Source organism: Neisseria sp. P0024.S006, from assembly GCF_051956595.1.
Classification (GTDB): domain Bacteria; phylum Pseudomonadota; class Gammaproteobacteria; order Burkholderiales; family Neisseriaceae; genus Neisseria.
In genome coordinates, this window is record NZ_JBQCXH010000005.1 from 1 (window position 1) to 54992 (window position 54992).

General features: G+C 47.0%; 64 protein-coding genes and 4 tRNA genes (1 of these 68 running past the window's edge). 64 read left to right on the top strand and 4 right to left on the bottom strand.

Translation table 11 applies throughout. The features are described from left to right. Window positions 1-818: 818 nt before the first annotated feature. A complete protein-coding gene (locus ACTHUF_RS09505; RefSeq protein ID WP_315095200.1) occupies window positions 819-1115 on the bottom strand; it encodes a hypothetical protein in 297 nt (98 codons plus the stop codon). On the opposite strand from ACTHUF_RS09505, the gene pyrB reads away from it, so the two are divergent. From pyrB to ACTHUF_RS09530, 5 genes are all read left to right on the top strand, one after another. Then, on the top strand, window positions 1114-2034 hold the full coding sequence (pyrB, locus tag ACTHUF_RS09510; RefSeq protein WP_049322220.1) for an aspartate carbamoyltransferase: 921 nt from the start codon (window positions 1114-1116) through the stop codon (window positions 2032-2034). The two genes, ACTHUF_RS09505 and pyrB, sit on opposite strands and share 2 nt — an antisense overlap. Before the next feature lie 10 nt (window positions 2035-2044). Then, window positions 2045-2503 carry an aspartate carbamoyltransferase regulatory subunit gene (gene pyrI / locus ACTHUF_RS09515; protein ID WP_315095198.1) on the top strand — a complete coding sequence of 153 codons (459 nt, stop codon included), beginning with the start codon at window positions 2045-2047 and terminating at the stop codon, window positions 2501-2503. A 193-nt stretch (window positions 2504-2696) separates the two neighbouring features. Continuing rightward, window positions 2697-3362: a hypothetical protein gene (locus ACTHUF_RS09520; protein WP_049348625.1), complete on the top strand. Its 666-nt coding sequence runs from the start codon at window positions 2697-2699 to the stop codon at window positions 3360-3362. 275 nt (window positions 3363-3637) lie between these two features. Continuing rightward, window positions 3638-4501, top strand: a complete 864-nt coding sequence (locus ACTHUF_RS09525; protein WP_070836923.1) for a GNAT family N-acetyltransferase — start codon at window positions 3638-3640, stop codon at window positions 4499-4501. Window positions 4502-4524: 23 nt separating this feature from the next. Then, window positions 4525-4650, top strand: coding sequence for a hypothetical protein (locus ACTHUF_RS09530; RefSeq protein ID WP_269428978.1), 126 nt, complete (start codon window positions 4525-4527; stop codon window positions 4648-4650). Window positions 4651-4715: 65 nt separating this feature from the next. Here the strand turns inward: ACTHUF_RS09530 and ACTHUF_RS09535 are convergent, their stop codons facing one another. Beyond that, window positions 4716-5219 (bottom strand): hypothetical protein, encoded by a 504-nt coding sequence (locus ACTHUF_RS09535; protein WP_070836924.1) that lies wholly within the window; start codon window positions 5217-5219, stop codon window positions 4716-4718. 221 nt (window positions 5220-5440) lie between these two features. On the opposite strand from ACTHUF_RS09535, the gene pyk reads away from it, so the two are divergent. Both pyk and ACTHUF_RS09545 read left to right on the top strand, forming a co-directional pair. Further along, the gene (gene pyk, locus ACTHUF_RS09540; RefSeq protein ID WP_049348624.1) at window positions 5441-6913 is read left to right on the top strand and encodes a pyruvate kinase; all 1473 of its coding nucleotides are present in this window, start codon (window positions 5441-5443) and stop codon (window positions 6911-6913) included. 176 nt (window positions 6914-7089) lie between these two features. Continuing rightward, on the top strand, window positions 7090-8478 hold the full coding sequence (locus tag ACTHUF_RS09545; protein ID WP_315095187.1) for an OmpP1/FadL family transporter: 1389 nt from the start codon (window positions 7090-7092) through the stop codon (window positions 8476-8478). A 316-nt stretch (window positions 8479-8794) separates the two neighbouring features. Here the strand turns inward: ACTHUF_RS09545 and ACTHUF_RS09550 are convergent, their stop codons facing one another. Next, window positions 8795-10060 (bottom strand): LysM peptidoglycan-binding domain-containing protein, encoded by a 1266-nt coding sequence (locus ACTHUF_RS09550; protein WP_315095185.1) that lies wholly within the window; start codon window positions 10058-10060, stop codon window positions 8795-8797. A gap of 234 nt (window positions 10061-10294) precedes the next feature. Here ACTHUF_RS09550 and def point away from each other — a divergent pair, with 234 nt between their 5' ends. The 10 genes from def (at window position 10295) to topA (ending at window position 21954) form a co-directional block, all read left to right on the top strand. Further along, complete coding sequence (gene def / locus ACTHUF_RS09555; RefSeq protein WP_315095183.1) at window positions 10295-10798, top strand: peptide deformylase; 504 nt, start codon at window positions 10295-10297, stop codon at window positions 10796-10798. A 135-nt stretch (window positions 10799-10933) separates the two neighbouring features. Continuing rightward, on the top strand, window positions 10934-11860 hold the full coding sequence (gene fmt / locus ACTHUF_RS09560) for a methionyl-tRNA formyltransferase (RefSeq protein WP_315095181.1): 927 nt from the start codon (window positions 10934-10936) through the stop codon (window positions 11858-11860). A gap of 33 nt (window positions 11861-11893) precedes the next feature. After that, on the top strand, window positions 11894-12412 hold the full coding sequence (locus tag ACTHUF_RS09565) for an O-acetyl-ADP-ribose deacetylase (protein ID WP_315095179.1): 519 nt from the start codon (window positions 11894-11896) through the stop codon (window positions 12410-12412). 46 nt (window positions 12413-12458) lie between these two features. Further along, on the top strand, window positions 12459-13718 hold the full coding sequence (rsmB, locus tag ACTHUF_RS09570) for a 16S rRNA (cytosine(967)-C(5))-methyltransferase RsmB (protein WP_315095177.1): 1260 nt from the start codon (window positions 12459-12461) through the stop codon (window positions 13716-13718). Continuing rightward, window positions 13684-14277: a DUF4390 domain-containing protein gene (locus tag ACTHUF_RS09575; protein WP_003749237.1), complete on the top strand. Its 594-nt coding sequence runs from the start codon at window positions 13684-13686 to the stop codon at window positions 14275-14277. The genes rsmB and ACTHUF_RS09575 overlap by 35 nt, the downstream gene beginning before the upstream one ends. 3 nt (window positions 14278-14280) lie before the next feature. Next, entirely contained in the window at window positions 14281-16407 is a 2127-nt protein-coding gene (locus ACTHUF_RS09580; protein ID WP_440407535.1) for an ATP-binding protein, read from the top strand. Beyond that, a complete protein-coding gene (locus tag ACTHUF_RS09585; RefSeq protein ID WP_049322232.1) occupies window positions 16394-17668 on the top strand; it encodes a sigma-54-dependent transcriptional regulator in 1275 nt (424 codons plus the stop codon). The genes ACTHUF_RS09580 and ACTHUF_RS09585 overlap by 14 nt, the downstream gene beginning before the upstream one ends. A gap of 234 nt (window positions 17669-17902) precedes the next feature. Beyond that, window positions 17903-19093 carry a DNA-processing protein DprA gene (gene dprA, locus ACTHUF_RS09590; RefSeq protein WP_314553730.1) on the top strand — a complete coding sequence of 397 codons (1191 nt, stop codon included), beginning with the start codon at window positions 17903-17905 and terminating at the stop codon, window positions 19091-19093. Window positions 19094-19118: 25 nt separating this feature from the next. Then, entirely contained in the window at window positions 19119-19574 is a 456-nt protein-coding gene (locus tag ACTHUF_RS09595; RefSeq protein WP_003749244.1) for a DUF494 family protein, read from the top strand. Between the two features lie 73 nt (window positions 19575-19647). Beyond that, a complete protein-coding gene (topA, locus tag ACTHUF_RS09600; protein WP_315095170.1) occupies window positions 19648-21954 on the top strand; it encodes a type I DNA topoisomerase in 2307 nt (768 codons plus the stop codon). A gap of 113 nt (window positions 21955-22067) precedes the next feature. On the opposite strand, the gene ACTHUF_RS09605 is transcribed toward topA, so the two are convergent. Further along, window positions 22068-22418: a hypothetical protein gene (locus tag ACTHUF_RS09605; protein WP_081948020.1), complete on the bottom strand. Its 351-nt coding sequence runs from the start codon at window positions 22416-22418 to the stop codon at window positions 22068-22070. A gap of 366 nt (window positions 22419-22784) precedes the next feature. Here ACTHUF_RS09605 and rsmD point away from each other — a divergent pair, with 366 nt between their 5' ends. The 47 genes from rsmD to ACTHUF_RS09840 all read left to right on the top strand — a co-directional run. Next, window positions 22785-23357, top strand: coding sequence for a 16S rRNA (guanine(966)-N(2))-methyltransferase RsmD (rsmD, locus tag ACTHUF_RS09610; protein ID WP_315095167.1), 573 nt, complete (start codon window positions 22785-22787; stop codon window positions 23355-23357). A 122-nt stretch (window positions 23358-23479) separates the two neighbouring features. Further along, window positions 23480-23731: a YfhL family 4Fe-4S dicluster ferredoxin gene (locus ACTHUF_RS09615; protein WP_003679513.1), complete on the top strand. Its 252-nt coding sequence runs from the start codon at window positions 23480-23482 to the stop codon at window positions 23729-23731. A gap of 98 nt (window positions 23732-23829) precedes the next feature. Further along, window positions 23830-23913 (top strand) — tRNA-Tyr (locus ACTHUF_RS09620). Window positions 23914-23944: 31 nt separating this feature from the next. Further along, a tRNA-Gly gene (locus ACTHUF_RS09625) sits at window positions 23945-24018 on the top strand. A 9-nt stretch (window positions 24019-24027) separates the two neighbouring features. After that, window positions 24028-24102, top strand: a tRNA-Thr gene (locus tag ACTHUF_RS09630). Between the two features lie 48 nt (window positions 24103-24150). Then, window positions 24151-25335 (top strand): elongation factor Tu, encoded by a 1185-nt coding sequence (tuf, locus tag ACTHUF_RS09635; RefSeq protein WP_003684779.1) that lies wholly within the window; start codon window positions 24151-24153, stop codon window positions 25333-25335. Between the two features lie 6 nt (window positions 25336-25341). Continuing rightward, window positions 25342-25417 (top strand) — tRNA-Trp (locus ACTHUF_RS09640). A 133-nt stretch (window positions 25418-25550) separates the two neighbouring features. Next, window positions 25551-25826, top strand: coding sequence for a preprotein translocase subunit SecE (gene secE, locus ACTHUF_RS09645; protein WP_049323750.1), 276 nt, complete (start codon window positions 25551-25553; stop codon window positions 25824-25826). Window positions 25827-25828: 2 nt separating this feature from the next. Continuing rightward, window positions 25829-26362, top strand: coding sequence for a transcription termination/antitermination protein NusG (gene nusG, locus ACTHUF_RS09650; RefSeq protein ID WP_003749258.1), 534 nt, complete (start codon window positions 25829-25831; stop codon window positions 26360-26362). Window positions 26363-26467: 105 nt separating this feature from the next. Next, window positions 26468-26902, top strand: coding sequence for a 50S ribosomal protein L11 (rplK, locus tag ACTHUF_RS09655; protein WP_002220151.1), 435 nt, complete (start codon window positions 26468-26470; stop codon window positions 26900-26902). After that, window positions 26902-27597, top strand: coding sequence for a 50S ribosomal protein L1 (gene rplA / locus ACTHUF_RS09660; RefSeq protein ID WP_003749260.1), 696 nt, complete (start codon window positions 26902-26904; stop codon window positions 27595-27597). Before rplK ends, rplA begins: the two co-directional genes overlap by 1 nt. Before the next feature lie 223 nt (window positions 27598-27820). Beyond that, window positions 27821-28321, top strand: a complete 501-nt coding sequence (gene rplJ / locus ACTHUF_RS09665; RefSeq protein WP_003680699.1) for a 50S ribosomal protein L10 — start codon at window positions 27821-27823, stop codon at window positions 28319-28321. Between the two features lie 57 nt (window positions 28322-28378). Next, complete coding sequence (gene rplL / locus ACTHUF_RS09670; protein ID WP_003677916.1) at window positions 28379-28750, top strand: 50S ribosomal protein L7/L12; 372 nt, start codon at window positions 28379-28381, stop codon at window positions 28748-28750. Between the two features lie 189 nt (window positions 28751-28939). Next, the gene (gene rpoB / locus ACTHUF_RS09675) at window positions 28940-33118 is read left to right on the top strand and encodes a DNA-directed RNA polymerase subunit beta (RefSeq protein WP_049348875.1); all 4179 of its coding nucleotides are present in this window, start codon (window positions 28940-28942) and stop codon (window positions 33116-33118) included. 155 nt (window positions 33119-33273) lie between these two features. Further along, a complete protein-coding gene (gene rpoC / locus ACTHUF_RS09680; protein ID WP_049323746.1) occupies window positions 33274-37449 on the top strand; it encodes a DNA-directed RNA polymerase subunit beta' in 4176 nt (1391 codons plus the stop codon). A gap of 252 nt (window positions 37450-37701) precedes the next feature. After that, window positions 37702-38073, top strand: coding sequence for a 30S ribosomal protein S12 (gene rpsL / locus ACTHUF_RS09685; protein ID WP_002218431.1), 372 nt, complete (start codon window positions 37702-37704; stop codon window positions 38071-38073). Window positions 38074-38190: 117 nt separating this feature from the next. Then, the gene (gene rpsG, locus ACTHUF_RS09690; RefSeq protein ID WP_002240962.1) at window positions 38191-38661 is read left to right on the top strand and encodes a 30S ribosomal protein S7; all 471 of its coding nucleotides are present in this window, start codon (window positions 38191-38193) and stop codon (window positions 38659-38661) included. 18 nt (window positions 38662-38679) lie between these two features. Beyond that, window positions 38680-40785, top strand: a complete 2106-nt coding sequence (gene fusA, locus ACTHUF_RS09695; protein ID WP_049348870.1) for an elongation factor G — start codon at window positions 38680-38682, stop codon at window positions 40783-40785. An 85-nt stretch (window positions 40786-40870) separates the two neighbouring features. Then, window positions 40871-42055, top strand: a complete 1185-nt coding sequence (tuf, locus tag ACTHUF_RS09700; RefSeq protein ID WP_003684779.1) for an elongation factor Tu — start codon at window positions 40871-40873, stop codon at window positions 42053-42055. A 17-nt stretch (window positions 42056-42072) separates the two neighbouring features. Beyond that, window positions 42073-42384: a 30S ribosomal protein S10 gene (gene rpsJ, locus ACTHUF_RS09705; protein ID WP_002642322.1), complete on the top strand. Its 312-nt coding sequence runs from the start codon at window positions 42073-42075 to the stop codon at window positions 42382-42384. A gap of 249 nt (window positions 42385-42633) precedes the next feature. Beyond that, a complete protein-coding gene (gene rplC, locus ACTHUF_RS09710) occupies window positions 42634-43278 on the top strand; it encodes a 50S ribosomal protein L3 (protein ID WP_003749272.1) in 645 nt (214 codons plus the stop codon). Further along, window positions 43278-43898 carry a 50S ribosomal protein L4 gene (gene rplD / locus ACTHUF_RS09715; protein ID WP_003684798.1) on the top strand — a complete coding sequence of 207 codons (621 nt, stop codon included), beginning with the start codon at window positions 43278-43280 and terminating at the stop codon, window positions 43896-43898. The genes rplC and rplD overlap by 1 nt, the downstream gene beginning before the upstream one ends. Further along, window positions 43895-44209, top strand: coding sequence for a 50S ribosomal protein L23 (gene rplW, locus ACTHUF_RS09720; protein ID WP_193388968.1), 315 nt, complete (start codon window positions 43895-43897; stop codon window positions 44207-44209). The genes rplD and rplW overlap by 4 nt, the downstream gene beginning before the upstream one ends. A 5-nt stretch (window positions 44210-44214) precedes the next feature. After that, window positions 44215-45048, top strand: a complete 834-nt coding sequence (rplB, locus tag ACTHUF_RS09725; protein WP_003684813.1) for a 50S ribosomal protein L2 — start codon at window positions 44215-44217, stop codon at window positions 45046-45048. Between the two features lie 5 nt (window positions 45049-45053). Continuing rightward, a complete protein-coding gene (gene rpsS / locus ACTHUF_RS09730) occupies window positions 45054-45332 on the top strand; it encodes a 30S ribosomal protein S19 (protein ID WP_002215422.1) in 279 nt (92 codons plus the stop codon). Window positions 45333-45340: 8 nt separating this feature from the next. Then, complete coding sequence (gene rplV / locus ACTHUF_RS09735; protein WP_003749277.1) at window positions 45341-45670, top strand: 50S ribosomal protein L22; 330 nt, start codon at window positions 45341-45343, stop codon at window positions 45668-45670. 9 nt (window positions 45671-45679) lie between these two features. After that, a complete protein-coding gene (gene rpsC, locus ACTHUF_RS09740) occupies window positions 45680-46372 on the top strand; it encodes a 30S ribosomal protein S3 (RefSeq protein WP_003684753.1) in 693 nt (230 codons plus the stop codon). Beyond that, window positions 46356-46772 (top strand): 50S ribosomal protein L16, encoded by a 417-nt coding sequence (rplP, locus tag ACTHUF_RS09745; RefSeq protein WP_003749279.1) that lies wholly within the window; start codon window positions 46356-46358, stop codon window positions 46770-46772. The genes rpsC and rplP overlap by 17 nt, the downstream gene beginning before the upstream one ends. Continuing rightward, the gene (rpmC, locus tag ACTHUF_RS09750) at window positions 46772-46963 is read left to right on the top strand and encodes a 50S ribosomal protein L29 (RefSeq protein WP_003684705.1); all 192 of its coding nucleotides are present in this window, start codon (window positions 46772-46774) and stop codon (window positions 46961-46963) included. The genes rplP and rpmC overlap by 1 nt, the downstream gene beginning before the upstream one ends. Beyond that, on the top strand, window positions 46963-47226 hold the full coding sequence (gene rpsQ, locus ACTHUF_RS09755; RefSeq protein ID WP_003749281.1) for a 30S ribosomal protein S17: 264 nt from the start codon (window positions 46963-46965) through the stop codon (window positions 47224-47226). Before rpmC ends, rpsQ begins: the two co-directional genes overlap by 1 nt. A 227-nt stretch (window positions 47227-47453) precedes the next feature. Then, window positions 47454-47822, top strand: a complete 369-nt coding sequence (gene rplN, locus ACTHUF_RS09760; protein ID WP_002215434.1) for a 50S ribosomal protein L14 — start codon at window positions 47454-47456, stop codon at window positions 47820-47822. An 11-nt stretch (window positions 47823-47833) separates the two neighbouring features. Further along, window positions 47834-48157 carry a 50S ribosomal protein L24 gene (gene rplX / locus ACTHUF_RS09765; RefSeq protein ID WP_049348887.1) on the top strand — a complete coding sequence of 108 codons (324 nt, stop codon included), beginning with the start codon at window positions 47834-47836 and terminating at the stop codon, window positions 48155-48157. Window positions 48158-48166: 9 nt separating this feature from the next. Continuing rightward, entirely contained in the window at window positions 48167-48706 is a 540-nt protein-coding gene (gene rplE / locus ACTHUF_RS09770) for a 50S ribosomal protein L5 (RefSeq protein WP_003684750.1), read from the top strand. 2 nt (window positions 48707-48708) lie between these two features. Next, window positions 48709-49014, top strand: coding sequence for a 30S ribosomal protein S14 (gene rpsN / locus ACTHUF_RS09775; RefSeq protein ID WP_003684736.1), 306 nt, complete (start codon window positions 48709-48711; stop codon window positions 49012-49014). Window positions 49015-49028: 14 nt separating this feature from the next. Further along, a complete protein-coding gene (gene rpsH, locus ACTHUF_RS09780) occupies window positions 49029-49421 on the top strand; it encodes a 30S ribosomal protein S8 (protein WP_003749283.1) in 393 nt (130 codons plus the stop codon). 13 nt (window positions 49422-49434) lie between these two features. Further along, a complete protein-coding gene (gene rplF / locus ACTHUF_RS09785) occupies window positions 49435-49968 on the top strand; it encodes a 50S ribosomal protein L6 (RefSeq protein WP_003749285.1) in 534 nt (177 codons plus the stop codon). A 13-nt stretch (window positions 49969-49981) separates the two neighbouring features. Beyond that, window positions 49982-50335, top strand: a complete 354-nt coding sequence (rplR, locus tag ACTHUF_RS09790; protein ID WP_003749287.1) for a 50S ribosomal protein L18 — start codon at window positions 49982-49984, stop codon at window positions 50333-50335. Window positions 50336-50352: 17 nt separating this feature from the next. Further along, entirely contained in the window at window positions 50353-50871 is a 519-nt protein-coding gene (gene rpsE, locus ACTHUF_RS09795; protein ID WP_003684704.1) for a 30S ribosomal protein S5, read from the top strand. Next, window positions 50864-51049, top strand: coding sequence for a 50S ribosomal protein L30 (rpmD, locus tag ACTHUF_RS09800; RefSeq protein WP_003684808.1), 186 nt, complete (start codon window positions 50864-50866; stop codon window positions 51047-51049). The genes rpsE and rpmD overlap by 8 nt, the downstream gene beginning before the upstream one ends. A 1-nt stretch (window position 51050) precedes the next feature. Continuing rightward, window positions 51051-51485, top strand: a complete 435-nt coding sequence (gene rplO, locus ACTHUF_RS09805; protein ID WP_003749291.1) for a 50S ribosomal protein L15 — start codon at window positions 51051-51053, stop codon at window positions 51483-51485. Between the two features lie 13 nt (window positions 51486-51498). Then, window positions 51499-52812, top strand: a complete 1314-nt coding sequence (gene secY, locus ACTHUF_RS09810; RefSeq protein WP_003749293.1) for a preprotein translocase subunit SecY — start codon at window positions 51499-51501, stop codon at window positions 52810-52812. 4 nt (window positions 52813-52816) lie between these two features. Next, entirely contained in the window at window positions 52817-53035 is a 219-nt protein-coding gene (gene infA, locus ACTHUF_RS09815; RefSeq protein ID WP_003684714.1) for a translation initiation factor IF-1, read from the top strand. A gap of 18 nt (window positions 53036-53053) precedes the next feature. Continuing rightward, complete coding sequence (gene rpmJ / locus ACTHUF_RS09820; protein ID WP_003697674.1) at window positions 53054-53167, top strand: 50S ribosomal protein L36; 114 nt, start codon at window positions 53054-53056, stop codon at window positions 53165-53167. Window positions 53168-53234: 67 nt separating this feature from the next. Then, entirely contained in the window at window positions 53235-53597 is a 363-nt protein-coding gene (gene rpsM, locus ACTHUF_RS09825) for a 30S ribosomal protein S13 (protein WP_003749295.1), read from the top strand. 19 nt (window positions 53598-53616) lie between these two features. Next, on the top strand, window positions 53617-54012 hold the full coding sequence (gene rpsK, locus ACTHUF_RS09830; RefSeq protein ID WP_002216249.1) for a 30S ribosomal protein S11: 396 nt from the start codon (window positions 53617-53619) through the stop codon (window positions 54010-54012). Between the two features lie 19 nt (window positions 54013-54031). Then, window positions 54032-54652, top strand: a complete 621-nt coding sequence (rpsD, locus tag ACTHUF_RS09835) for a 30S ribosomal protein S4 (protein WP_003749296.1) — start codon at window positions 54032-54034, stop codon at window positions 54650-54652. A 25-nt stretch (window positions 54653-54677) separates the two neighbouring features. Beyond that, window positions 54678-54992, top strand: the start of a protein-coding gene (locus ACTHUF_RS09840) for a DNA-directed RNA polymerase subunit alpha (protein WP_003749298.1). The gene runs 672 nt beyond the window's last position; only the first 315 of its 987 coding nucleotides appear in the window; its start codon is at window positions 54678-54680; its stop codon lies beyond the right edge, outside the window.

Consider the following 54992-nt stretch of genomic DNA (forward strand, 5'->3'; position numbering starts at 1 on the left):
GGCAGCTGTGCGGACGGTGAGGAGATATTTAGGGGTAATGATGCGGAGTGTAAGCCTTTTATGGGGTAGAAATCTGATAGAAAGGGGGGGAGGCGGATAAAGAAAAAAGGACGTGCGCGGGTACGTCTTTTGGTAGGCTGCTCTCAACCTCGAGTACTGCATTATTGTCTTAACCCGTTTTATTATTTTGACGAACTGAATATTTCAAATCCAGTACCTTATGCTGACACTGCAACCAGCCGGCGGAAGGTAATGCCCTGGTCAGAACTATTGGGAATTAACTGTAAACTGAGCGGAAAAGTTTAAAAGTAGAGAAAGCGGTAGTTTAAGTTATTGATGCAACATTATTCAGACGGCCCGGGCGGTCATGGGTAAGGACAATAAAAGATAAAGGCTGCAGACAAATTACACCAAGCAAAGATAGCATTGTCTGCAGGGTAAAAGCTGGTTGATACAGCAAACAGATATCTGTATCTATTTTGAAAGGCTATATCGAGAAACTGCACATCACTCCGTCAATGTTGACGAGATAAGGTATGGCAGAAGGTTCGATCAAAGGCTACGGCAGCAAAACAGATGGCACCTAGAAAAACATCAGCTACAGACCTGCATTATCGCAAAGCCCTTTGCAACAACTCATCGACGGAAACGCAAATCAAACACAACCGAATATTTGTTGAAAAACCCGTTATGTAGTTGAACAAAGCTTTGTTACGTTTCACTGTAAATCAGGCTGTGAACCTAATTTGCTTTAGGCAACATGGGTGTGCAACGCTATTCGAAAGCGATATGTTTGAATCGTTGAACCGGTTAACAGCTTACTTGCGCTTGTTTGCTCCTACAAGATGCGAGTATTGGGAAGATAAAAGGAAACTGTCAAATCCCTGTGTTTGAATTTTGGCTGTTGGGGATGAAGGATTTTTTGCAAAGGTATCAGGCCGTCTGAAAACTTGATAGAAGCAGTTGTCTGTTAAATATGCGATAATGCGGGAGATTTCATGGGTGTGGTAGAAACATGGTTGAGACTGTCCGGTTGGAATCATGCCGGACAACGATGGAATCGGTTTGCTTGAAACGCCCGCTTTGCGGGTTTTTTTATGGGAAGGAATGGTCATGCCTAATCCGCTTTATCGGCAACATATTATTTCAATTTCAGATTTGACGACGGAGCAGCTCGAATTGCTGCTTCAGACGGCCTTGAAGTTGAAAAAGCAGCCTCGTGAAGATTTGCTTGAAGGCAAGTTGATTGGTTCGTGCTTTTTTGAACCGTCCACCCGTACGCGTTTGTCTTTTGAAACGGCGGTACAGCGTTTGGGTGGGAAAGTTATCGGTTTTTCTGATGGCGCGAATACCAGTGCGAAAAAGGGTGAAACGCTTGCGGATACAGCGAGGATTATTTCCAGCTATACGGATGCGATTATTCAGCGACACCCGAAAGACGGTGCGGCCCGTGTGGCAGCCGAGTTTTCGAGCGTGCCCGTGATTAATGCCGGCGATGGTACCAACCAACATCCGAGTCAGACGCTTTTGGACTTGGTAACGATTTATGAAACGCAGGGCAGTTTGAGCAATTTGAAGATTGCGATGGCCGGTGATTTGAAATATGGCCGTACGGTACATTCATTATGTCAGGCGCTGAAGCGTTGGGGTTGTGAATTTGCTTTTGTTTCCCCTCCCAGCTTGGCGATGCCGGACTATATCACTGAAGAGCTGGAAGAGGCCGGTTGCCCTTATCAAATTTTGCCCGGCTTGGAAGAAGCGGTCGAATGGGCGGATATTTTGTACATGACCCGCGTTCAGCGCGAACGTTTTGATGAGCAGGAATTTGCCAAAATCCAGGGTAAATTCAATCTTGATGCGTCAATGCTGGCAAATGCCAAACCCAATTTGCGCGTCTTGCATCCTTTACCGAGGGTAGATGAAATTCATCCGAATGTGGATAAAACACCTCATGCCTATTATTTTGAACAGGCAACCAACGGTGTGTATGCACGGATGGCGATTTTGTCTTTGGTATTGAACGAAGAAGTTTAAGGAGCGAAAGATGGAAAACTCAAAACTCAGCGTGGAAGCGATCGAACAAGGTACGGTCATTGACCATATTCCTGCCGGTAAGGGCTTGGCCATTTTAAGGCAGTTCAAACTGCTGCATTATGGCAATGCAGTAACGGTCGGCTTCAATTTGCCCAGCAAAACGCAGGGCAGCAAAGACATTATTAAAATCAGCGGCGTATGGTTGGATGCCAATGCGGCAAACCGTTTGGCTTTGTTTGCCCCTGAAGCAGTGGTCAACAAAATCGATCGGTTTAAGGTCGTTGAGAAACAGCATTTATCATTGCCGGATGAAATTTCGGAGGTATTCCGCTGTCCGAATACCAATTGCGCCAGTCATGGCGAGCCGGTCATCAGCCGTTTTTATGTCCGCTCACATCATGGGCAGACGCGTTTGAAATGTCATTATTGCGAAAAAACCTTCTCGCGTGATTCGGTTGCCGAAACCTGATAAAAATCTCAGGCCGTCTGAAGACACGGCTGCGAAGTTTGAGTTGCTTGCTTGATACATTAGATGATAAAAAGCAAGATATTAAGCCAAGTTGCGTTAAAATTACGTTAAAATAATGCCTTCCGGGTTGATGACATTATTCGCCCGAAAGGCATTATTTTTTAATAACATGATACGAAATGTAGGAAAACTCATGCACTCATCCATACAAAGCCGGTTTGCCCCAATTTTATACGTCTTGATTTTCTTTGCCGGATTTTTAGCCGCACAAGTTTGGTTTAATCAGCAAGCCTATTTGGCCAATCTTCCCCTTTTGGTTACAGCCATTTCTGCCGTTGCATTTGTTTGGTTGATTTGGGCCGTCGTATCTGCGCGATCCAAAGCTAAAAGCAAGATGTTGCACCGTGAGCAGCTGATTCAAAAAGAGAGCATTCATCCGGTTTTACATGCGACGTTGCAGCGTTCTGACGGTCAAACGGATTTATTGGTTTTGGTTGTCCGCAATAGCGGTAAGGGCTTGGCGAAGAATGTGCGCTTTGAGGCAGAGCCTTTGCCGGATCACTTGCCGAGCAAGTTGGTTGCCGATGCAGTGATGCAGTTGGAGATGTTTTCCGGCGGCGTGGATATGCTGGCATCGGGAGAATTGTATGGCGGCGTGTTTGCAAGCATGTTGGCGCTGGCTGCCGAATTGCCGGACCAAACATTTGGCGGTGTGTTGAAACTGAAAGCCACTTATGAAAATGCCTTTGGCGATCAATGCACTTCAGAAAGCGTCTTGGATTTGAGCATACTGAATTTCAATCTGTCGGAAATTAAATCCGGCGGCGAGCAAAAGCCCCGTAAGAAATTGTTGTATTGATGTGTAGGATATGCAGGCCGTCTGAAACCGAAATACTTGGTTTCAGACGGCCTGTTGTTATTTTTCAAATGATTTTTGAAGAAAAAGAGGCGTATCGGGTATAATAATCAAAGAATTCGAAACGGATGCCAGGATCGGCAAGGCCGTCTTATCATTGTTTCAGTTCAAAACTTTACTGATATTTTTTCAATCATCTGTTGCTATGTATCGGAACTTTTTCTGATGTCGGCAGCGGCGAAATATTCCTTCAGCCATTTACTTTCAGGAAGCTGCTTATGTTAGTGTGTAATCCTTATGAAGTTGTGATCCATGGTACAACCAGCAAAGGCAAGATTTTCCGACCAAGCGACTGGGCGGAGCGCCTGTGCGGTATTTTGTCTTCCTTCACCAAAGACAACCGCCTTTCCTATTCGAATTGGGTGCGCCCGATTTTGGTGGACAATGTCCGTTGTGTGGCAGTCGATAAAAAACTGGAAGAAGACAATCCGCAAATGTTCCGTTTCTTGATGGATTTTGCAGCGGATAACGATTTGCGCGTGATTGACTGCAAAGCCTTACTCAAAGAGCAGGAAAGCAAGCAGCAGGGCGAAGTGCCGGTCGAGCGCGTTTTGTTGGCGCAGGCGATTGAAGAAAAACACGCCGCCGAGCGTGCGGAAGCGGCCGATACCCAGCCCGAGCCTCAAGCTGCCGCGCCAGTGGTCGGTGTATTGCGTGAAATTCCGCCGGAAGAAACTGCGACCGCTTTTGCGGCATTGAGCATTTTGCGTTCTTCTTTGACCGATATCCACCGTTTTGTCGAACAAATCAACGAGCATCAGCGTAAAACCGGCTACCGCCTGCTGGGCATTTTTGAAGAAGGCAAACAAAATGCCGTAGCCGTATGCGGTTTCCATGCCGCGTACAACTTGGCCAGCGGTTACCATATCCATATTGACGACATCGTAACCATGCCTCAATGCCGCCAAAAAGGCTATGCTTCACGCTTGTTGGAAGAAGTACGCAAAATCGGTGCGGAAACCGGCGCGACCAAAATTCATCTTAATGTCCATGTGAACCATGACCGCGCAGATGCGCATCGTCTCTACTTCAAAAACGGATTTGAAATTTGCGCCTACCATTTCCGTTGCGATCCGAAATAATGGTTGTAGAAAGAGGGAATTTTATGTTGAAGATTTTGACTGCGGCTGTTTTGGCACTGAGTTTGGCGGCCTGCGCATCAGGCAGCGGAGGCAGCTCGCAAATGTATGGCGAGATTAAGGCCGGTGTAGAAACCAGCCATCAACGTTGAGATATATAATGACAAGGCCGTCTGAAATAGGTTTTTCTGTTTCAGACGGCCTTTTTGCAGCTTAATTAGAGGGTAGCGGAGGTATCGTCGGTGGCAACAGTCCGATGCAGGCGATACCAATTGTACAGGCGCAAGATGCACAAGAAAGCAATAATGGGCATGCAGGCTGCGGTAACCAGATAACGCGGGTTGCTGAAGTTTAAAACATTGTGACCGGAAAGTAGCGACAAAGCGGCATGCAACCATTCCCACAAAGACGAAATGCTGAATGCCAAAACAGCCAACAGGCCGAGGGTTCGGAAAATACCGATGGGCAGGATTTGTCGGCGCAATACGGCGCGGTTGAGTTGGAACAAAACAATCAAACCGAAGCCGATGATGCAGACCATGCCGCCGTTGGCGATGATTTGCAGGCTGTTGAAGGCGATGTCGGGCGTAACGGAAAGCGTGCCGGACTGGTTGGATGCAGTTTGTTGCAAGTTTAAGCCTTGCATCACATTCAGGACGAAACCGTATATCAGGTCGGCCAAAACGATGCCGATGGGCAGAGGAGTCAGAAAACGTTTCATGGATCGGTCGGATATTTCAGTATTCTATTCGGATGAGTGAGGCCGTCTGAAAATTAAACATGACGACGTGAGGGTATATTGTATCCGATAGGAAAGTAGGTTAATGCAAAAATAAATTTAGTTTAAGTCAGAAAATGATGTAATTTTACGCCAACATTATTGCATTAAGAGTACAATCCTCTTCATTATCAAACGTGAAATCAACAGGAAAGGACGTTTACATGAGCCAATTGCAACGTGATTTAACCCGTATCAGCCACAATACCAAAATTGTCGCCACACTGGGTCCGGGCAGCAACAATGTACAATTGTTGGAAGACATGATCCGTGTCGGCGGCCTTAATGTCGTCCGTTTCAATTTCAGCCACGGTACGCCGGAGTTTCATGAAGAAAATGCCCGTATCGTACGCGAAGCCGCGAAACGTGCGGGTCAGGAAATCGCCATTCTTGCCGACTTACAAGGGCCTAAAATCCGCGTGGGCAAAATTGCCGGCGGCAGCATCGAGCTGAATAAGGGTGAAACCTTGATTTTAGATGCTGCGCTTGAAGGCGAAGGCACACGCGAAGCGGTTGGCCTGGACTACCGCGATTTGCCCAATGACGTCGCTGCCGGCGATGTTTTGTGGCTGGACGACGGCCTGTTGACTTTGACCGTTGAAGCGGTTGAAGGAAGTAAGATTATTACAAGGGTAGAAAACAGCCATGTGCTGAAAAGTAACAAAGGTATCAATAAACGCGGCGGCGGCCTGTCTGCCGGTGCATTGACCGAAAAAGACTTCCGCGACTTGAAAACCGCGATTGCCATCGGTTGCGACTACTTGGCCATCAGCTTTGTGAAATCTGCCGAAGATTTGCACATCGCACGCGCCAAAGTCGAAGAAGAAATGAAAGGCAGTACAGCTGTACGCCCCGGTTTGGTTTCCAAAATCGAGCGCGTAGAAGCCATTGAAAATCTGGACGAAATCATTCTTGCCAGCGACGGTATTATGGTTGCCCGCGGCGACTTGGCAGTGGAAGTCGGCCATGCCGCCGTACCTGCCCTGCAAAAACGCATGATCCGCCGCGCCCGTGAGTTGCGCCGCTTCAGCATCACCGCAACTCAAATGATGGAATCCATGATTACCAACCCCGTACCGACCCGCGCGGAAGTCAGCGATGTGGCCAACGCAGTATTGGACGGTACCGATGCGGTGATGTGTTCCGCCGAAACCGCCGTCGGCGCGTATCCGTTTGAAACCGTCAGCCAAATGGCGATTATTTGTGCGGCAGCGGAAAAAGAACAAGATTCGCTCAACGGCGTTGCCGAACAGGTCGAGTATCCCGAAGCCGTCAGCACTAATTTGGCGATTGCCGGCGGCGCGGTCAGCGTGGCGCGCGCAGTTCACGCCAAAGCCATCGTTGCCCTGACTGAAAGCGGTTCGACCGCCTTCGAAGTCAGCCGCCACAACATCACTCTGCCGATTTTTGCCCTGACGCCGAGTGTTTCAGCGCAACGCCGCATGGCGATGTACCGCGGCGTGCGTCCGTTGATTTTGGCAACCAGTACCGACCACGATACCGCGCTGAACGAAGTGGAAGCCATGTTGGTAGAACACAAAATCCTCCAAAGCGGCGACCAATACATCATTACCAGCGGTTCGAAAATGCGCGAATCCGGTTCGACCAATACGCTGGAAGTGTTGCAGGTCAAATAATTGCAGTGATCCTATGATTGGAAGAGCAGGCTGTTTTAGCCTGCTTTTTTTGTGTAAAAAAAGAAAAGATTAGGCAAAAATAATGATGTAGTATAGAATTGAGTGCCTATACTAAATCAATAAAGGACGTTTCAGACGGCCTTTTTCTTTGTCCGCTACTTTCACGGTAAACCAAAATGATTCATTTCAATTTGAAAAAAACAGCATTTATTTTAAGCGCAGCACTGTTATCTACCGCCGTCCAGGCCTCCGGCTACCACTTCGGCACACAATCCGTTAACGCACAAGGCACGGCCAACGCCGCCGCCGCCGAAGCCGCCGATGCATCAACCATTTTCTACAACCCGGCCGGTTTGAGCAAAATCGACAGCAGCCAAATTTCCGTCAACGCCAATATCGTTTTTCCAAGCATTCACTATGAGGCGGAATCTGCCACCGACTTTACCGGCATTCCCGTCCAAGGTTCGAAAAGTGGCAAAATCACCAAAACCACGATTGCACCCCACATCTACGGCGCGTACAAAGCCAGCGACGATGTCACTTTGGGTTTGGGCGTGTACGTTCCCTTCGGCTCTGCAACCGAATATGAAAAAGATTCCGTATTGCGCCACAACATCAACAAACTGGGTTTGACTACCATTGCCATCGAGCCGGTAGTCGCATGGAAACTAAACGACCGCTATTCCTTCGGCGCAGGCATCATCGCCCAACATACTTCCGCCGAACTACGCAAATATGCCGACTGGGGTATCCAGCAAAAAGCAAAGGCAAAAGCTTCCGGTAAACCGGATGCCGCCATTGCTGCCGCCATTCAGGCTGACGGTCATGCTGATGTAAAAGGCCACGATTGGGGTTTCGGCTATCAACTGGCGTGGATGTGGGACATCAACGATCGCGCACGCGTGGGTGTGAACTATCGTTCCAAAGTATCGCATACGTTGAAAGGCACTGCCGATTGGGAAGCGGACGGTGCAGATGCAAAACGCGCTTGGGATTTAATAACTAAGCTCGGTTATGTGCCGAACGAAAAAGCCAGCGTCAAAATCGTCACGCCTGAGTCTTTATCCGTTCACGGTATGTACCGCGCCACCGACAAAACCAATTTGTTCGGCGATGTGACTTGGACGCGCCACAGCCGCTTCAACAAAGCCGAGCTGGTGTTTGAAAACAATAAGAGTGTGATTAATGGCAAACGTGACCGTACCGTCATCACGCCTAACTGGCGCAACACTTATAAAGTTGCATTCGGCGGCTCTTACCAAGTTACCGAACCATTGCAACTGCGTGCCGGTATCGCTTTCGACAAATCGCCGGTTAAAAGCGCCGAAGACCGCATGAACAGCCTGCCTGACGGCAACCGTATCTGGTTCTCCGTCGGTGCCAAATATCAACTGGGTAAAAACCATGTCATCGATGCGGCGTACAGCCATATCCACATCAATGACACGGTTTACCGCGCCGGCAAAGCCAGCGGCAACGACGTGGACAGCCGCGGCGCATCCTCTGCACGCTTCAAAAACAAAGCGGACATCTTGGGCTTGCAATACACTTACAAATTCAAATAATCGGATTTGAGTGGTGGATAAAAAGGCCGTCTGAAGATTTCAGACGGCCTTTTTGATTGGCAGGAACAGATGGAACAATCAACAGGTAATAAATAGCGTGTTGGGCTTTCCATATTGCTGATTGGAATGGCAGAACGGGAAAACAATAGAAAAGGGGAGCAGCCGATTAAAGGCTGGAGACATGAGATGCTGTTTACGCTTTAAAACAACGTGCTACAGATTTTATTTATTCTGATGGGCAGCAATCAAAAGGCCGTCTGAAAAAACAGGTTTTCAGACGGCCTTTGTTTGCCGAATCGCTGCTAAAAAAGCTCAATCAGCTGCGGACTTCCAGTTCGATTTCTCTTTCTTGTTCGTCTTCAGCCGGTTTGTCCATGGTTTTTTCATCGGCCATATTGTCCAAATCGCGGCCGGGCTCGGAGGCGGTATCGCCGATGGAAACGCTGTTCAGGCTTTCCAAAATAATGGCGGATGCCAGATGGTCGGATGTGCGGTACACCATTGCCAAACCGATTTCTTCCGCCGGAATGGAAACCAATTCAACCGTATCTTTGTCTTTCGGCTTGCGAATCAGGTTGTTGGACAGATTGACACGGACTTGGCGGCCGCGTTTGTAGAGGCTGACCACCGTGCCTTTGTCCAAGCCGTCGAGTTCGCCTTTATCCAAAGTAATGGTTTGGAACTGGCCGGCTTCGCCCACGCCGTCGAAGATGGAAACGACTTTGGCCTGAATCGGACGGGCAGGGGCGTGAGGCATCACATTGAAGCTGTCGAGGCCTTCTGGCAGTTTCAGCAGATAGTCGTCTTTGCGGATTTCGGAAACGGCTTCTTCGATAACCAAAGGTTGCGCGGACTGGGTGCGCAGCTTCATGACTTTGTTGACTTGGGTGTAATACTCGTTGCTTTTGAGTTTTTCGTCAGAAGCGCGGGTACGGTGTTCCAATGCGGAGTCGGTGTAAGGCAGCGTGTTGGCGATGCCGCTGAACACGACTTCTTGGCCGAGGAATTTGCCGGTTTCCGGATCAGTGATGTTTTTATTGACGCGGTAGGTCAGGTAGCGGCCGGGTTCGGTCAGGCCGTATGCGTACACGCGGTTGCCTTGCGTGTAGAGGACGCGGTTGTCGGGGCCCGCAATCAGGCGCGGCGCGTTGGCGGTTTCTTCCGGAGCGATAATCTGCGGATGTTTCATGAACATACGGTAGAGGTTGACGTTGACAGTCGGAATACCGTAGCCGGAAGTTTCGCGTACGCGCGGATGCAGTTTGATCACGGGAATGCCGTCTGAACGGGTTTGGGCGTGCTCAAAACCCAGTCGCGGCTGGCCGTTGACGTAGCGTAAAACCAACACCTGACCCGGATAGATCAGATGCGGATTGCGGATGGCGTTGCGGTTGGCGCCCCAAAGGCGGTTCCATTGCCACGGGCTGTACAGATATTTGCCGGAAATGCCCCACAAGGTATCGCCGTTTTTAACGACGTAGCGTTGCGGCGCATTGGGTCGGATTTTTAAAGAAGCTGCCTGAGTGTGGGCAGAAATAGCCATGCCTGCTATGCAAAGCAGGGTTATAATACGTTGTTGCATAACCGTTCCCCTTGAAATCGGTTTGGTTTGTCTTCAGATGATAAACAGAGAAGGCCGGAGTTTGCGAAACTGCCGCCCATCCATCAATACGATAACGAACGGCCTCTGTCGCGCTATCTTAACATTTTTCGGCGTTATTTTAGCATTGAATGTTGCTGTCATGACAGGAGATTGTAGCGGCGGAATCCAAATCTGTATGAAAATCACACATCAGCTTTATAAAACGAGAATATTATGGCTTTACTGAACATCCTCCAATACCCTGACGAGCGTTTGCACACGGTCGCCAAACCTGTTGAAAAAATCAACGAGCGCATCCAGACATTGGTTGCCGATATGTTTGAAACCATGTACGAAGCACGCGGTATCGGCTTAGCGGCTACTCAGGTCGACGTACACGAGCGCATCGTCGTGATGGATTTAACCGAAGACCGCAGCGAGCCGCGCGTGTTCATCAATCCCGTCATTGTCGAAAAAGACGGCGAGACGACTTATGAAGAAGGCTGTCTGTCCGTGCCGGGCATTTACGATACCGTGACCCGTGCCGAGCGCGTCAAAGTTGAAGCCTTGAACGAAAAAGGCGAGAAATTCACGCTGGAAGCAGACGGCTTGCTGGCAATCTGCGTTCAGCACGAATTGGACCACCTGATGGGTATCGTGTTTGTCGAACACCTGTCGCAGCTGAAACAAGGCCGCATCAAAACCAAACTGAAAAAACGTCAGAAACACACCATCTGACCTATGCATCACTTAAAGGCCGTCTGAAAAGACAAAACAGAAGGCAGACTTCGGTTTTCAATCTTTCAGACGGCCTTTTCAGCTGAAACAGTTTGCCCAACGCGCCCATTCAAACCATTTCCACAAGGACACAATATGAAAGTCATCTTTGCCGGTACGCCCGATTTTGCCGCCACCGCCTTGAAAGCCATCGCCGCCGCAGGTTTTGAAATTCCGCTGGTGTTGACCCAGCCCGACCGACCCAAAGGCCGCGGCATGCAGTTGACCGCATCGCCGGTCAAACAGGCAGCCTTGGAATTGGGTTTGACCGTGGCGCAGCCGGAAAAGTTGCGCAATAACGCCGAAGCCCTGCAAATGCTCAAAGATACGGGCGCGGATGTGATGGTGGTGGCCGCGTATGGCTTGATTTTGCCGCAGGAAGTGTTGGATGCGCCCAAACACGGCTGCCTCAATATCCACGCCTCGCTGTTGCCCCGTTGGCGCGGCGCAGCACCGATTCAACGTGCGATTGAAGCCGGCGACGCAGAAACCGGCGTGTGCATCATGCAGATGGACATCGGCTTGGACACCGGCGCTGTGGTCAGCGAACACCGCTACGTCATCCAGCCTACGGATACCGCCAACGAAGTGCATGACGCGTTGATGGGTTTGGGCGCGGAAGCGATTGTTGCCGACTTGCAGCGACTACAGGCGGAAGGACGTCTGAATGCGGTCAAACAGCCTGAAGAAGGCGTTACCTATGCTCAAAAATTAAGCAAAGAAGAGGCGCGTATCGATTGGAACGAAAGCGCGGACATTATCGAGCGCAAAATCCGCGCCTTTAACCCCGTCCCTGCTGCGTGGGTCGAGTATCAAGGCAAACCGATGAAAATCTGGCGCGCCGAAGTTGTGGCCAAACAGGGTAAGGCAGGCGAAGTATTGTCTTGCACTTCAGACGGCCTGCTGGTGGCGTGCGGTGAAAACGCGCTGAACATCACCGAATTGCAGCCTTCCGGCAGCAAACGCATGAGCATACAGGCATTTGCGGCAGGCCGGACGATTGAAGTCGGAACGGTTTTGTAACAGGCTGGAAATCAACACAGAGGAAAGAAAACAATGGCTGTTTTTGAAGTGGTCGAGGGCGATATTACCCGATTAGCAGTCGATGCGATTGTCAATGCCGCCAATTCATCGCTGTTGGGTGGTGGTGGCGTAGACGGTGCGATACACCGCGCCGCGGGCAAAGAGCTGCTGGAGGAGTGCCGTACTTTGGGCGGTTGCCGCACAGGCGAAGCCAAAATAACCAAAGGCTATCGTTTGCCTGCGCGTTTTGTCATCCACACGGTCGGGCCGGTATGGTTTGGCGGACAGCAAAATGAAGAGGCCAAATTGGCACAATCCTACGCCAATTCCTTGCTGCTTGCCCAGAAACACGATCTCCACAGCATCGCCTTTCCGTGCATCAGCACCGGTGTGTACCGCTTTCCGGCCGAAGCCGCCGCACGTATTGCTTTGGAGAGTTTGAAACAAACCCTGCCGCAATGTCCGGCAGTGGAAAAAATCATCTTTTGCTGTTTTTCCAAAGCAGATGCCGAATATTATCGGGCATTGCTGGCAGCCGAACAGGCCGTCTGAAATTCTCCGAACACTTGAAATCAAATATGAATCAGAAAGCAAAAATATGAGTATGTCCCTCGCCCAAAAACTGGCCGCCGACAGCGTTGCCGCGGTTGCCGAAGGGCGCAATCTTCAGGATGTTTTGGCGGAAATCCGCGCGGCGCATCCGCAGCTGACGGCGCAGGAAAACGGCGCGTTGCAGGATATTGCCTACGGTTGCCAACGTTATTTGGGCAGTTTGAAGCACATGCTTGGTCAAATGCTGAAGAAGCCGATTGACAATCCGCAGCTTGAAAGCCTGCTTTTGGCGGCGATGTACCAACTGCATTACACGCGTAATGCCCCTCATGCCGTGGTCAATGAGGCGGTGGAAAGCATTGCCAAAATCGGCCGCGGCCAGTTCCGCTCGTTTGCCAATGCGATTTTGCGCCGCTTTTTGCGTGAACGCGACAAGCTCGCGGCTTCCTGCAAAAAAGACGATGTGGCGAAACACAATTTGCCGCTGTGGTGGGTGGCTTACTTGAGAAACCATTATCCGAAACATTGGCACAACATTACTACCGCGCTGCAATCGCATCCGCCGATGACTTTGCGCGTCAACCGCCGACACGGCAATGCCGAAGGCTATTTGGAAAAACTGGCTGCGGAAGGTATTGCAGCCAGGGCGTTGGACGAATACGCCGTGATGTTGGAAGAAGCTGTGCCGGTAAGCCGCCTGCCCGGTTTTTCAGACGGCCTGGTGTCTGTGCAGGATTTTGGTGCGCAACGTGCTGCCTATTTGTTGAACCCGAAAGACGGCGAACGCATCCTCGATGCCTGTGCGGCGCCGGGCGGTAAGACAGGCCATATCTTGGAACTGGCAGATTGTCATGCTACCGCTTTGGATATAGACGAAGGCCGTCTGAACAGGGTGAAGAGCAATCTTGACCGTTTAGGCTTTCAGACGGTCTCTTTGGCTTGTGCCGATGCGCAGGACTTGGCGGCATGGTATGATGGTAAGGCCTTTGACGCTGTTTTGGCCGATGTGCCGTGTACTGCTTCGGGCGTGGCGCGGCGCAATCCCGACGTCAAATGGCTGCGCCGACCGACCGATGCCGTCAAAACCGCACGCCAACAGGAAGCATTATTAGACGCGCTGTGGCAGACCCTGACGAAAAACGGCAGGATGTTGCTGGCTACCTGCTCGGTCTTTGTCGAAGAAAACGACGGTCAATTGCAAAAATTCCTTAACCGCCATGCCGATGCCGAGCTGATCGAATCGCATGTGCTTTTACCGAACAAACATCAAGATGGCTTTTATTACGCGCTTATTAAAAAGCAGTAAAACGCTGATTGTACCACTCTTGCTCGCCGTGTCGCTGAACGCGGCGGGCGAGGGCATCAGTGCGACCCGTGCTGAGGCAAAGCTAACCCATGCCGGACAGCTTTCCGTCAGCAGCCGTTTCCGCACCGACCTGCCCGATCAGCTCAAAGAAGCACTCAAACAGGGTGTCCCCCTGCATTTCAATTTAAGTTGGCAGCTGTCGGCGCCGTCTGTGGCGTCTTATAAATTTAAGTTCGACCAGCTGCTCAACAACGACAGCACGATTCAATATAAATTATCCTTCCATCCGCTGACCAACCGCTATCGCGTTACCGTCGGTACGTTTTCTACCGAGTACGACACGCTTGAAGCCGCCTTGCGCGCAGTAGGCGCGGTTGCGAATTGGAAGGTTTTGTCCAAAGGTGCGCTGAGTGAAGTGGCCGCCAAAGACACGAAGGCTGAAATCCGCCTGCTGCTGACAACCGCCAAGCTGCCCAAACCGTTCCAAATCAATGCCCTGACTTCTAAAAATTGGCATTTGGATTCGGGTTGGAAATCCTTGTCGGTCGTGCAGGAGTAAACCATGCGCCGCTTTCTCCTGATTGTCGCTGTATTCGCCGTAGTTTTGTTGTACGGTCTGACTGTTGCAACGGGCAGCAGCAACGTATTGTCCGATTATTTCTGGTGGATTGTCGCCTTGTGCGGCTTGCTGTTGCTGGTGTTGGCCGCGGTGTTGGTGCGCTATGTCGTGCTTTTGATGCGCGACAACAGCAAAAGCGTGTTCGGTTCGCAGATTGCGCGTCGGCTGTCGGGGATGTTTACCTTGGTTGCCGTATTGCCGGGTGTGTTTTTGTTCGGTATTTCCGCCCAGTTTATTAACGGCACGATTAATTCTTGGTTTGGCAACGATACCCATGAGGCATTGGAGCGTAGCTTAAACTTGAGCAAATCCGCGCTGAACTTGGCGGTGGACAACGCGGTCAGCAACGCTACGCCGGTGCAAATCGATTTAATCAGCGCCGCTTCGCTGGACGGCGACTTGGGACAGACGCTGACCCAATCCGCGCCTACTTCCGAATTTGCCCAGCTGGCGCTTTATAACGCGACCACCCATAAAGCCGAGAAAAGCATCAATCCCCTGAAACTGAATCAACCGACGCTCAACAAAGAAGGATGGGAGCAGCTGGAGCAGACCGGCTCGGTACGCAGCTTGGAAAATATCGGCGGTGTACTGTATGCTCAAGGCTGGATGCTGATCGGTACGCATAAAAATCAGGATTATGCGTTGTTTTTCCGTCAGCCGATTCCGAAAGATGTTGCCCAAGATGCGACGCTGATTGAAGCGGCCCGCGCCAAATATGCCGAGCTGAGTTATACCAAAAAAGGCCTGCAAACCTTTTTCCTGTCCACGCTGTTGGTCGCGACATTGTTGGCCATCTTTTTGGCGTTGGTGATGGCTTTGTATTTTGCCCGCCGTTTTGTGGCGCCGGTGTTGTCGTTGGCAGAGGGCGCGCGGGCGGTGGCTCAGGGCGACTTCAGTCAGACCCGGCCGGTGTTCCGTAATGACGAGTTCGGCCGTTTGACCCAGTTGTTCAACCACATGACCGAGCAATTGGCGATTGCCAAAGAGGCGGACGAGCGCAACCGTTTGCGCGAAGAAGCCGCCCGCCATTATTTGGAATGCGTGTTGGAAAGTTTGACCACAGGCGTGATTACTTTGGATGCCGACGGCCGTCTGAAAACCTTTAACAAAGCCGCCGAACAGATTTTGGGCGTTTCGTTGGTGTCTTTGTGGGGAAGCAACTGGCATCAATGGCACGGCAAGTCGCCGCAGCAAACCCTGTTGGCCGATGTGTTTGCCGCCATCAATGAAACTGCCGACAGCGACAAACCCGTCCAAGTCGAATATGCCGCGCCCGACGATGCCCGAATCTTGTTGGGCAAAGCCACCATCCTGCCGGAAGACAACGATAACGGCGTGGTGATGGTGATTGATGACATTACCGTCTTGATACGCGCGCAAAAAGAGGCCGCATGGGGCGAAGTGGCGAAACGTTTGGCGCACGAAATCCGCAATCCGCTTACGCCCATCCAACTTTCCGCCGAGAGATTGGCATGGAAATTGCATGATAAACTTGACGAGCAAGACGCCCAAATCCTCAGCCGTTCAACCGATACCATCGTCAAACAGGTTGCCGCGCTAAAAGAAATGGTCGAAGCGTTCCGCAATTATGCGCGTGCGCCGTCGCTGAATTTAGAAAAACAAGATTTAAACGGTTTGGTGTCGGAAGTATTGGTATTATATGAGGCCGGCGCGTGCAAATTTAATGCACGGCTCAACACGGATGCCCTGCCGATTGCCGCCGATACGACGGCCATGCGCCAAGTGTTGCATAACCTATTTAAGAATGCCGCAGAAGCGGCGGAGTCGGACGAAGCGCCGCAAGTAAACATCGAAACAGGACGCGAAGGCGGACAGGTTTTCCTGACCGTCTGCAACAACGGCAAAAGTTTCAGCAAAGAAATGCTGCACAATGCTTTTGAGCCGTACGTTACCGACAAACCGACAGGAACGGGGCTGGGTTTGCCCGTTGTGAAAAAAATTATCGAGGAGCATGGCGGCCGCATCAGCCTGAGCAATCAGAACAGCGGCGGCGCGTGCGTCAAAATAGCTTTACCGGAAATGGCAGAAACTTATGCGAAGCAGTGATATTTTGATTGTAGATGATGAAGTAGGAATCCGCGACCTGCTCTCCGAAATCCTTCAAGACGAAGGCTATACCGTTACTTTGGCCGAAAATGCCGAAGAAGCGCGCCAATTGCGTTACCAAACGCGTCCGGCCATGGTGTTACTGGACATTTGGATGCCCGATTGCGACGGCATCACTTTGTTGAAAGAGTGGGCGAAAAACGGCCAACTCAATATGCCCGTGGTCATGATGAGCGGCCATGCCAGCATCGACACCGCGGTTGAAGCCACCAAAATCGGCGCGCTCGATTTTCTGGAAAAACCGATTGCCCTGCAAAAACTCTTGTCCGCAGTAGAACGCGCCTTGAAACATGGCGAAGTTCAGACGGCCTCCGGCATGACTTTGGACAAACTGGGCAACAGCCCCGTCATTCAAGAAATGAACGGCAGCATTGAAGCGGCCGCCAAACACAACCGCCCGCTGTTGTTGGCCGGTGAGGCAGGCTCGCCGTTTGAAATTGTTGCCCGCTATCTGCACAAAAGCGGTACGCCTTGGGTGGCAACCGACCGTGTCGAACACATTGTCGATACGCCGTTGGAGCTGTTGCAAAAAGCATCGGGCGGTATTTTGTATGTCGGCGATATTGCCCGTTACAGCAAAAACATCCAAAACGGCATCGCTTTCTTGCTAGAGAAAGCCGACCGCTACAATGTCCGTGTGATTGCTTCATGCGGCTTTAAACGCGGCGAGAGCGCCGATGACGTCGTTACCGGCCGACTGGCGGAGCTGTTGAAAGAGCGCATCAATATCCCTTCTTTGCGCAGCCAGCCGGACGACATCGTCTTTTTAATCAACCGCATCATGACCGATTTGGCCGAAAGTCAAAAAATCCAGCCGGTAAAATTCAGCGACAGCGCGTTGGTGGTTTTGCGCCAATACGATTGGCCGGGCAATTACGACCAGCTTGCCGAAACGGTGAAAAACATCATGTTGGAATCGGACGGCAAAGAAGTGAACGAGCAGGCCGTTGCCGCGGCTTTGGGTCAGAAGGAAAATGCAACGGCGACAGAAATCATCGGTGGCTTCAATTTCAATATGCCTTTGCGCGAATTGAGGGAAGAAGTCGAGCGCCGTTACTTTGAGTACCACATCGCCCAAGAAGGCCAAAATATGAGCCGCGTGGCGCAAAAGGTCGGTTTGGAGCGTACACACCTTTACCGCAAACTCAAACAACTCGGTATCAGCGTATCGCGCCGCAGCGCCGACAAATCCGAAGAATAAGCGCAATATCGGTTCAAACACAAAAGAGGCCGTCTGAAAGCCATCAGGTTTTTCAGACGGCATCGTCATTTGACGGTTTGCTTGGATAAGCAATATTTGATAAAGAATAATGATATGGCCCGGCATTGTTGTTTTGCATTTTGGGCCGACAAAAGTTTTATACCAATAAAATTTTCAGACGGCCTTAATTTACTTCAGGCCGTCTGAAAACCATTACGAAAAGGGAACAGATTGATGACGGAAAACGAGCGTTTTGCTTGGTTGCAACTGGCATTTACGCCCTATATCGGCGCAGAAAGTTTTTTGGTGCTGTTGCAGCAATTCGGTAGCGCACAAGCTGCCTTGAGTGCGCCGGCAGACAAAATTGCCGCCCTGGTACGCCATAAACAGGCGGCCGAGTCATGGCGCAATGCGGACAAACGGGCTTTGGCGCAGCAGTCTGCCGAAGCCGCTTTACAATGGGAAATGCAGGACGGTTGCCGTCTGTTGCTGCTGCAAGATGATGATTTCCCCGAAATGCTGATACAAGGCATTACCGCGCCGCCGGTCTTGTTTTTACGCGGTAATGCAGGGCTGCTGCACACACCTTCTGCTGCGATTGTCGGCAGCCGCCATGCCACGCCGCAGGCAATGCGGATTGCCAAAGATTTCGGGAGGGCGTTGAGTGAAAAAGGCATTCCTGTCGTATCGGGTATGGCTTCGGGTATCGATACCGCCGCCCATCAGGGGGCATTGCAGGCAGATGGCGGCACCATTGCCATCTGGGGAACCGGTATAGACCGCATTTACCCGCCGTCCAATAAAAACCTTGCTTATGAAATCGCTGAAAAAGGATTGATTGTCAGCGAGTTCCCTTTGGACACGCGTCCGTTTGCAGGCAACTTTCCGCGCCGCAACCGTCTGATTGCCGCGTTGTCTCAGCTGACATTGGTGGTCGAAGCGGCATTGGAGTCCGGCTCGTTGATTACTGCCAAGCTGGCGGCGGAGATGGGGCGCGAAGTGATGGCAGTACCCGGTTCGATAGACAATCCGCACAGCAAAGGCTGCCACAAGCTGATTAAAGACGGGGCAAAATTGGTGGAATGTTTGGACGATATTCTTCATGAGTGTCCGCAGCTATTGCAAAATACGCCTGTTCCATCATATTCTATAAATAAGACGGTCAAACCGAAAAACGATCAAACCGAACGTCTGCAACCCAAAACAATGGCGGATGAACCGCAAAGGCCGTCTGAAAACCCTCCTGCCGCCCCATCAACAAGCGCTTTATTGGAAGCAATGGGTTACGACCCGATACACCCCGATATTTTGGCGCAACAAACCAATACAGCGGCAGCAGACGTGTACGCACAGCTTTTGGAATACGAACTCGACGGTATCGTTGCCGCTTTGCCGGGCGGTCGTTACCAGCGCATCAAAGCATAAATTATCTATATCTTAAGGAACCAGCATGACCGAAGTCATTGCCTATTTAATCGAACACTTCCAAGATTTCGACAACTGTCCGCCTCCGGAAGATTTGGGTCGCCTGCTGGAAGATGCAGGTTTTGACGCTACGGAAATCGGCAATACATTGATGATGATGGAAGTCTTGTTCAATACGTCCGAATTCTATGCCGAGCCGTTTAACAGCGATTCCCTGCGCGTATTCTGCCGTGAGGAAGCTGAAAACCTGCCGCAGGAAGTCATGGGCTTGATGCAGTATCTGGTTGCCGAGCACGCAATTACTTACGAGCAGCGCGAAATCGTCATTCACGCCCTGATGCACATTCCATCGGACGAAATCACCCTCGATACCGCCAAAGTGTTGGTATTGCTGGTGTTGTGGATGCACAAGAGCGAGTTGCCCGTCCTGATTGGCGACGACTTGATGAGTGCGTTAACCGGACAAAACGTGATGCACTAAACCTTTTTTCAGACGGCCTCAATCATAAAGGCCGTCTGAAACATAAATCCAATACATCCAAAAGAGAACAACAATGGCGAAAAACCTATTAATCGTCGAATCCCCGTCCAAAGCCAAAACCCTGAAAAAATATCTGGGCGGTGATTTTGAAATTTTGGCGTCTTACGGCCACGTCCGCGATTTGGTTCCGAAAAGCGGAGCAGTCGATCCCGACAATGGCTTTGCCATGAAATATCAACTGATCAGCCGCAACAGCAAACACGTCGATGCCATCGTTGCCGGTGCCAAAGAAGCTGAAAACATCTACCTCGCAACCGACCCGGATAGGGAAGGCGAAGCCATTTCTTGGCATCTTTTGGAAATCCTCAAATCCAAACGCGGCTTGAAAAACATCAAGCCGCAGCGTGTCGTGTTCCACGAAATTACCAAAAACGCCGTACTTGATGCCGTCGCCCATCCGCGTGAAATCGAAATGGATTTGGTTGATGCGCAACAAGCCCGCCGCGCTTTGGACTATCTGGTTGGTTTCAACCTCTCGCCATTGTTGTGGAAAAAAATCCGCCGCGGTTTGAGCGCGGGCCGCGTGCAAAGCCCCGCCCTGCGTTTGATTTGCGAACGCGAAAACGAAATCCGCGCGTTTGAAGCGCAGGAATATTGGACGGTGCATCTCGACAGCCACAAAGGCCGCAGCAAGTTCACTGCCAAGCTCGCCCAATACAACGGCGCGAAACTCGAACAATTCGACCTGCCGAACGAAGCCGCGCAAGCCGACGTATTGAAAGAACTCGAAGGCAAAGAAGCCATCGTTACCGCTATCGAAAAGAAAAAGCGCAGCCGCAATCCCGCCGCGCCGTTCACCACATCCACCATGCAGCAGGATGCCGTGCGTAAACTCGGCTTCACCACCGACCGCACCATGCGTACCGCCCAGCAGCTTTACGAAGGTATAGACGTAGGGCAAGGCGCCATCGGTCTGATTACCTATATGCGTACCGACAGCGTGAATTTGGCTGATGAAGCGTTAACCGAAATCCGTCATTACATCGAAAACAAAATCGGCAAAGAATATCTGCCAAGCTCGGCCAAGCAGTACAAAACCAAATCCAAAAACGCTCAAGAAGCCCACGAAGCCATCCGTCCGACTTCCGTGTACCGCACGCCCGAAAGCGTCAAACCCTTCCTGAGCGCGGACCAGTTCAAACTCTATCAAATGATTTGGCAGCGCACCGTCGCCTGTCAGATGACGCCCGCCAAATTCGACCAAACTACCGTCGATATTATCGTCGGCAAAGGCGTATTCCGCGTAACCGGACAAGTGCAAACCTTCGCGGGTTTCCTCAGCGTTTACGAAGAAAGCAGCGACGATGAAGAGAGCGAAGACAGCAAAAAACTGCCCGAAATGAGCGAGGGCGATAAACTGCCCGTGGACAAACTCTACGGCGAACAACACTTCACTACCCCTCCGCCGCGCTACAACGAAGCCACGCTGGTTAAAGCCCTCGAAGAATACGGCATCGGCCGCCCCTCCACCTACGCCAGCATTATTTCCACGCTCAAAGACCGTGAATACGTTACCCTTGAGCAAAAACGCTTCATGCCCACCGACACAGGCGACATCGTCAATAAATTCCTGACCGAACACTTCGCCCAATATGTCGATTACCACTTTACCGCCAAACTCGAAGACCAGCTTGACGAAATTGCCAACGGCAAACGCCAATGGATCCCCGTGATGGACAAATTCTGGAAGCCGTTTATCAAGCAAGTGGAAGAAAAAGAGGGCATCGAACGCGCCAAATTTACCACGCAGGAACTCGACGAAACCTGCCCGAAATGCGGCGAACACAAACTGCAAATCAAGTTCGGCAAACTGGGCCGCTTCGTCGCCTGTGCCGGCTATCCCGAGTGCAGCTACACGCGCAACGTTAACGAAACCGCCGAAGAAGCCGCCGAGCGCATCGCCAAAGCGGAAGCAGAGCAAGCCGAACTCGACGGACGCGAATGCCCTAAATGCGGCGGTCGTTTAGTGTACAAATACAGCCGTACTGGCAGCAAATTCATCGGCTGCGCCAACTATCCGAAATGTAAACACGTCGAGCCGCTGGAAAAACCGAAAGATACCGGCGTCCAATGCCCGCAATGCAAAAAAGGCAACCTCGTCGAGCGCAAATCCCGCTACGGCAAACTGTTTTACAGTTGCAGCACCTATCCGGACTGTAACTACGCCACCTGGAACCCACCCATTGCAGAAACCTGTCCAAAATGCGCATGGCCGGTTTTAACCATCAAAACCACCAAACGCTGGGGCGTGGAAAAAGTCTGCCCGCAAAAAGAATGCGGCTGGAAAGAACAGATCGAACCGCCTGCACCGAAAGAGTAATTGGTTAAAGCTTAGATAGAAAAAGGCCGTCTGAAAAATGATTTTCAGACGGCCTTCTTTTAAATATTTTCAATTAAGCTAGAGAAGAATATCCATAAAGTTATGGAGATGGTTCAATAACATCCAAATTGGTTACAGGTTTTACTAAAATAATTGCCCTGAGAATTTCTTCCATTCATAAAAGTGGTATCTCCAATTCTTTGGGTGGTCATATCCCAAGAATTACCATTTGCTGCACGACCATTAGTATAAGTAGTGTTGCCAATATGCATACTTTCTTGAGACCAATTGCTTCCAGTTCGAGAATTATATCCATTTACATAGGTAGTATCGCCAATTGTTTGGATACTATAAGTATTCCCGCTATTGTCATTGCAAGTGTGAAATGAGTCACTTCCATAGCAAGCTGCGAAAGAAGAAACTGGTATTACAAGTAAAGTAAAAAGTAAGACGATATTTTTCATACAAAACCTCAATATTCATTATAGGTAATATGAAAATATAATATAAAAATATAATTTACTCAACTATATTTGATAATTTAACCATCCATATAAAAATCAAACTATTTTGAAGCAAGGAGGAAAAGTCGTTAGATATGTAAATAAAATAAAAAAGTGGGTGTTTGAAAAGTTGGAGATGTCTATAGGCATATTAGAATTTAGCCTTTGAAACAATTAACTTCTTTTATTTAGAACAAACTAAGGCCGTCTGAAAAATGATTTTCAGACGGCCTTTTTTGTATTGAAAGGATAGAGGGGAATACGGTTTGATGGCAGTTTCACTATATAATTAAGGCCGTCTGAAAACCCGGCATCTTTTTAAGAATTATGGCAAACAACAAACATTCCAAACACACCAATCAAGTACGCATCATAGGTGGGCAATGCAGGGGAAGAAAGTTAACTTTTCTGTCCGCAGATGGTCTGCGCCCGACGCCTGACAGCGTGCGTGAAAAACTGTTTAACTGGTTGGGTCAGGATTTAACCGGCAAAACAGTATTGGATTTATTCAGCGGTAGTGGTGCTTTGGGAATGGAGGCTGCTTCTCGTAATGCGGCAAAAGTGGTAATGGTCGATAACCACCGCCAAACTGTGCAAACACTTCAGAAAAATGTTCGTGAATTAGGCTTGAGGCAGGTGGAAATCGTGTGTTCAGACGGCATGGCTTATTTGACAAGGCCGTCTGAAAAATTTGATGTCGTGTTTCTTGATCCGCCGTTTGCATGGGAAGATTGGCAAAATCTGTTTATCCGATTGCAAAGCCACTTGAAAAATGGGGCAATGGTCTATATTGAAGCAGGGAAGCTGCCTGAAAAACCGGATTGGCTGGAAATTTATCGGGAAGGAAAGGCGGGAATGAGTAAGTTTGAATTGTTGCTCTATTCGCAAGTTGCTGAATAGTATGGAATTTGAGAATCATTCCCAAGGTGTAAAACATTCTTTCAAACAGATTGTTCCGACATCATTTGTGCTATAATCCGCGCCCAATCGGTTTTGATAATTTAAGAAAAAAGGAAATAGAAATGTCGCTCTTTATTACAGATGAGTGCATTAACTGCGATGTGTGCGAACCGGAATGCCCTAATGATGCCATTTCGCAAGGTGAAGAAATTTACGAAATCAATCCAAATTTGTGTACGCAATGCGTAGGCCATTACGATGAGCCGCAGTGCCAACAGGTATGTCCTGTCGACTGTATCTTGATCGATGAAGAACATCCTGAAACGCACGAAGAACTGATGGCCAAGTACGAAAAAATCATTCAGTTTAAGTAAATAATGTTTAAAAGCAAAAACTTGGATATTTTTAAAGAAATAAGTGAAAAAAAATCTTGACGGAAATCTGAGTTGCAAATAAACTAGCGTTCTCTTTTGGAGGGATTCCCGAGCGGTCAAAGGGGGCAGACTGTAAATCTGTTGCGTGAGCTTCGAAGGTTCGAATCCTTCTCCCTCCACCAAAAATTCTTACTTGGAGCAAATGGTGAGTATGCGGGTGTAGCTCAATGGTAGAGCAGAAGCCTTCCAAGCTTACGGTGAGGGTTCGATTCCCTTCACCCGCTCCAAACAATTTTGCCCATGTAGCTCAGGGGTAGAGCACTCCCTTGGTAAGGGAGAGGTCGGCAGTTCAAATCTGCCCATGGGCACCATCTCATTATTACCCTTTCTTTCAAAAGCTTAGATTATAGGATATTGCCATGGCTAAGGAAAAATTTGAACGTAGCAAACCGCACGTAAACGTTGGTACTATCGGTCACGTTGACCATGGTAAAACCACTCTGACTGCTGCATTGACTACTATTTTGGCTAAAAAATTCGGTGGCGCTGCAAAAGCTTACGACCAAATCGATAACGCTCCTGAAGAAAAAGCCCGTGGTATTACCATTAATACCTCACACGTAGAATACGAAACCGAAACCCGCCACTACGCACACGTAGACTGCCCGGGCCACGCCGACTACGTTAAAAACATGATTACCGGTGCTGCCCAAATGGACGGCGCTATCTTGGTATGTTCCGCAGCTGACGGCCCTATGCCTCAAACTCGCGAACACATCCTGTTGGCTCGCCAAGTAGGTGTACCTTACATCATCGTGTTCATGAACAAATGCGACATGGTTGACGATGCCGAATTGTTGGAACTGGTTGAAATGGAAATCCGTGACCTGCTGTCAAGCTACGACTTCCCAGGTGACGACTGCCCAATCGTACAAGGTTCTGCACTGAAAGCTTTGGAAGGTGATGCTGCTTACGAAGAAAAAATCTTCGAACTGGCTGCTGCTTTGGACAGCTACATCCCAACACCTGAGCGTGCTGTGGACAAACCTTTCTTGTTGCCTATCGAAGACGTATTCTCTATCTCTGGCCGTGGCACAGTAGTAACCGGTCGTGTAGAGCGCGGCATCATCCACGTTGGTGACGAGATCGAAATCGTAGGTCTGAAAGAAACCCAAAAAACCACTTGTACCGGCGTTGAAATGTTCCGCAAACTGCTGGACGAAGGTCAAGCAGGTGACAACGTAGGCGTATTGCTGCGTGGTACTAAACGTGAAGACGTAGAGCGTGGTCAAGTATTGGCCAAACCAGGTACCATCACTCCTCACACCAAGTTCAAAGCAGAAGTATACGTACTGAGCAAAGAAGAGGGTGGCCGTCACACTCCGTTCTTCGCTAACTACCGCCCACAATTCTACTTCCGTACTACCGACGTAACTGGTGCAGTTACTTTGGAAGAAGGCGTAGAAATGGTAATGCCGGGTGAGAACGTAACCATTACTGTAGAACTGATTGCACCTATCGCTATGGAAGAAGGTCTGCGCTTTGCGATTCGCGAAGGTGGCCGTACCGTAGGTGCAGGTGTGGTTTCTTCTATCATCGCTTAAGTTTAGAGGCCAATAGCTCAATTGGTAGAGTATCGGTCTCCAAAACCGAGGGTTGGGGGTTCGAGACCCTCTTGGCCTGCCAAATAAAAAATTAACCGGCCTTGGGCCGGTTAATTTTTTTGTACTTAAGTTTTAAGATTATCTAGAATTAATTATATGGATTAATGTCGCCATCTAAAATGGATGGTGGATGGGGCATTGATAAGTGAGTAAAGATGACAGAACATCCGTCTGGACACAAAGAAGGCCATCAGAAAAAGGAAGTGGTGGTAAGTAGTAAGCCAGCTCCTGAAAAGAAAGAAGGTCTGTTTGCATATTTTAAGAGCTCTTGGACCGAGTTCAAGAAGGTGGTTTGGCCGAGTCGGGATGAAGCGGTCAAAATGACTGTATTTGTAATTATCTTTGTTGCGATTTTGGCAGCCTTCATTTATGTGGCAGATACAATTATTTCATGGTTGTTTTTTGATGTTTTATTAAATAGGAAAGGGTAAAGATGTCAAAGCGTTGGTATGTGGTGCAGGCCTATTCCGGTTTTGAAAAAAATGTCCAAAAAACATTGAAAGAGCGTATTGCTCGTGAAAACATGGAAGATTATTTCGGTCAGATTCTTGTGCCCGTCGAGGAAGTAGTAGATATCAAGAATGGTCGAAAAACCATCAGTGAGCGTAAATTCTATCCGGGCTATGTATTGGTTGAAATGGAAATGACTGATGATTCGTGGCATTTGGTTAAGAGCACTCCTCGAGTAAATGGTTTTGTGGGCGGTAGCGGAAATCGCCCGATCCCAATTTCTCAAAAAGATGCGGATGCTATTTTGCAACAAGCTAAAACAGGCGTTGAGAAACCAAAACCAAAAGTTGAGTTTGAAGTTGGTCAGCAAGTTCGAGTAAACGAAGGCCCATTTGCTGATTTTAACGGTATTGTTGATGAAGTTAATTACGAACGTAATAGACTGCGTGTTTCAGTTCAGATTTTTGGTCGCGAAACACCGGTCGAATTAGAGTTCGGCCAGGTTGAAAAGATTTAAGTGGTTTAATTCGCTTGAAAAGTTTTTTTTAAGCGGATATAATCGCGAATTCTGTTTGGGAAGCGGAATGGTTCCGCGTTATACCCGTTTTTAGGAGTCCTTTAAGTGGCAAAGAAAATTATCGGCTACATTAAACTGCAAATTCCTGCAGGTAAAGCCAATCCATCTCCCCCAGTTGGTCCAGCTTTGGGTCAACGTGGTTTGAACATCATGGAATTCTGTAAAGCATTTAATGCTGCAACCCAAGGTATGGAACCTGGTTTGCCAATTCCAGTCGTGATTACTGCATTTGCAGATAAATCATTCACATTTGTGATGAAAACTCCACCAGCTTCTATCTTGCTGAAAAAAGCTGCTGGTCTGCAAAAAGGTAGTTCTAATCCTCTGACCAACAAAGTCGGTAAATTGACCCGTGCTCAGTTGGAAGAAATTGCTAAAACTAAAGAGCCTGATTTGACTGCTGCTGATTTGGATGCGGCTGTTCGTACTATCGCAGGTTCTGCTCGCTCAATGGGCTTGGACGTGGAGGGTGTTGTATAATGGCTAAAGTATCTAAACGCTTGAAAGCTCTTCGCTCTTCTGTTGAAGCTAACAAACTGTACGCAATCGACGAAGCAATTGCTTTGGTTAAAAAAGCTGCTACCGCTAAATTTGACGAGTCTGTTGACGTATCTTTCAACTTGGGCGTTGATCCTCGTAAATCTGACCAAGTTATTCGTGGTTCAGTCGTTCTGCCTAAAGGTACCGGTAAAACAACTCGCGTAGCTGTATTTACACAAGGTGCAAATGCAGAAGCTGCTAAAGAAGCGGGTGCAGATATCGTCGGTTTTGAAGATCTGGCCGCTGAAATCAAAGCTGGTAACCTGAACTTTGACGTTGTTATTGCTTCTCCTGATGCAATGCGTATCGTTGGTCAATTGGGTACCATCTTGGGTCCTCGTGGCCTGATGCCAAACCCTAAAGTAGGTACTGTTACTCCTAACGTTGCTGAAGCAGTTAAAAATGCAAAAGCAGGTCAAGTACAATACCGTACAGATAAAGCCGGTATCGTTCATGCAACTATCGGTCGTGCTTCTTTCGCTGAAGCTGACTTGAAAGAAAACTTCAATGCGTTGCTGGATGCTATCGTTAAAGCCAAACCTGCTGCTGCTAAAGGTCAGTACCTGAAAAAAGTTGCTGTATCCAGCACTATGGGTTTGGGTGTTCGCGTTGATACTGCAAGCGTGAACAACTAAGAAATTTTCAGGTGATCCGGCTTTCTGGATTGCCTGAATTTGGGCTACTTAAAATTAAGTAGATGTCCAAGACCGTAGGGATCATAAGATTTAATCGTAACTGCCCTACGCAGACGGTAGTCCTGAAACACATTGCAAGATTGCTTGTAAGATGTCTTTTTAGGTTACCGCGCTGGTGGGATATCATTTCGGTATCCTGTTTATAAACAGTGGGAGGTAGACCTTGAGTCTCAATATTGAAACCAAGAAAGTGGCCGTAGAGGAAATTAGCGCAGCTATTGCTAACGCTCAAACTCTCGTAGTCGCTGAATATCGCGGTATCAGTGTTTCCAGCATGACTGAGCTTCGTGCAAATGCACGTAAAGAAGGCGTTTACTTGCGCGTTCTGAAAAATACTCTGGCTCGTCGCGCAGTAGAGGGTACTTCATTCGCAGGTTTGGCCGATCAAATGGTTGGTCCATTGGTTTACGCTGCTTCTGAAGATGCTGTTGCTGCTGCTAAAGTGCTGCACCAATTCGCGAAAAAAGATGACAAAATCATCGTTAAAGCCGGTTCTTACAATGGCGAAGTGATGAATCCTGCTCAGGTTGCTGAGTTGGCTTCTATTCCAAGCCGCGAAGAGCTGTTGTCCAAACTGTTGTTCGTTATGCAAGCTCCTGTATCAGGCTTTGCACGTGGTTTGGCTGCTTTGGCAGAGAAAAAAGCTGGCGAAGAAGCCGCTTAATCGATTTTGTTTCATTTAATCAATTATTTTTTAATACAATATTTGGAGTAAAATAGCATGGCTATTACTAAAGAAGACATTTTGGAAGCTGTTGGTTCTTTGACCGTAATGGAATTGAACGACCTGGTTAAAGCTTTTGAAGAGAAATTTGGCGTTTCTGCTGCTGCTGTTGCAGTTGCAGGTCCTGCAGGTGCTGGTGCAGCTGCTGCTGAAGAAAAAACTGAATTTGACGTAGTATTGGCTTCTGCTGGTGATCAAAAAGTTGGCGTGATTAAAGTTGTCCGCGCTATCACTGGCTTGGGTCTGAAAGAAGCTAAAGACATCGTTGACGGTGCACCTAAAACTCTGAAAGAAGGTGTTTCTAAAGCTGAAGCTGAAGACATCCAAAAACAACTGGAAGAAGCCGGCGCTAAAGTCGAAATCAAATAATTTGATGCTTCCTGTGAAGGCTGGCAGTTTTCTGCCAGCCTTATTTTGCTTCTTAAAATAAGCATCAGGTATTGTTTACATTTATTTGCATAGTCTTGATAAAATCATTGCAAATAAATGTAAATATCAGGTTGATGCATGCCGTTGTTTCAGACGGCCTATTATTTAAAATTGCTTTTCGGAGTGTATATGAGCTATTCGTTTACCGAGAAAAAACGTATCCGTAAGAGTTTTGCAAAGCGAGAGAATGTCTTGGATGTTCCTTTCCTGCTGGCAACCCAAATCGATTCTTATGCGAAATTTTTGCAGCTGGAAAACGCTTTTGACCAACGTACTGATGATGGTCTGCAAGCAGCATTCAATTCTATTTTCCCGATTGTGAGCCATAATGGTTATGCACGATTGGAGTTTGTGCATTACACATTGGGCGAACCTTTGTTCGATATTCCTGAATGTCAATTGCGCGGTATTACTTATGCGGCTCCTTTGCGTGCACGTATCCGTTTGGTGATTTTGGATAAAGAAGCATCTAAACCGACTGTAAAAGAAGTTCGTGAAAACGAAGTATATATGGGCGAAATTCCATTGATGACGCCAAGTGGCTCTTTTGTCATCAATGGTACAGAGCGTGTAATTGTTTCCCAGTTGCACCGTTCTCCAGGTGTGTTCTTTGAGCATGACCGTGGTAAAACTCATTCTTCCGGTAAGCTGTTGTTCTCTGCTCGCATTATTCCTTACCGTGGTTCATGGTTGGATTTCGAGTTTGATCCAAAAGATTTATTGTATTTCCGTATCGACCGTCGCCGTAAAATGCCGGTTACGATTTTGTTGAAAGCTTTGGGCTACAACAATGAACAAATCTTGGATATTTTCTATGACAAAGAAACTTTCTATTTGTCTTCAAACGGTGTTCAAACAGATCTGGTTGTAAGCCGTCTGAAAGGCGAAACTGCCAAAGTTGATATCTTGGATAAAGAAGGCAATGTATTGGTTGCCAAAGGTAAACGTATTACTGCGAAAAATATCCGTGATATTACCAATGCAGGTTTGACTCGACTGGATGTAGAACCAGAAAGCCTGTTGGGTAAAGCATTGGCTACTGATCTGATTGATCCGGAAACCGGCGAAGTATTGGCTTCTGCTAACGATGAAATCACAGAAGAGCTGTTGGCCAAACTTGATATTAATGGTGTAAAAGAAATTACTACCCTGTATATCAATGAATTGGATCAGGGCGGTTATATTTCCAGCACTCTGCGTACAGATGAAACAGCCGACCAACAAGCTGCGCGTGTAGCAATTTACCGCATGATGCGTCCTGGCGAACCACCTACCGAAGAAGCTGTCGAGCAGCTCTTCAACCGTTTGTTCTTCAGTGAAGACAGCTATGACTTGTCTCGTGTAGGCCGTATGAAATTCAATACGCGTACATACGAGCAAAAATTGTCCGAAGCACAACAAAACTCTTGGTATGGCCGTCTGTTGAATGAGACTTTGGCTGGCGCAGCTGAAAAAGGCGGTTACGTTCTGAGCGTAGAAGACATTGTAGTTTCCATTGCTACATTGGTTGAATTACGCAATGGTCATGGCGAAGTAGATGATATTGACCACTTGGGCAACCGTCGCGTTCGTTCCGTAGGCGAGTTGACAGAAAACCAATTCCGCAGTGGTTTGGCTCGTGTAGAACGTGCCGTTAAAGAACGTTTGAATCAAGCAGAATCTGAGAACTTGATGCCGCATGACTTGATTAATGCGAAACCTGTTTCTGCTGCGATTAAAGAATTCTTCGGTTCTAGCCAATTGAGCCAGTTTATGGATCAGACCAACCCATTGTCTGAAGTAACTCATAAACGCCGTGTATCTGCATTGGGCCCGGGTGGTTTGACCCGTGAACGTGCAGGCTTTGAGGTGCGAGACGTACACCCGACCCACTATGGCCGTGTATGTCCTATTGAAACACCTGAAGGTCCGAACATTGGTTTGATTAACTCATTGTCCGTTTATGCGCGCACCAATGATTATGGCTTCTTGGAAACACCTTACCGTCGTGTTGTTAATGGTAAGGTAACTGAAGAAATCGATTACTTGTCTGCCATCGAAGAAGGTCGCTATGTGATTGCACAGGCGAATGCTGATTTGGACAAAGATGGTAATTTGATTGGTGACTTGGTAACTTGTCGCGAAAAAGGCGAAACCATTATGGCAACGCCTGACCGTGTGCAATATATGGACGTGGCTACCGGCCAAGTAGTATCCGTTGCAGCATCCCTGATTCCATTCTTGGAGCATGATGATGCGAACCGTGCATTGATGGGTGCCAACATGCAACGTCAGGCCGTACCGTGCCTGCGTCCTGAAAAACCGATGGTTGGTACTGGTATCGAACGTTCTGTTGCCGTTGACTCTGCTACTGCAATCGTTGCCCGTCGCGGCGGTGTGGTTGAGTATGTTGATGCCAACCGTGTGGTGATTCGTGTTCATGACGATGAGGCGACTGCCGGTGAAGTGGGTGTCGATATTTACAACTTGGTTAAATTTACCCGTTCCAACCAATCTACCAACATCAACCAACGTCCGGCTGTCAAAGCAGGCGATGTTTTGCAACGCGGCGATTTGATTGCCGACGGTGCATCCACCGATTTGGGCGAATTGGCTTTGGGTCAAAATATGACCATCGCCTTTATGCCGTGGAACGGTTACAACTACGAAGACTCGATTCTGATTTCCGAAAAAGTGGCTGCGGATGACCGCTATACTTCGATTCACATTGAGGAATTGAACGTTGTTGCCCGTGATACCAAGCTGGGTGCAGAAGACATTACCCGTGATATTCCGAACTTGTCCGAACGTATGCAAAACCGTTTAGATGAATCCGGTATTGTTTACATCGGTGCGGAAGTAGAAGCTGGTGACGTCTTGGTAGGTAAAGTAACGCCTAAAGGCGAAACTCAACTGACTCCTGAAGAAAAACTGTTGCGTGCCATCTTCGGTGAAAAAGCGTCTGATGTAAAAGATACTTCATTGCGTATGCCTACCGGCATGAGCGGTACCGTTATCGACGTTCAAGTCTTTACCCGTGAAGGTATCCAACGCGACAAACGTGCCCAATCCATTATTGATTCTGAGCTGAAACGTTACCGTCAAGACTTGAGCGACCAGTTGCGTATTTTTGATAACGATGCATTTGACCGTATTGAGCGCATGATTGTCGGCCAAAAAGCCAACGGTGGCCCGATGAAGCTGGCTAAAGGCAGCGAGATTACTACTGAATATCTGGCAAGCCTGTCCAGCAAACATGATTGGTTTGACATCCGTTTGGCTGACGAAGATTTGGCCAAACAGTTGGAACTGATTAAATTGAGTCTGCAACAAAAACGCGAAGAAGCGGACGAGTTGTATGAGATTAAGAAGAAAAAACTGACCCAAGGCGACGAGCTGCAGCCGGGCGTACAAAAAATGGTGAAAGTATTTATCGCCATCAAACGCCGCCTGCAAGCCGGTGACAAAATGGCAGGTCGCCACGGTAACAAAGGTGTGGTATCACGCATTTTACCGGTGGAAGACATGCCTTATATGGCTGACGGCCGTCCGGTGGACATCGTACTGAACCCGTTGGGCGTACCTTCCCGTATGAACATCGGTCAGATTTTGGAAGTTCACTTGGGTTGGGCGGCAAAAGGTATCGGTGAGCGCATCGACCGTATGCTGAAAGAGCAATGCAAAGCCAGCGAGCTGCGTGAATTCTTGAACAAACTCTACAACAGCAGCGGTAAGAAAGAAGATTTAGACAGCCTGACAGATGAAGAAATCATTGAATTGGCTTCTAACTTGCGTAAAGGCGCATCTTTCGCGTCCCCAGTGTTTGACGGTGCGAAAGAGTCTGAAATCCGCGAAATGTTGAACTTGGCTTATCCAAGTGACGATCCAGAAGTTGAAAAATTAGGCTTTAACGACAGCAAAACCCAAATCACGCTGTATGACGGACGTTCTGGCGAACCGTTTGACCGCAAGGTAACAGTCGGTGTGATGCACTATCTGAAACTGCACCACTTGGTTGATGAAAAAATGCACGCCCGTTCTACCGGTCCGTACAGTCTGGTTACCCAACAACCTCTGGGCGGTAAAGCCCAGTTCGGTGGCCAACGTTTCGGTGAGATGGAGGTTTGGGCACTGGAAGCATACGGTGCAGCATACACGTTGCAAGAGATGCTGACAGTGAAATCGGACGACGTGAACGGTCGTACCAAAATGTACGAAAACATCGTCAAAGGCGAACATAAAATCGATGCCGGTATGCCTGAATCCTTCAACGTATTGGTTAAAGAGATTCGCTCACTGGGCTTGGATATCGATTTGGAGCGCTACTAAACAGAAGTTTTCAGACGGCCTTTTAAGGTCGTCTGAAAAAGCGGTTTCAGAATAAGAATAAAGCAATCGGCATTTAGGCCGTCTGAAATCAAAAGTACCGTTTCCAATATCGAAAATCCGCCATACGGTAAAAATACTTCCTTCAAGGAGCAAAAATGAATTTGTTGAACTTATTTAATCCGTTGCAAACCGCCGGCATGGAAGAAGAGTTTGATGCCATCAAAATCGGTATTGCCTCTCCCGAAACCATCCGCTCATGGTCTTATGGCGAAGTTAAAAAACCTGAAACTATCAACTACCGTACGTTCAAACCTGAGCGCGACGGTTTGTTCTGCGCCAAAATCTTTGGCCCGGTTAAAGACTATGAATGTTTGTGCGGTAAGTACAAACGCTTGAAATTTAAAGGTGTAACCTGTGAAAAATGTGGTGTAGAAGTTACCCTGTCTAAAGTGCGTCGCGAACGCATGGGCCATATCGAATTGGCTGCACCTGTTGCCCACATCTGGTTCTTAAAATCCCTGCCTTCCCGCCTGGGTATGGTATTGGACATGACGTTGCGTGATATCGAACGTGTATTGTACTTTGAAGCATTCGTGGTGACCGATCCCGGCATGACTCCGTTGCAACGCCGTCAATTGCTGACTGAAGACGATTACTACAATAAGCTGGACGAATACGGCGACGACTTTGATGCCAAAATGGGTGCGGAAGGTATCCGCGAATTGCTGCGCACCCTGGATATTGCCGGCGAAATCGAAATCCTGCGTCAAGAGCTGGAATCTACCGGTTCTGACACCAAAATCAAAAAAATTGCCAAACGTTTGAAAGTATTGGAAGCCTTCCATCGTTCCGGTATGAAACTGGAGTGGATGATTATGGATGTGCTGCCGGTATTGCCACCTGATTTGCGTCCGTTGGTTCCATTGGATGGCGGTCGTTTTGCCACTTCCGATTTGAACGATTTATACCGTCGCGTCATCAACCGTAACAACCGTCTGAAACGTCTGCTGGAACTGCATGCGCCTGACATCATCGTCCGCAATGAAAAACGTATGTTGCAAGAAGCGGTTGACTCGCTGTTGGATAACGGCCGTCGCGGTAAAGCCATGACCGGTGCCAACAAACGTCCGCTGAAATCATTGGCAGACATGATTAAAGGTAAAGGCGGCCGCTTCCGTCAAAACCTGCTGGGTAAACGTGTGGACTACTCCGGTCGTTCCGTGATTACCGTAGGCCCATACCTGCGTCTGCACCAATGCGGTCTGCCGAAGAAAATGGCTTTGGAACTGTTCAAACCATTCATTTTCCACAAATTGGAAAAACAAGGTTTGGCCTCTACCGTTAAAGCTGCGAAAAAATTGGTAGAACAAGAAGTACCTGAAGTATGGGATATCTTGGAAGAAGTGATCCGCGAACATCCGATTATGCTGAACCGTGCGCCAACCCTGCACCGTTTGGGTATTCAAGCGTTCGAACCTATCCTGATCGAAGGTAAAGCGATTCAGTTGCATCCGTTGGTATGTGCTGCATTTAACGCCGACTTTGACGGTGACCAAATGGCCGTACACGTTCCATTGAGCTTGGAAGCACAAATGGAAGCGCGCACTTTGATGCTGGCTTCAAACAACGTATTGTCTCCAGCCAACGGCGAACCAATCATTGTACCTTCCCAAGACATCGTATTGGGTCTGTACTACATGACCCGCGACCGTATCAATGCCAAAGGCGAAGGCAGCCTGTTTGCCGATGTGAAAGAAGTACATCGTGCATACCATACCAAACAGGTTGAGTTGGGTACGAAAATTACCGTACGCCTGCGCGAATGGGTGAAAAACGAAGCAGGTGAGTTTGAACCTGTTGTTAACCGTTACGAAACAACAGTCGGCCGCGCATTGCTGAGCGAAATCCTGCCTAAAGGCCTGCCGTTTGAATACATCAACAAAGCGCTGAAGAAAAAAGAAATTTCTAAACTGATTAACGCATCATTCCGTTTGTGCGGCCTGCGTGAAACAGTTATTTTCGCCGACCACTTGATGTATACCGGTTTCGGTTTTGCGGCTAAAGGCGGTATTTCCATTGCCGTTGACGATATGGAAATTCCGAAAGAAAAAGCAGCCTTGCTGGCTGAGGCTAATGCCGAAGTTAAAGAAATCGAAGACCAATACCGTCAAGGTTTGGTGACCAACGGCGAACGCTACAACAAAGTGGTCGATATTTGGGGTCGTGCCGGCGATAAAATCGCTAAAGCGATGATGGACAATTTGTCTAAACAAAAAGTTATCGACCGTGACGGCAACGAAGTTGATCAAGAGTCCTTCAACTCTATTTACATGATGGCCGACTCTGGTGCACGTGGTTCTGCGGCTCAGATTAAACAGTTGTCCGGTATGCGTGGTTTGATGGCCAAACCTGACGGCTCCATTATTGAAACGCCGATTACCTCCAACTTCCGCGAAGGTTTGACCGTATTGCAATACTTTATTGCGACCCACGGTGCGCGTAAGGGTTTGGCGGATACCGCGTTGAAAACCGCGAACTCCGGTTACCTGACCCGTCGTCTGGTAGACGTAACTCAAGACTTGGTCGTTGTTGAAGACGATTGCGGTACTTCAGACGGCTTTGTCATGAAAGCAGTAGTACAAGGCGGTGACGTAATTGAAGCGTTGCGCGATCGTATTTTAGGTCGTGTTACAGCATCAGATGTTGTTGATCCTTCAACAGGAGAAACATTGGTTGAGGCAGGTACACTGCTGACTGAGAAATTAGTCGATATCATTGACCAATCCGGTGTTGACGAGGTTAAAGTCCGTACGCCAATTACTTGTAAAACCCGTCATGGTTTGTGTGCACACTGTTATGGCCGCGACTTGGCGCGCGGTAAACTGGTTAACGCCGGTGAGGCAGTAGGTGTCATTGCTGCACAATCTATTGGTGAGCCAGGTACTCAGCTGACCATGCGTACGTTCCACATCGGTGGTGCGGCATCTCGTGCGGCTGCTGCCAGCCAAGTGGAAGCCAAATCCAATGGTACAGCTCGTTTCAGCAGCCAAATGCGTTACGTTGCCAACAACAAAGGCGAATTGGTTGTCATTGGCCGCTCTTGTGAAGTTGTGATTCACGATGAAATCGGCCGTGAGCGTGAACGCCACAAAGTACCTTACGGTGCAATCCTGTTGGTACAAGACGGCGAAGCCATTAAAGCCGGTCAAACTTTGGCAACTTGGGATCCGCATACCCGTCCGATGATTACCGAACATGCAGGTTTGGTGAAATTCGAAAACGTAGAAGAGGGTGTAACCGTTGCGAAACAGACCGATGATGTAACCGGTTTGTCCACTTTGGTGGTCATCGACGGCAAACGTCGCTCCTCCGGTGCTTCTAAACTGTTGCGTCCGACTGTCAAATTGTTGGATGAGAACGGTTTGGAAATCTGTATCCCAGGTACGACTACGCCGGTTTCTATGGCGTTCCCGGTCGGTGCGGTGATTACTGTCCGTGAAGGTCAGGAAGTCGGTAAGGGTGATGTGCTGGCGCGTATTCCTCAAGCGTCTTCTAAAACCCGCGATATTACCGGTGGTTTGCCGCGCGTTGCTGAGTTGTTTGAAGCACGCGTGCCGAAAGATGCCGGCATGTTGGCTGAAATTACCGGTACCGTTTCCTTCGGTAAAGAAACCAAAGGTAAACAGCGTCTGATTATTACCGACGTAGACGGTGTAGCATACGAAACGCTGATTTCTAAAGAGAAACAGATTTTGGTACACGACGGTCAAGTGGTCAACCGCGGTGAAACCATCGTGGACGGTGCTGTGGATCCGCACGACATTTTGCGTCTGCAAGGTATCGAAGCATTAGCTCGCTACATTGTTCAAGAGGTACAAGAAGTTTACCGCCTGCAAGGTGTGAAGATTTCCGATAAACACATCGAAGTTATCATCCGTCAAATGCTGCGCCGTGTGAACATTGTGGATGCTGGTGATACAGAGTTTATTACCGGTGAACAAGTCGAGCGTAGCGATGTGATGCTTGCCAATGAGAAAGCCATCGCTGAAGGCAAAGAGCCGGCACGTTATGAAAATGTGTTGTTGGGTATTACCAAAGCTTCCTTGTCTACCGACAGCTTCATTTCTGCTGCATCGTTCCAAGAAACAACCCGCGTCTTGACCGAGGCCGCTATCATGGGCAAACAAGACGAGCTGCGCGGTTTGAAAGAGAACGTGATTGTTGGTCGATTGATTCCTGCCGGTACAGGTTTGACTTACCACCGCAGCCGTCACCAACAATGGCAGCAAGCCGATCAAGAAGCTTCTGAAATCGAAGCTTCAGACGAATAATCCGGAAGGATTTTCGTAAAAATAAAACCGCAAGCCAGTCTTGCGGTTTTATTTTATAGAGGGCTTAGATAGGGTAGAGAGTGAGGCCGTCTGAATCTTTCAGACGGCCATTGCTTCCAAAATTTTAAAGATGAATAGAAAAACACTAAACTTTATCAGTCATTTGCTTGACTAAACCCTTGCAATAAAAATATAATTCCGATCTTGTCGACATGGTGTCGGCAAGTATTTAACTCAACAGGACGAGAAAATATGCCAACTATTAACCAATTGGTACGCAAAGGCCGTCAAAAGCCCGTGTACGTAAACAAAGTGCCTGCACTGGAAGCTTGCCCGCAAAAACGCGGCGTATGCACCCGTGTATACACAACTACCCCTAAAAAACCTAACTCTGCATTGCGTAAAGTATGTAAAGTTCGCCTGACCAACGGTTTTGAAGTCATTTCATACATCGGTGGTGAAGGCCACAACCTGCAAGAGCACAGCGTCGTATTGATCCGCGGCGGTCGTGTAAAAGACTTGCCAGGTGTACGTTACCACACTGTACGCGGTTCTTTGGATACTGCAGGTGTTAAAGACCGTAAACAAGCCCGTTCTAAATACGGTGCTAAGCGTCCTAAATAATTATCGGGACTCAAATAGGCACGTCGGCCGCCTAAGCTGAACAACGGCCGAGTAAGTGAATACTTAATTGGGTATTCATGGGAATAGACCCAACTGAATAGACTAAAGGAAATTAAAATGCCAAGACGTAGAGAAGTCCCTAAGCGCGACGTACTGCCAGATCCAAAATTCGGCAGCGTTGAGCTGACTAAATTCATGAACGTATTGATGATTGACGGTAAAAAATCTGTTGCAGAGCGTATTGTTTACGGTGCTCTGGAGCAAATTGAGAAAAAAACCGGCAAAGTAGCAATCGAAGTATTTAACGAAGCCATTGCAAACGCCAAACCTATCGTGGAAGTGAAAAGCCGCCGTGTGGGTGGTGCAAACTACCAAGTTCCTGTTGAAGTTCGTCCTTCACGTCGTCTGGCCTTGGCAATGCGCTGGGTTCGCGATGCGGCCCGTAAACGTGGTGAGAAATCTATGGACCTGCGTTTGGCGGGTGAATTGATTGATGCGGCTGAAGGTCGTGGCGGTGCGTTGAAAAAACGTGAAGAAGTACACCGCATGGCTGAAGCAAACAAAGCATTCTCTCACTTCCGTTTCTAATATCGAAAGGCTAACAAAATGGCTCGTAAGACCCCTATCAGCCTGTATCGCAATATCGGTATTTCTGCCCATATTGACGCGGGTAAAACAACCACAACAGAACGTATTTTGTTCTATACAGGTTTGACTCACAAATTGGGCGAAGTGCATGACGGCGCGGCTACTACCGACTACATGGAACAAGAGCAAGAGCGTGGTATTACCATTACTTCTGCTGCTGTGACTTCTTATTGGTCCGGTATGGCGAAACAGTTCCCTGAGCACCGTTTCAACATCATCGACACCCCGGGACACGTTGACTTCACCGTAGAGGTAGAGCGTTCTATGCGTGTATTGGACGGCGCAGTAATGGTTTACTGTGCAGTAGGCGGTGTTCAACCTCAATCTGAAACCGTATGGCGTCAAGCTAACAAATACCAAGTACCTCGCTTGGCATTTGTAAACAAAATGGACCGTCAAGGTGCCAACTTCTTCCGCGTTGTTGAGCAAATGAAAACCCGTTTGCGCGCAAACCCTGTACCTATCGTGATTCCGGTTGGTGCGGAAGACAGCTTCAGCGGTGTTGTTGACCTGTTGAAAATGAAATCCATTATTTGGAATGAAGCCGATAAAGGTACAACCTTTACCTATGGCGATATTCCTGCTGAATTGGTTGAGACTGCCGAAGAATGGCGTCAAAACATGATTGAAGCCGCAGCAGAAGCCAGCGAAGAATTGATGGACAAATACTTGGGCGGTGATGAGCTGACTGAAGAAGAAATCGTAGGCGCATTGCGTCAACGTACTTTGGCCGGCGAAATTCAACCAATGTTGTGTGGTTCAGCATTTAAAAACAAAGGTGTTCAACGTATGTTGGACGCAGTTGTAGAATTGCTGCCTGCTCCTACCGACATTCCTCCAGTTCAAGGTGTTAACCCTAACACTGAAGAAGCTGACAGCCGCCAAGCAAGCGATGAAGAGAAATTCTCTGCATTGGCGTTTAAAATGTTGAACGATAAATACGTTGGTCAGCTGACTTTCATCCGCGTTTACTCTGGCGTGGTGAAATCCGGTGATACTGTATTGAACTCTGTAAAAGGTACTCGCGAACGTATCGGTCGCTTGGTACAAATGACTGCTGCAGACCGTACTGAAATTGAAGAAGTACGCGCTGGCGACATCGCAGCCGCTATCGGTCTGAAAGACGTTACCACTGGTGAAACCTTGTGTGCAGAAAGCGCACCGATCATCTTGGAACGCATGGAATTCCCTGAGCCGGTAATTCATATTGCCGTTGAGCCGAAAACCAAAGCCGACCAAGAGAAAATGGGTATTGCCCTGAACCGTCTGGCAAAAGAAGACCCTTCTTTCCGTGTTCGTACAGACGAAGAATCCGGTCAAACCATTATTTCCGGTATGGGTGAGCTGCACTTGGAAATTATTGTTGACCGTATGAAACGCGAATTCGGCGTGGAAGCAAACATCGGTGCGCCTCAAGTGGCTTACCGTGAAACCATCCGCAAAGAAGTTGAAGCCGAATACAAACACGCCAAACAATCTGGTGGTAAAGGTCAATACGGTCACGTTGTGATCAAAATGGAACCTATGGAGCCAGGTGGTGCGGGTTACGAATTTATCGATGAAATTAAAGGTGGTGTGATTCCTCGCGAATTTATTCCGTCTGTCGATAAAGGTATTCGCGATACTTTGCCTAACGGTATCGTTGCCGGTTACCCAGTAGTTGATGTACGTGTGCGTCTGATCTTCGGTTCTTCACACGACGTTGACTCCTCTCAACTGGCCTTCGAATTGGCTGCGTCTCAAGCCTTCAAAGAAGGTATGCGTAAAGCCAACCCAGCTCTGTTGGAACCAATCATGGCAGTTGAGGTGGAAACACCTGAAGAATACATGGGTGACGTAATGGGTGACTTGAACCGTCGCCGCGGTGTTGTATTGGGTATGGATGATGACGGTATCGGCGGTAAGAAAGTTCGTGCCGAAGTACCTCTGGCAGAAATGTTCGGTTACTCAACCGACCTGCGTTCTGCAACCCAAGGCCGTGCCACTTACTCCATGGAGTTCAAAAAATACGCTGAAGCTCCTGCTCACGTAGCTGCTGTTGTAACTGAAGCCCGTAAAGGCTAATCAGAAAAGGCCGTCTGAAACTGAAAATAAATTTTCAGACGGCCATTGTTCTTTAATCGATCTTTATATGTAAAGGAATTAGCTCATGGCTAAGGAAAAATTTGAACGTAGCAAACCGCACGTAAACGTTGGTACTATCGGTCACGTTGACCATGGTAAAACCACTCTGACTGCTGCATTGACTACTATTTTGGCTAAAAAATTCGGTGGCGCTGCAAAAGCTTACGACCAAATCGATAACGCTCCTGAAGAAAAAGCCCGTGGTATTACCATTAATACCTCACACGTAGAATACGAAACCGAAACCCGCCACTACGCACACGTAGACTGCCCGGGCCACGCCGACTACGTTAAAAACATGATTACCGGTGCTGCCCAAATGGACGGCGCTATCTTGGTATGTTCCGCAGCTGACGGCCCTATGCCTCAAACTCGCGAACACATCCTGTTGGCTCGCCAAGTAGGTGTACCTTACATCATCGTGTTCATGAACAAATGCGACATGGTTGACGATGCCGAATTGTTGGAACTGGTTGAAATGGAAATCCGTGACCTGCTGTCAAGCTACGACTTCCCAGGTGACGACTGCCCAATCGTACAAGGTTCTGCACTGAAAGCTTTGGAAGGTGATGCTGCTTACGAAGAAAAAATCTTCGAACTGGCTGCTGCTTTGGACAGCTACATCCCAACACCTGAGCGTGCTGTGGACAAACCTTTCTTGTTGCCTATCGAAGACGTATTCTCTATCTCTGGCCGTGGCACAGTAGTAACCGGTCGTGTAGAGCGCGGCATCATCCACGTTGGTGACGAGATCGAAATCGTAGGTCTGAAAGAAACCCAAAAAACCACTTGTACCGGCGTTGAAATGTTCCGCAAACTGCTGGACGAAGGTCAAGCAGGTGACAACGTAGGCGTATTGCTGCGTGGTACTAAACGTGAAGACGTAGAGCGTGGTCAAGTATTGGCCAAACCAGGTACCATCACTCCTCACACCAAGTTCAAAGCAGAAGTATACGTACTGAGCAAAGAAGAGGGTGGCCGTCACACTCCGTTCTTCGCTAACTACCGCCCACAATTCTACTTCCGTACTACCGACGTAACTGGTGCAGTTACTTTGGAAGAAGGCGTAGAAATGGTAATGCCGGGTGAGAACGTAACCATTACTGTAGAACTGATTGCACCTATCGCTATGGAAGAAGGTCTGCGCTTTGCGATTCGCGAAGGTGGCCGTACCGTAGGTGCAGGTGTGGTTTCTTCTATCATCGCTTAATTGAGGGATATTGATAAATGGCAAACCAAAAAATCCGTATCCGCCTGAAAGCTTATGACTACAGTCTGATTGACCGTTCTGCACAAGAAATCGTTGAAACTGCTAAACGCACTGGTGCTGTTGTTAAAGGTCCGATCCCTTTGCCAACTAAAATCGAACGTTTCAATATTTTGCGTTCTCCTCACGTGAACAAAACTTCTCGTGAACAATTGGAAATCCGCACCCACTTGCGTCTGATGGACATTGTGGACTGGACTGATAAAACTACTGATGCACTGATGAAACTGGATCTTCCAGCAGGTGTAGATGTAGAAATTAAAGTTCAATAAGAACTAAAAAACCGAACAGCTTAGCTGTTCGGTTTTTTATAAAATTCTTAGGCCGTCTGAAAATTTCTGATATTTTGTAGTATTCTTCAGAAAAAAAGAGGGGCTTAAGAAGTTAAATTGAAATTTTTGTTGATATTTCTTTGAGTTGTCAATTATAATGGCGGACTTGGTACATCCGTATCAAGTTTAACTTTGTCTGAAAGGCAGGCCAATCGTAGCCCGCCCCTTTACTTAAAAAGGAAAATAATCATGACTTTAGGTCTGGTTGGACGCAAAGTTGGTATGACTCGCGTGTTCGACGAACAGGGTGTTTCTGTTCCGGTAACTGTTTTGGATATGTCTGCCAACCGCGTTACACAAGTAAAATCCAAAGATACTGACGGCTACACTGCTGTACAAGTTACCTTTGGTCAGAAAAAAGCTAATCGTGTCAACAAAGCTGAAGCTGGTCACTTTGCGAAAGCAGGTGTTGAAGCCGGCCGTGGTTTGGTTGAATTTGCTTTGACTGAAGAGAAGCTGGCTGAATTGAAAGCCGGTGATGAAATTACCGTTTCCATGTTTGAAGTTGGTCAATTAGTGGATGTAACCGGTACCTCTAAAGGTAAAGGTTTCTCTGGTACGATCAAACGTCACAACTTCGGTGCTCAACGTACTTCCCACGGTAACTCCCGTTCACACCGTGTTCCTGGTTCTATCGGTATGGCACAAGACCCTGGTCGAGTGTTCCCTGGTAAACGTATGGCAGGTCAATACGGTAACACTAAAGCAACTGTTCAAAAATTGGAAGTTGTACGTGTTGATGCTGAACGCCAACTCTTGTTGGTTAAAGGTGCTGTTCCGGGTTCGGTTAACAGCGACGTCGTGGTTCGTCCTAGCGTGAAAGTAGGTGCGTAATGGAATTGAAAGTAATTGACGCTAAAGGACAAGTATCTGGCAGCTTGGCTGTTTCTGATGCTTTGTTTGCTCGCGAATACAATGAAGCTCTGGTTCACCAACTGGTTACTGCTTACTTGGCAAATGCCCGTTCTGGCAACCGTGCTCAAAAAACTCGTGCCGAAGTAAATCACTCTACTAAAAAACCATGGCGCCAAAAAGGTACCGGCCGTGCTCGTTCTGGTATGACTTCTTCTCCGCTGTGGCGTAAAGGTGGTCGTGCATTCCCAAACAAACCTGACGAAAACTTTACTCAAAAAGTGAATCGTAAAATGTACCGTGCCGGTATGGCGACTATTTTGTCCCAATTGGCTCGTGACGAACGTTTGTTTGCAATCGAAGCATTGACTGCTGAAACTCCTAAAACTAAAGTTTTTGCCGAACAAGTGAAAAACTTGGGTTTGGAGCAAGTTCTGTTTGTAACTAAACAGCTCGACGAGAATGTTTACTTGGCTTCACGCAACTTGCCTAACGTATTGGTTTTGGAAGCCCAACAAGTTGATCCTTACAGCTTGCTGCGTTACAAAAAAGTCGTTATCACTAAAGATGCAGTTGCACAATTAGAGGAGCAATGGGTATGAATCAACAACGTTTGACTCAAGTAATCTTGGCACCTATCGTTTCTGAAAAAAGCAACGTATTGGCTGAAAAACGTAACCAAATGACGTTTAAAGTTTTGGCAAATGCAACTAAACCTGAAATTAAAGCAGCAGTTGAGTTGCTGTTCGGTGTCCAAGTTGCAGACGTTACTACTGTTACCATTAAAGGTAAAATTAAACGTTTTGGTCGCACTTTAGGTCGTCGCAGCGATGTTAAAAAGGCTTACGTAAGCCTGGCTGCCGGTCAAGAGTTTGATTTGGAAGCCGCTGCTGCAGCTGCAGATAAGGAATAAACAAAATGGCAATCGTTAAAATGAAGCCGACCTCTGCAGGCCGTCGCGGCATGGTTCGCGTGGTAACAGAAGGTTTGCACAAAGGTGCACCTTATGCACCTCTGCTGGAAAAGAAAAATTCTACTGCCGGTCGTAACAACAATGGTCATATCACTACCCGCCATAAAGGTGGTGGCCATAAACACCATTACCGTGTTGTAGATTTTAAACGTAACAAAGACGGTATCCCTGCAAAAGTAGAGCGTATCGAGTATGACCCTAACCGTACTGCATTTATCGCATTGTTGTGCTATGCAGATGGTGAGCGTCGCTACATCATTGCTCCTCGTGGTATTCAGGCCGGCGCAGTATTGGTTTCCGGTGCTGAAGCTGCTATCAAAGTAGGTAACACTCTGCCGATTCGCAATATTCCAGTTGGTACAACTATTCACTGTATCGAAATGAAACCAGGTAAAGGTGCACAAATTGCCCGTTCAGCTGGTGCTTCTGCGGTATTGCTTGCAAAAGAAGGTGCTTATGCTCAAGTTCGTTTGCGTTCTGGTGAAGTGCGTAAAATTAGCGTAAATTGCCGTGCAACTATCGGTGAGGTTGGTAACGAAGAACAAAGCCTGAAAAAAATCGGCAAAGCTGGTGCTAACCGCTGGCGTGGTATTCGTCCGACCGTTCGTGGTGTTGTCATGAACCCTGTCGATCACCCACATGGTGGTGGTGAAGGCCGTACTGGTGAAGCTCGCGAACCGGTTAGCCCATGGGGTACTCCTGCTAAGGGCTACCGCACTCGTAATAACAAACGCACGGATAACATGATTGTTCGTCGTCGTTACTCAAATAAAGGTTAATTAGTATGGCTCGTTCATTAAAAAAAGGCCCATATGTAGACCTGCATTTGCTGAAAAAAGTAGATGCTGCTCGTGCAAGCAACGACAAACGCCCAATTAAAACTTGGTCACGTCGTTCTACCATTTTGCCTGATTTCATTGGTCTGACTATCGCTGTACATAACGGTCGCACTCACGTGCCTGTGTTTATCAGTGACAACATGGTTGGTCATAAATTAGGTGAGTTCTCATTGACCCGTACCTTTAAAGGCCACTTGGCCGATAAAAAGGCTAAAAAGAAATAAGGTGAATCATGAGAGTAAGTGCACAACATAAAAATGCCCGTATTTCAGCTCAAAAGGCTCGCTTGGTAGCTGATTTGATTCGTGGTAAAGACGTTGCCCAAGCTTTGAATATCTTGGCATTCAGCCCTAAAAAAGGTGCTGAGCTGATTAAAAAAGTATTGGAATCAGCAATCGCTAATGCCGAGCACAACAATGGTGCTGACATTGACGAACTGAAAGTGGTAACTATCTTTGTTGACAAAGGCCCAAGCTTGAAACGTTTCCAAGCTCGTGCCAAAGGTCGCGGTAACCGCATCGAGAAACAAACTTGTCATATTAATGTGACAGTGGGCAACTAAGGAAAAGCTATGGGACAAAAGATTAACCCTACAGGCTTTCGCCTGGCGGTAACTAAAGACTGGGCTTCAAAATGGTTTGCTAAAAGCACCGACTTTTCAACTGTTTTGAAACAAGATATTGATGTTCGTAATTACTTGCGCAAAAAATTGGCAAATGCTTCAGTTGGTCGCGTAGTAATCGAACGTCCTGCTAAATCTGCACGTATCACTATCCACTCTGCTCGTCCAGGTGTGGTTATTGGTAAAAAAGGTGAGGATATCGAAATCTTGAAACGTGACTTGCAAGCTCTGATGGGTGTGCCAGTTCATGTAAATATTGAAGAGATTCGCCGTCCTGAGTTGGATGCGCAAATTATTGCTGATGGTATTGCTCAGCAACTTGAAAAACGCGTCCAATTCCGTCGTGCAATGAAACGTGCAATGCAAAATGCAATGCGTTCTGGTGCCAAAGGCATCAAGATCATGACTTCAGGCCGTCTGAATGGTGCTGATATCGCTCGTAGCGAATGGTACCGTGAAGGTCGCGTACCTTTGCATACTTTGCGTGCGAACGTAGATTATGCAACTAGCGAAGCGCACACTACTTATGGTGTACTGGGTCTGAAAGTTTGGGTTTATACAGAAGGTAATATTAAATCTTCTAAACCTGAGCATGAGAAGAAACAAAGAAAGGCAGGTGGACGTAATGCTGCAGCCAACTAGACTGAAATATCGCAAGCAACAAAAAGGTCGTAACACCGGTATTGCTACTCGCGGTAACAAAGTAAGTTTCGGTGAGTTCGGTTTGAAAGCCGTAGGCCGTGGTCGTTTGACTGCCCGCCAAATCGAAGCTGCTCGTCGTACTATGACTCGTCATATTAAACGTGGCGGTCGCATTTGGATTCGTGTATTCCCTGATAAACCAATTACTGAGAAACCTATCCAAGTTCGTATGGGTGGCGGTAAAGGTAATGTGGAATATTACATTGCTGAAATTAAACCAGGCAAAGTATTGTACGAAATGGACGGTGTTCCTGAGTCTTTGGCTCGTGAAGCATTTGAATTGGCCGCTGCCAAATTGCCTATTCCTACAACCTTTGTGGTAAGACAGGTGGGTCAATAATGAAAGCAAATGAATTGAAAGACAAATCTATTGAGCAATTAAACTCTGATTTGTTGGACTTGTTGAAAGCTCAGTTTGGCTTGCGCATGCAAAATGCAACCGGTCAGTTGGGTAAATCTAGCGAGTTGAAACGTGTACGTCGCGATATTGCTCGTATTAAAACCATTTTAACTGAAAAAGGTGCTAAGTAATGAGCGAAGCTAAAAATGTTCGTACTTTGCAAGGCAAAGTGGTAAGCGACAAAATGGACAAAACTGTTACAGTATTGGTTGAGCGTAAAGTTAAACACCCTCTGTACGGTAAAATCATTCGTTTATCAACTAAAATCCATGCACATGATGAAAGCAATCAATATGGCATCGGTGATGTAGTGGTAATCGAAGAATCTCGTCCTTTGTCAAAAACCAAGTCTTGGGTTGTCAAAGAATTGGTTGAGAAAGCACGTACTGTTTGATTTAAAATACAGTAATGCAGCTTAATAAGAAACGAAGTCTTGCAGCAAAATTAATTTGCGTGTAAACTTCGTTTCTTATCTTCCAGCTTCTTATGGAAGTTTCTCTCCCTTCGGGATCCAAGACTGGTTTACTAGAACCGTGATGGTTTCATTTAATAAGCAGCTTAAAGTAAGGTGCGAGTTATATGAAAGTGGTAAATTAAGTTGGTTAATTTAAAGGTACTAATATGATTCAAATGCAGACCATCTTAGATGTGGCTGATAACTCTGGTGCGCGTCGCGTGATGTGTATCAAGGTATTAGGCGGATCTAAGCGTCGCTACGCTTCTGTTGGCGATATTATTAAAGTTGCAGTTAAAGATGCAGCCCCACGTGGTCGTGTCAAAAAAGGTGATGTATACAATGCGGTAGTTGTTCGTACTGCTAAGGGTGTACGTCGTCCTGATGGTGCGCTAATTAAATTTGATAACAACGCCGCTGTGTTATTAAATAATAAACTTGAGCCTCTGGGTACTCGTATTTTTGGCCCGGTAACCCGTGAATTGCGTACTGAGCGATTTATGAAAATCGTTTCATTGGCGCCTGAAGTATTATAAGGAATAGCGCGATGAATAAAATCATTAAAGGCGATCAGGTTGTAGTGATTGCTGGTAAAGATAAAGGTAAGCAAGGTCAAGTAGTTCGAGTGTTGGGTGATAAAGTTGTTGTTGAAGGTGTGAATGTTGTGAAACGCCATCAAAAACCTAATCCAATGCGTGGTATTGAGGGTGGTATTATTACTAAAGAAATGCCTTTGGATATTTCTAATATTGCAATCCTGAATCCGGAAACTAATAAAGCAGACCGTGTTGGTATTAAGCTGATTGAAAATGAAGGCAAAGTTAAACGCGTTCGTTTCTTCAAATCAAATGGCTCTATCATTGGAGCATAAGGAGATAACATGGCTCGTTTGAGAGAGTTTTATAAAGATACAGTTGTTCCTGAATTGGTTAAACAATTTGGTTACAAATCAGTAATGGAAGTTCCACGTATTGAGAAAATCACCTTGAATATGGGTGTAGGTGAAGCTGTTGCTGATAAAAAAGTAATGGAGCACGCTGTTTCTGATTTAGAGAAAATTGCTGGTCAAAAACCAGTTGTTACTGTTGCCCGTAAATCTATCGCAGGTTTTAAAATCCGTGATAACTATCCAGTTGGTTGCAAAGTAACATTGCGTCGTGATCAAATGTTTGAATTCTTGGATCGTTTGATTACTATTGCATTGCCTCGCGTACGTGACTTCCGTGGTGTAAGCGGTAAATCATTTGATGGTCGTGGCAATTACAATATGGGCGTTCGTGAGCAAATTATTTTCCCGGAAATTGAATACGATAAGATTGATGCTTTGCGTGGTTTGAATATTACTATTACAACTACTGCAAAAACTGATGAAGAAGCGAAAGCTTTGTTGTCACTGTTCAAGTTTCCGTTTAAAGGATAATCATGGCTAAGAAAGCACTTATTAATCGTGAGCTGAAACGTCAAGCATTGGCGAAAAAGTTTGCAGCTAAACGTGAGGCAATTTTCGCTGTTATTAATGATGCTAATGCGACTGAAGAAGAACGCTTTGAAGCACGTTTGAAATTTCAATCCATTCCTCGTAATGCAGCACCTGTACGTCAACGTCGTCGTTGTGCTTTAACAGGTCGTCCTCGTGGCACTTTCCGTAAATTTGGTTTGGGTCGTATTAAAATCCGTGAAATCGCTATGCGTGGCGAGATTCCTGGTGTTGTTAAAGCTAGCTGGTAATAGGAGTATAAATAATGAGTATGCATGATCCTATTTCCGATATGTTGACTCGTATTCGCAATGCGCAACGTGCTAATAAAGCAACTGTTGCCATGCCTTCTTCAAAATTGAAATGTGCAATTGCAAAAGTTCTGAAAGATGAAGGCTATATCGAGGATTTTACGGTTTCTGCTGATGCAAAACCGGTATTGGAAATTCAATTGAAATACTATGCAGGTCGCCCTGTGATTGAGCAAATTAAACGTGTTTCACGCCCTGGTTTGCGTATTTACAAAGCATCAAGCGAGATCCCTAGCGTAATGAATGGCTTGGGTGTTGCTATTGTTAGTACTTCTAAAGGTGTGATGACTGATCGCAAAGCCCGTTCTGAGGGTGTTGGTGGTGAGTTGTTGTGCATCGTAGCCTAGTGGAGAAATGTAAATGTCACGCGTCGCAAAAAACCCAGTGACTGTTCCTGCTGGTGTAGAAGTAAAATTCGGAACAGATGCATTGGTAATCAAAGGTAAACATGGCGAATTGTCCTTTCCTTTGCATTCCGATGTTGCTATTGAACTAAACGATGGTAAATTGACTTTTGCTGCAAAAAATGACAGTAAACAGGCTAATGCTATGTCTGGTACTGCTCGTGCATTGGTTAATAACATGGTTAAGGGTGTTTCTGAAGGTTTTGAGAAAAAACTTCAATTGATTGGTGTGGGTTATCGTGCCCAAGCGCAAGGCAAAGTTTTGAACTTATCTTTGGGTTTCTCTCATCCAATCGTATATGAAATGCCTGAAGGTGTTTCTGTTCAAACTCCTAGCCAAACAGAAATCGTTTTGACTGGTGCAGATAAACAAGTGGTTGGCCAAGTCGCTGCTGAAATTCGTGCATTCCGTTCTCCTGAGCCTTATAAAGGCAAAGGTGTTCGTTATGTAGGTGAAGTAGTAGTGATGAAAGAAGCCAAGAAAAAATAATTGAGGTTCACTAATGGATAAACATACAACCCGACTCCGTCGTGCACGCAAAACCCGTGCGCGTATTGCGGACTTGAAAATGGTAAGATTATGTGTGTTCCGCAGCAATAATCATATTTATGCTCAAGTAATTAGTGCTGAAGGTGATAAAGTATTGGCTCAAGCCTCTACATTGGAAGCTGAAGTACGTAGTAGCCTGAAATCAGGTAGCAACGTTGAAGCAGCAGCTGTAGTTGGTAAGCGTATTGCTGAAAAAGCTAAAGCAGTAGGTGTTGAAAAAGTTGCTTTTGACCGTTCAGGTTTCCAATATCACGGTCGTGTGAAAGCTTTGGCTGAAGCTGCACGTGAAAATGGTTTAAGCTTCTAATATTTGGAGACTTTCAGATGGCAAAACATGAAATTGAAGAACGCGGTGACGGCCTGATTGAAAAGATGGTCGCAGTTAATCGCGTGACTAAAGTAGTTAAAGGTGGCCGTATCATGGCTTTCTCTGCACTGACTGTTGTTGGTGATGGTGATGGTCGCATCGGTATGGGTAAGGGTAAATCAAAAGAAGTGCCAGTTGCTGTTCAAAAAGCAATGGATCAAGCACGCCGCTCTATGATTAAAGTACCTTTGAAAAATGGTACTATTCATCATGAAGTTATTGGTCGTCATGGCGCTACTAAAGTATTTATGCAACCTGCTAAAGAAGGTAGCGGTGTAAAAGCTGGTGGTCCAATGCGTTTAGTATTTGATGCTATGGGTATACATAATATCTCAGCTAAAGTGCATGGTTCCACTAACCCTTACAATATTGTACGTGCTACATTAGACGGTTTGTCTAAACTGTATACCCCTGCTGATATTGCTGCTAAACGTGGCTTGACAGTAGAAGATATTTTGGGAGCTAACCATGACTGAGCAAAAAAAGATTAAAGTTACATTGGTTAAGAGCCTGATCGGTACAATTGAATCTCATCGTGCTTGTGCTCGTGGCTTAGGTTTGCGTCGCCGTGAGCATACAGTAGAGGTTTTGGATACCCCTGAAAACCGTGGTATGATCAATAAAATCAGCTACTTGTTGAAAGTGGAGTCTTAATATGTTTTTGAATACTATTCAACCTGCTGAGGGTGCTACTCACGCTAGTCGTCGTGTAGGCCGTGGTATTGGTAGTGGCCTGGGTAAGACAGGTGGTCGTGGCCATAAAGGTCAAAAAAGCCGTGCTGGCGGTTTCCACAAGGTAGGTTTTGAAGGTGGTCAAATGCCTTTGCAACGCCGCCTGCCTAAGCGTGGTTTCAAATCTTTGACTGCTGCCGCTAATGCTGAAGTTCGTTTGAGTGAGTTGAATCTGATTGCTGTAAACGAAATTGATGTTTTGGTTCTTAAACAAGCTGGTCTGATTCCTGCGACTGCTTCTAATGTAAAAGTTATTGCTTCTGGTGAAATTTCAAAAGCGGTTACCTTGAAAGGTGTAAAAGCTACTAAAGGTGCTAAAGCTGCAATTGAAGCTGCTGGTGGCAAAGTAGAAGAATAAGGCTTGCACTATAGTGGCTAATCAACAATCTTTATCAGGATTATCCAAATTTGGAGATCTGAAAAAACGTCTAGTGTTTCTATTAGGAGCTTTAGTCGTTTTCCGTATTGGTGCTCATATACCGGTACCGGGCGTAGATGCTGTTGCATTAGCTAAGTTATACGAAGGCGCTGCAAACGGCATATTCGGAATGTTAAATATGTTCTCGGGTGGTTCGTTGGAGCGCTTTAGTATATTTGCAATCGGTATCATGCCTTATATTTCATCGTCGATTATTGTTCAGCTTGCTTCGGAGATCATTCCTTCTTTAAAAGCTTTAAAAAAGGAAGGTGAGGCTGGTCGGAAAATAATTACGAAATATACTAGGTATGGGACGGTATTATTGGCTGTATTACAAAGCTTTGGTGTTGCAACATTTGTTTATCAACAAGGAGTTGTTGTAACAAGTTCGCTTGAGTTTCATATTTCTACAGTAGTCTGTTTGGTTACAGGTACGATGTTTTTGATGTGGTTGGGGGAGCAGATTACCGAGCGTGGTATCGGTAATGGTATTTCCTTAATTATTACAGCAGGTATTGTATCGGGTATTCCATCTGGTATTGTTCGGTTGTTGACTTTGACTGAACAAGGCTCTATGAGTATGTTAATGGCAGTATCCATTGTTATTGGTATTTTGCTGTTGGTCTATGCTGTAGTATATTTTGAAAGTGCTCAGCGTAAGGTTCCTGTGCATTATGCTAAAAGGCAATTTGGCTCTGGAATGATGCCAGGACAAAGCATTCATATGCCGTTCAAGCTAAATATGGCCGGTGTTATTCCTCCTATTTTTGCTTCCAGTATTATCCTTTTTCCATCTACTCTTTTAGGTTGGTTTGGTTCAAATAGTACGAATTCTATTCTTCACAAGGTTGCTGCAATGCTGCAACATGGGCAACCTTTGTATATTGTATTATTTGCAACAACTATTATTTTCTTCTGTTATTTCTATACTGCTTTAGTATTTAGCCCCAAAGAAATGGCTGAGAATTTGAAGAAAAGTGGTGCATTTGTACCTGGTATTCGCCCAGGTGAGCAAACCTCTAGATATTTGGAAAAAGTTGTACTGAGACTGACATTATTTGGTGCTTTGTATATCACTACAATCTGTCTAATACCTGAATTTTTAACGACAGCATTGAATGTGCCTTTCTATTTAGGCGGAACGTCTTTGCTTATCTTGGTTGTCGTTACAATGGATTTTAGGACGCAAATCAATTCCTACGTAATGAGTAGTCAGTATGAAGATTTGATGAGTCGTCCAGATATGAAATCTTTATCACGTAAGTAGGCTTATGGCTAAAGAAGATACCATACAGATGCAGGGTGAAATCCTTGAGACTTTGCCCAATGCAACGTTTAAAGTAAAACTGGAAAATGATCATGTAGTACTTGGTCATATCTCTGGAAAAATGCGAATGCACTATATCCGTATTTCTCCAGGTGATAAGGTAACAGTTGAACTAACTCCTTATGATTTAACCCGTGCTCGGATTGTTTTCCGAGCAAGATAAACGATAAAAGGAAATAAAATGCGTGTACAACCTTCTGTAAAGAAAATTTGTCGCAATTGCAAGATTATTCGTCGTAATCGTGTAGTTCGCGTAATTTGTACTGACCCACGTCACAAACAACGTCAAGGCTAAGAAGTTAGTTTTCTTAACTCTTGATTTTGTGGTATAGTGACATACTTTGCCCTAAAAAGGAAAAAATATGGCTCGTATTGCAGGGGTAAATATCCCTAATAATGCCCATATCGTAATTGGTCTTCAGGCTATTTATGGTATTGGTGCGACTCGTGCTAAATTGATTTGTGAGGCAGCAAATATTGCTCCTACTACTAAAGCAAAAGATTTGGACGAGGCTCAATTAGACGCTTTGCGTGAGCAAGTTGCTAAATATGAAGTTGAAGGTGATTTGCGTCGTGAAGTAACGATGAGCATTAAACGACTGATGGATATGGGTTGCTATCGTGGCTTCCGTCATCGTCGTGGCTTGCCTTGTCGTGGTCAACGCACTCGCACAAATGCCCGTACCCGTAAAGGTCCGCGCAAAGCGATTGCCGGTAAGAAATAAATTTTAAGGAATTTGATTAATGGCTAAAGCAAACACAGCTTCGCGTGTACGTAAAAAAGTACGTAAAACCGTAAGCGAAGGTATTGTGCACGTTCATGCATCTTTCAACAATACCATCATTACAATCACTGACCGTCAAGGCAATGCATTGTCTTGGGCTACCTCTGGCGGCGCTGGTTTTAAAGGTTCTCGTAAAAGTACACCATTTGCAGCACAAGTTGCAGCAGAAGCAGCTGGTAAAGTTGCCCAAGAGTATGGCGTTAAAAATTTAGAAGTCCGCATTAAAGGCCCTGGCCCTGGTCGCGAATCTTCTGTACGTGCTTTAAACGCTCTTGGTTTCAAGATTACCAGCATTACTGACGTTACCCCGTTGCCTCATAACGGTTGCCGTCCGCCTAAAAAACGTCGTATTTAATATTGGAGTGATTTAAAACATGGCACGTTATATTGGCCCTAAATGTAAATTAGCACGTCGCGAAGGTACGGATCTGTTTTTGAAGAGCGCACGTCGCTCTTTGGATTCAAAATGTAAAATGGATTCTGCACCTGGTCAGCACGGTGCGAAAAAACCACGTTTGTCAGACTACGGTTTGCAATTGCGTGAAAAACAAAAAATCCGTCGTATTTATGGTGTGTTAGAACGCCAATTCCGTCGTTACTTTGCGGAAGCTGATCGTCGTAAAGGTTCTACCGGTGAATTGCTGTTGCAATTGCTGGAGTCCCGTTTGGATAATGTCGTTTATCGTATGGGTTTTGGCTCTACCCGCGCTGAAGCACGTCAATTGGTTTCTCATAAAGCTATCGTTGTAAACGGTCAGGTTGTTAATATCCCTTCTTTCCAAGTTAAAGCAGGTGATGTTGTAGCTGTTCGTGAAAAAGCTAAGAAACAAGTACGTATCCAAGAGGCATTGAGCTTGGCTACTCAAATTGGCTTGCCAAGCTGGGTATCTGTTGATGCCGACAAATTGGAAGGTGTATTCAAAAATATGCCGGATCGCTCAGAATTGTCTGGCGATATTAATGAACAGCTGGTGGTAGAGTTCTACTCTAAATAATGCTAGCTCAATGAGGGACAGTTAAATGCAAAATAGCACAACCGAATTTTTGAAACCTCGTCAAATCGATGTAGATACCTTGTCTTCTACTCGAGCTAAGGTGTCTATGCAGCCATTTGAGCGTGGTTTTGGTCATACTTTAGGTAATGCTTTGCGTCGTATCTTACTGTCATCCATGAATGGCTTTGCCCCAACTGAAGTAGTTATTTCTGGCGTATTGCACGAATACTCTACTATTGATGGTGTTCAAGAGGATGTTGTTGACGTTCTCTTGAACATTAAAGGTATCGTATTTAAGCTTCACGGTCGTAATCAAGTTCAGTTGACTTTGAAAAAAGCA

Bases quoted from the DNA above. Each gene is read 5' to 3' on its own strand.
- rpsE (WP_003684704.1), top strand. From the start codon at position 50,353: ATGGCAAAACATGAAATTGAAGAACGCGGTGACGGCCTGATTGAAAAG.
- ACTHUF_RS09550 (WP_315095185.1), bottom strand. From the start codon at position 10,060: ATGCAACAACGTATTATAACCCTGCTTTGCATAGCAGGCATGGCTATT.
- ACTHUF_RS09615 (WP_003679513.1), top strand. From the start codon at position 23,480: ATGTCGCTCTTTATTACAGATGAGTGCATTAACTGCGATGTGTGCGAA.
- ACTHUF_RS09520 (WP_049348625.1), top strand. From the start codon at position 2,697: ATGCACTCATCCATACAAAGCCGGTTTGCCCCAATTTTATACGTCTTG.
- fusA (WP_049348870.1), top strand. From the start codon at position 38,680: ATGGCTCGTAAGACCCCTATCAGCCTGTATCGCAATATCGGTATTTCT.
- rpsC (WP_003684753.1), top strand. From the start codon at position 45,680: ATGGGACAAAAGATTAACCCTACAGGCTTTCGCCTGGCGGTAACTAAA.
- rplC (WP_003749272.1), top strand. From the start codon at position 42,634: ATGACTTTAGGTCTGGTTGGACGCAAAGTTGGTATGACTCGCGTGTTC.
- rplW (WP_193388968.1), top strand. From the start codon at position 43,895: ATGAATCAACAACGTTTGACTCAAGTAATCTTGGCACCTATCGTTTCT.
- rplA (WP_003749260.1), top strand. From the start codon at position 26,902: ATGGCTAAAGTATCTAAACGCTTGAAAGCTCTTCGCTCTTCTGTTGAA.
- tuf (WP_003684779.1), top strand. From the start codon at position 24,151: ATGGCTAAGGAAAAATTTGAACGTAGCAAACCGCACGTAAACGTTGGT.
- rpsM (WP_003749295.1), top strand. From the start codon at position 53,235: ATGGCTCGTATTGCAGGGGTAAATATCCCTAATAATGCCCATATCGTA.
- topA (WP_315095170.1), top strand. From the start codon at position 19,648: ATGGCGAAAAACCTATTAATCGTCGAATCCCCGTCCAAAGCCAAAACC.
- rpmD (WP_003684808.1), top strand. From the start codon at position 50,864: ATGACTGAGCAAAAAAAGATTAAAGTTACATTGGTTAAGAGCCTGATC.
- secE (WP_049323750.1), top strand. From the start codon at position 25,551: ATGACAGAACATCCGTCTGGACACAAAGAAGGCCATCAGAAAAAGGAA.
- rpsJ (WP_002642322.1), top strand. From the start codon at position 42,073: ATGGCAAACCAAAAAATCCGTATCCGCCTGAAAGCTTATGACTACAGT.
- rplX (WP_049348887.1), top strand. From the start codon at position 47,834: ATGAATAAAATCATTAAAGGCGATCAGGTTGTAGTGATTGCTGGTAAA.
- infA (WP_003684714.1), top strand. From the start codon at position 52,817: ATGGCTAAAGAAGATACCATACAGATGCAGGGTGAAATCCTTGAGACT.
- rpsL (WP_002218431.1), top strand. From the start codon at position 37,702: ATGCCAACTATTAACCAATTGGTACGCAAAGGCCGTCAAAAGCCCGTG.
- rpmJ (WP_003697674.1), top strand. From the start codon at position 53,054: ATGCGTGTACAACCTTCTGTAAAGAAAATTTGTCGCAATTGCAAGATT.
- rpmC (WP_003684705.1), top strand. From the start codon at position 46,772: ATGAAAGCAAATGAATTGAAAGACAAATCTATTGAGCAATTAAACTCT.
- rpsG (WP_002240962.1), top strand. From the start codon at position 38,191: ATGCCAAGACGTAGAGAAGTCCCTAAGCGCGACGTACTGCCAGATCCA.
- ACTHUF_RS09545 (WP_315095187.1), top strand. From the start codon at position 7,090: ATGATTCATTTCAATTTGAAAAAAACAGCATTTATTTTAAGCGCAGCA.
- rpsN (WP_003684736.1), top strand. From the start codon at position 48,709: ATGGCTAAGAAAGCACTTATTAATCGTGAGCTGAAACGTCAAGCATTG.
- rpsK (WP_002216249.1), top strand. From the start codon at position 53,617: ATGGCTAAAGCAAACACAGCTTCGCGTGTACGTAAAAAAGTACGTAAA.
- rplV (WP_003749277.1), top strand. From the start codon at position 45,341: ATGAGAGTAAGTGCACAACATAAAAATGCCCGTATTTCAGCTCAAAAG.
- ACTHUF_RS09575 (WP_003749237.1), top strand. From the start codon at position 13,684: ATGGCTTTTATTACGCGCTTATTAAAAAGCAGTAAAACGCTGATTGTA.
- rplF (WP_003749285.1), top strand. From the start codon at position 49,435: ATGTCACGCGTCGCAAAAAACCCAGTGACTGTTCCTGCTGGTGTAGAA.
- rpsS (WP_002215422.1), top strand. From the start codon at position 45,054: ATGGCTCGTTCATTAAAAAAAGGCCCATATGTAGACCTGCATTTGCTG.
- pyrB (WP_049322220.1), top strand. From the start codon at position 1,114: ATGCCTAATCCGCTTTATCGGCAACATATTATTTCAATTTCAGATTTG.
- rplO (WP_003749291.1), top strand. From the start codon at position 51,051: ATGTTTTTGAATACTATTCAACCTGCTGAGGGTGCTACTCACGCTAGT.
- ACTHUF_RS09535 (WP_070836924.1), bottom strand. From the start codon at position 5,219: ATGAAACGTTTTCTGACTCCTCTGCCCATCGGCATCGTTTTGGCCGAC.
- ACTHUF_RS09525 (WP_070836923.1), top strand. From the start codon at position 3,638: ATGTTAGTGTGTAATCCTTATGAAGTTGTGATCCATGGTACAACCAGC.
- pyrI (WP_315095198.1), top strand. From the start codon at position 2,045: ATGGAAAACTCAAAACTCAGCGTGGAAGCGATCGAACAAGGTACGGTC.
- ACTHUF_RS09580 (WP_440407535.1), top strand. From the start codon at position 14,281: ATGCGCCGCTTTCTCCTGATTGTCGCTGTATTCGCCGTAGTTTTGTTG.
- rplL (WP_003677916.1), top strand. From the start codon at position 28,379: ATGGCTATTACTAAAGAAGACATTTTGGAAGCTGTTGGTTCTTTGACC.
- tuf (WP_003684779.1), top strand. From the start codon at position 40,871: ATGGCTAAGGAAAAATTTGAACGTAGCAAACCGCACGTAAACGTTGGT.
- rplB (WP_003684813.1), top strand. From the start codon at position 44,215: ATGGCAATCGTTAAAATGAAGCCGACCTCTGCAGGCCGTCGCGGCATG.
- rplR (WP_003749287.1), top strand. From the start codon at position 49,982: ATGGATAAACATACAACCCGACTCCGTCGTGCACGCAAAACCCGTGCG.
- rsmB (WP_315095177.1), top strand. From the start codon at position 12,459: ATGAGTATGTCCCTCGCCCAAAAACTGGCCGCCGACAGCGTTGCCGCG.
- ACTHUF_RS09565 (WP_315095179.1), top strand. From the start codon at position 11,894: ATGGCTGTTTTTGAAGTGGTCGAGGGCGATATTACCCGATTAGCAGTC.
- fmt (WP_315095181.1), top strand. From the start codon at position 10,934: ATGAAAGTCATCTTTGCCGGTACGCCCGATTTTGCCGCCACCGCCTTG.
- rplD (WP_003684798.1), top strand. From the start codon at position 43,278: ATGGAATTGAAAGTAATTGACGCTAAAGGACAAGTATCTGGCAGCTTG.
- rpsD (WP_003749296.1), top strand. From the start codon at position 54,032: ATGGCACGTTATATTGGCCCTAAATGTAAATTAGCACGTCGCGAAGGT.
- rsmD (WP_315095167.1), top strand. From the start codon at position 22,785: ATGGCAAACAACAAACATTCCAAACACACCAATCAAGTACGCATCATA.
- ACTHUF_RS09595 (WP_003749244.1), top strand. From the start codon at position 19,119: ATGACCGAAGTCATTGCCTATTTAATCGAACACTTCCAAGATTTCGAC.
- ACTHUF_RS09585 (WP_049322232.1), top strand. From the start codon at position 16,394: ATGCGAAGCAGTGATATTTTGATTGTAGATGATGAAGTAGGAATCCGC.
- rpoC (WP_049323746.1), top strand. From the start codon at position 33,274: ATGAATTTGTTGAACTTATTTAATCCGTTGCAAACCGCCGGCATGGAA.
- nusG (WP_003749258.1), top strand. From the start codon at position 25,829: ATGTCAAAGCGTTGGTATGTGGTGCAGGCCTATTCCGGTTTTGAAAAA.
- ACTHUF_RS09505 (WP_315095200.1), bottom strand. From the start codon at position 1,115: ATGACCATTCCTTCCCATAAAAAAACCCGCAAAGCGGGCGTTTCAAGC.
- rplE (WP_003684750.1), top strand. From the start codon at position 48,167: ATGGCTCGTTTGAGAGAGTTTTATAAAGATACAGTTGTTCCTGAATTG.
- def (WP_315095183.1), top strand. From the start codon at position 10,295: ATGGCTTTACTGAACATCCTCCAATACCCTGACGAGCGTTTGCACACG.
- rpsQ (WP_003749281.1), top strand. From the start codon at position 46,963: ATGAGCGAAGCTAAAAATGTTCGTACTTTGCAAGGCAAAGTGGTAAGC.
- pyk (WP_049348624.1), top strand. From the start codon at position 5,441: ATGAGCCAATTGCAACGTGATTTAACCCGTATCAGCCACAATACCAAA.
- rplN (WP_002215434.1), top strand. From the start codon at position 47,454: ATGATTCAAATGCAGACCATCTTAGATGTGGCTGATAACTCTGGTGCG.
- dprA (WP_314553730.1), top strand. From the start codon at position 17,903: ATGACGGAAAACGAGCGTTTTGCTTGGTTGCAACTGGCATTTACGCCC.
- rplP (WP_003749279.1), top strand. From the start codon at position 46,356: ATGCTGCAGCCAACTAGACTGAAATATCGCAAGCAACAAAAAGGTCGT.
- ACTHUF_RS09530 (WP_269428978.1), top strand. From the start codon at position 4,525: ATGTTGAAGATTTTGACTGCGGCTGTTTTGGCACTGAGTTTGGCGGCC.
- rpoB (WP_049348875.1), top strand. From the start codon at position 28,940: ATGAGCTATTCGTTTACCGAGAAAAAACGTATCCGTAAGAGTTTTGCA.
- rpsH (WP_003749283.1), top strand. From the start codon at position 49,029: ATGAGTATGCATGATCCTATTTCCGATATGTTGACTCGTATTCGCAAT.
- ACTHUF_RS09605 (WP_081948020.1), bottom strand. From the start codon at position 22,418: ATGAAAAATATCGTCTTACTTTTTACTTTACTTGTAATACCAGTTTCT.